Annotated in this window: 45 protein-coding genes, 11 tRNA genes, 6 rRNA genes, 1 pseudogene and 1 other annotated feature (2 of these 64 cut by a window edge); all 63 genes and pseudogenes read left to right on the forward strand. The window is 45.0% G+C overall.

Translation table 11 applies throughout. The annotated features are described in order from the left end of the window. On the forward strand, positions 1–721 hold the 3' portion of the coding sequence (locus tag HC660_RS00315; RefSeq protein WP_010332701.1) for a ribose-phosphate diphosphokinase. It extends 233 nt beyond the left edge of the window; only the last 721 of its 954 coding nucleotides appear in the window; the start codon falls outside the window, past its left edge; the stop codon is at positions 719–721. Positions 722–807: 86 nt separating this feature from the next. Next, positions 808–1425, forward strand: a complete 618-nt coding sequence (locus HC660_RS00320; protein ID WP_168746755.1) for a 50S ribosomal protein L25/general stress protein Ctc — start codon at positions 808–810, stop codon at positions 1423–1425. A gap of 105 nt (positions 1426–1530) precedes the next feature. Continuing rightward, positions 1531–2097, forward strand: coding sequence for an aminoacyl-tRNA hydrolase (gene pth, locus HC660_RS00325; protein ID WP_168746756.1), 567 nt, complete (start codon positions 1531–1533; stop codon positions 2095–2097). 60 nt (positions 2098–2157) lie between these two features. Continuing rightward, positions 2158–2388 carry an anti-sigma-F factor Fin gene (fin, locus tag HC660_RS00330; protein ID WP_010332704.1) on the forward strand — a complete coding sequence of 77 codons (231 nt, stop codon included), beginning with the start codon at positions 2158–2160 and terminating at the stop codon, positions 2386–2388. 69 nt (positions 2389–2457) lie between these two features. Continuing rightward, positions 2458–5991: a transcription-repair coupling factor gene (mfd, locus tag HC660_RS00335; RefSeq protein WP_168746757.1), complete on the forward strand. Its 3534-nt coding sequence runs from the start codon at positions 2458–2460 to the stop codon at positions 5989–5991. A gap of 136 nt (positions 5992–6127) precedes the next feature. Beyond that, a complete protein-coding gene (gene spoVT / locus HC660_RS00340) occupies positions 6128–6664 on the forward strand; it encodes a stage V sporulation protein T (RefSeq protein ID WP_010332706.1) in 537 nt (178 codons plus the stop codon). Positions 6665–6844: 180 nt separating this feature from the next. Continuing rightward, positions 6845–8443 carry a putative polysaccharide biosynthesis protein gene (locus HC660_RS00345; protein WP_168746758.1) on the forward strand — a complete coding sequence of 533 codons (1599 nt, stop codon included), beginning with the start codon at positions 6845–6847 and terminating at the stop codon, positions 8441–8443. Next, entirely contained in the window at positions 8433–9902 is a 1470-nt protein-coding gene (gene yabN / locus HC660_RS00350; protein WP_168746759.1) for a bifunctional methyltransferase/pyrophosphohydrolase YabN, read from the forward strand. Before HC660_RS00345 ends, yabN begins: the two co-directional genes overlap by 11 nt. Before the next feature lies 1 nt (position 9903). Then, positions 9904–10164, forward strand: a complete 261-nt coding sequence (locus HC660_RS00355) for an RNA-binding S4 domain-containing protein (protein WP_168746760.1) — start codon at positions 9904–9906, stop codon at positions 10162–10164. A 78-nt stretch (positions 10165–10242) separates the two neighbouring features. Next, complete coding sequence (gene yabP, locus HC660_RS00360) at positions 10243–10545, forward strand: sporulation protein YabP (protein ID WP_004264638.1); 303 nt, start codon at positions 10243–10245, stop codon at positions 10543–10545. Then, on the forward strand, positions 10542–11177 hold the full coding sequence (gene yabQ / locus HC660_RS00365; protein WP_168746761.1) for a spore cortex biosynthesis protein YabQ: 636 nt from the start codon (positions 10542–10544) through the stop codon (positions 11175–11177). The genes yabP and yabQ overlap by 4 nt, the downstream gene beginning before the upstream one ends. A 17-nt stretch (positions 11178–11194) precedes the next feature. After that, positions 11195–11572: a cell division protein DivIC gene (gene divIC / locus HC660_RS00370; protein WP_010332711.1), complete on the forward strand. Its 378-nt coding sequence runs from the start codon at positions 11195–11197 to the stop codon at positions 11570–11572. A gap of 80 nt (positions 11573–11652) precedes the next feature. Then, on the forward strand, positions 11653–12039 hold the full coding sequence (locus HC660_RS00375; protein WP_003218379.1) for a S1 domain-containing RNA-binding protein: 387 nt from the start codon (positions 11653–11655) through the stop codon (positions 12037–12039). A 167-nt stretch (positions 12040–12206) separates the two neighbouring features. Continuing rightward, positions 12207–12283 (forward strand) — tRNA-Met (locus HC660_RS00380). A 9-nt stretch (positions 12284–12292) separates the two neighbouring features. Further along, positions 12293–12364: transfer RNA gene (locus tag HC660_RS00385), tRNA-Glu, on the forward strand. A 198-nt stretch (positions 12365–12562) separates the two neighbouring features. Continuing rightward, on the forward strand, positions 12563–15046 hold the full coding sequence (gene spoIIE / locus HC660_RS00390; RefSeq protein ID WP_168746762.1) for a stage II sporulation protein E: 2484 nt from the start codon (positions 12563–12565) through the stop codon (positions 15044–15046). Positions 15047–15130: 84 nt separating this feature from the next. Next, positions 15131–15868: a vWA domain-containing protein gene (locus tag HC660_RS00395; RefSeq protein WP_010332713.1), complete on the forward strand. Its 738-nt coding sequence runs from the start codon at positions 15131–15133 to the stop codon at positions 15866–15868. Beyond that, positions 15834–16856, forward strand: coding sequence for a serine/threonine protein kinase PrkT (locus HC660_RS00400; RefSeq protein WP_168746763.1), 1023 nt, complete (start codon positions 15834–15836; stop codon positions 16854–16856). The genes HC660_RS00395 and HC660_RS00400 overlap by 35 nt, the downstream gene beginning before the upstream one ends. A gap of 103 nt (positions 16857–16959) precedes the next feature. After that, positions 16960–18372: a tRNA lysidine(34) synthetase TilS gene (gene tilS, locus HC660_RS00405; RefSeq protein WP_168746764.1), complete on the forward strand. Its 1413-nt coding sequence runs from the start codon at positions 16960–16962 to the stop codon at positions 18370–18372. A gap of 2 nt (positions 18373–18374) precedes the next feature. Beyond that, complete coding sequence (hpt, locus tag HC660_RS00410; RefSeq protein WP_010332716.1) at positions 18375–18917, forward strand: hypoxanthine phosphoribosyltransferase; 543 nt, start codon at positions 18375–18377, stop codon at positions 18915–18917. 97 nt (positions 18918–19014) lie between these two features. Next, entirely contained in the window at positions 19015–20928 is a 1914-nt protein-coding gene (gene ftsH / locus HC660_RS00415; protein WP_010332717.1) for an ATP-dependent zinc metalloprotease FtsH, read from the forward strand. 187 nt (positions 20929–21115) lie between these two features. Then, positions 21116–21892, forward strand: a complete 777-nt coding sequence (locus tag HC660_RS00420) for a type III pantothenate kinase (protein ID WP_010332718.1) — start codon at positions 21116–21118, stop codon at positions 21890–21892. 11 nt (positions 21893–21903) lie between these two features. After that, positions 21904–22779 carry a redox-regulated molecular chaperone HslO gene (gene hslO / locus HC660_RS00425; protein WP_010332719.1) on the forward strand — a complete coding sequence of 292 codons (876 nt, stop codon included), beginning with the start codon at positions 21904–21906 and terminating at the stop codon, positions 22777–22779. A gap of 48 nt (positions 22780–22827) precedes the next feature. After that, positions 22828–23721: a peptidyl-prolyl cis-trans isomerase gene (locus HC660_RS00430; protein ID WP_168746765.1), complete on the forward strand. Its 894-nt coding sequence runs from the start codon at positions 22828–22830 to the stop codon at positions 23719–23721. 75 nt (positions 23722–23796) lie between these two features. Next, on the forward strand, positions 23797–24723 hold the full coding sequence (gene cysK, locus HC660_RS00435; protein ID WP_168746766.1) for a cysteine synthase A: 927 nt from the start codon (positions 23797–23799) through the stop codon (positions 24721–24723). Positions 24724–24885: 162 nt separating this feature from the next. Beyond that, the gene (locus HC660_RS00440; RefSeq protein WP_168746767.1) at positions 24886–26295 is read left to right on the forward strand and encodes an anthranilate synthase component I family protein; all 1410 of its coding nucleotides are present in this window, start codon (positions 24886–24888) and stop codon (positions 26293–26295) included. A 13-nt stretch (positions 26296–26308) separates the two neighbouring features. Continuing rightward, entirely contained in the window at positions 26309–26893 is a 585-nt protein-coding gene (gene pabA / locus HC660_RS00445; protein WP_168746768.1) for an aminodeoxychorismate/anthranilate synthase component II, read from the forward strand. Continuing rightward, positions 26893–27741: an aminodeoxychorismate lyase gene (pabC, locus tag HC660_RS00450; protein WP_168749335.1), complete on the forward strand. Its 849-nt coding sequence runs from the start codon at positions 26893–26895 to the stop codon at positions 27739–27741. Before pabA ends, pabC begins: the two co-directional genes overlap by 1 nt. Positions 27742–27755: 14 nt before the next feature. Beyond that, positions 27756–28613 (forward strand): dihydropteroate synthase, encoded by an 858-nt coding sequence (folP, locus tag HC660_RS00455; protein WP_168746769.1) that lies wholly within the window; start codon positions 27756–27758, stop codon positions 28611–28613. Beyond that, entirely contained in the window at positions 28606–28968 is a 363-nt protein-coding gene (gene folB / locus HC660_RS00460) for a dihydroneopterin aldolase (protein WP_010332726.1), read from the forward strand. The genes folP and folB overlap by 8 nt, the downstream gene beginning before the upstream one ends. Further along, positions 28965–29468: a 2-amino-4-hydroxy-6-hydroxymethyldihydropteridine diphosphokinase gene (gene folK, locus HC660_RS00465; RefSeq protein WP_168746770.1), complete on the forward strand. Its 504-nt coding sequence runs from the start codon at positions 28965–28967 to the stop codon at positions 29466–29468. Before folB ends, folK begins: the two co-directional genes overlap by 4 nt. After that, positions 29420–29638, forward strand: coding sequence for a helix-turn-helix domain-containing protein (locus HC660_RS00470; RefSeq protein WP_010332728.1), 219 nt, complete (start codon positions 29420–29422; stop codon positions 29636–29638). The genes folK and HC660_RS00470 overlap by 49 nt, the downstream gene beginning before the upstream one ends. A 13-nt stretch (positions 29639–29651) precedes the next feature. Next, positions 29652–30653: a tRNA dihydrouridine synthase DusB gene (gene dusB / locus HC660_RS00475; protein WP_010332729.1), complete on the forward strand. Its 1002-nt coding sequence runs from the start codon at positions 29652–29654 to the stop codon at positions 30651–30653. 91 nt (positions 30654–30744) lie between these two features. Further along, positions 30745–32244 (forward strand): lysine--tRNA ligase, encoded by a 1500-nt coding sequence (lysS, locus tag HC660_RS00480; RefSeq protein ID WP_010332730.1) that lies wholly within the window; start codon positions 30745–30747, stop codon positions 32242–32244. Positions 32245–32554: 310 nt separating this feature from the next. After that, positions 32555–34104, forward strand: a 16S ribosomal RNA gene (locus HC660_RS00485). Positions 34105–34273: 169 nt separating this feature from the next. Then, a 23S ribosomal RNA gene (locus HC660_RS00490) occupies positions 34274–37199 on the forward strand. Positions 37200–37252: 53 nt separating this feature from the next. Continuing rightward, positions 37253–37368 (forward strand): 5S ribosomal RNA (rrf, locus tag HC660_RS00495). 22 nt (positions 37369–37390) lie between these two features. Further along, positions 37391–37466: transfer RNA gene (locus tag HC660_RS00500), tRNA-Val, on the forward strand. Between the two features lie 3 nt (positions 37467–37469). Then, positions 37470–37545 (forward strand) — tRNA-Thr (locus HC660_RS00505). 37 nt (positions 37546–37582) lie between these two features. Next, positions 37583–37658, forward strand: a tRNA-Lys gene (locus HC660_RS00510). A gap of 7 nt (positions 37659–37665) precedes the next feature. Next, positions 37666–37748, forward strand: a tRNA-Leu gene (locus HC660_RS00515). Positions 37749–37788: 40 nt separating this feature from the next. After that, positions 37789–37863: transfer RNA gene (locus HC660_RS00520), tRNA-Gly, on the forward strand. 14 nt (positions 37864–37877) lie between these two features. Further along, positions 37878–37963 (forward strand) — tRNA-Leu (locus tag HC660_RS00525). Between the two features lie 9 nt (positions 37964–37972). Continuing rightward, positions 37973–38049, forward strand: a tRNA-Arg gene (locus HC660_RS00530). A 23-nt stretch (positions 38050–38072) separates the two neighbouring features. Then, positions 38073–38149 (forward strand) — tRNA-Pro (locus tag HC660_RS00535). A gap of 7 nt (positions 38150–38156) precedes the next feature. Then, positions 38157–38232: transfer RNA gene (locus HC660_RS00540), tRNA-Ala, on the forward strand. A 175-nt stretch (positions 38233–38407) separates the two neighbouring features. Then, a 16S ribosomal RNA gene (locus tag HC660_RS00545) occupies positions 38408–39957 on the forward strand. 169 nt (positions 39958–40126) lie between these two features. Continuing rightward, positions 40127–43053 (forward strand): 23S ribosomal RNA (locus HC660_RS00550). 53 nt (positions 43054–43106) lie between these two features. Further along, positions 43107–43222: ribosomal RNA gene (gene rrf / locus HC660_RS00555) — 5S ribosomal RNA — on the forward strand. Together the 16S, 23S and 5S rRNA genes with 9 tRNA genes alongside form the textbook arrangement of a ribosomal RNA operon. 244 nt (positions 43223–43466) lie before the next feature. Beyond that, positions 43467–43931 (forward strand): transcriptional regulator CtsR, encoded by a 465-nt coding sequence (gene ctsR, locus HC660_RS00560; protein WP_010332747.1) that lies wholly within the window; start codon positions 43467–43469, stop codon positions 43929–43931. 13 nt (positions 43932–43944) lie between these two features. Next, positions 43945–44502 (forward strand): protein-arginine kinase activator protein McsA, encoded by a 558-nt coding sequence (mcsA, locus tag HC660_RS00565; RefSeq protein ID WP_010332748.1) that lies wholly within the window; start codon positions 43945–43947, stop codon positions 44500–44502. After that, complete coding sequence (gene mcsB, locus HC660_RS00570) at positions 44502–45593, forward strand: protein-arginine kinase McsB (protein ID WP_168746771.1); 1092 nt, start codon at positions 44502–44504, stop codon at positions 45591–45593. Before mcsA ends, mcsB begins: the two co-directional genes overlap by 1 nt. Beyond that, the gene (clpC, locus tag HC660_RS00575; protein WP_010332750.1) at positions 45590–48022 is read left to right on the forward strand and encodes an ATP-dependent protease ATP-binding subunit ClpC; all 2433 of its coding nucleotides are present in this window, start codon (positions 45590–45592) and stop codon (positions 48020–48022) included. Before mcsB ends, clpC begins: the two co-directional genes overlap by 4 nt. A 91-nt stretch (positions 48023–48113) precedes the next feature. Next, positions 48114–49490: a DNA repair protein RadA gene (gene radA / locus HC660_RS00580; protein ID WP_010332751.1), complete on the forward strand. Its 1377-nt coding sequence runs from the start codon at positions 48114–48116 to the stop codon at positions 49488–49490. A gap of 3 nt (positions 49491–49493) precedes the next feature. Beyond that, positions 49494–50576: a DNA integrity scanning diadenylate cyclase DisA gene (disA, locus tag HC660_RS00585; protein WP_003242042.1), complete on the forward strand. Its 1083-nt coding sequence runs from the start codon at positions 49494–49496 to the stop codon at positions 50574–50576. 119 nt (positions 50577–50695) lie between these two features. Then, positions 50696–51796 (forward strand): PIN/TRAM domain-containing protein, encoded by a 1101-nt coding sequence (locus HC660_RS00590; protein ID WP_168746772.1) that lies wholly within the window; start codon positions 50696–50698, stop codon positions 51794–51796. Positions 51797–51810: 14 nt separating this feature from the next. After that, complete coding sequence (gene ispD / locus HC660_RS00595; RefSeq protein WP_010332753.1) at positions 51811–52509, forward strand: 2-C-methyl-D-erythritol 4-phosphate cytidylyltransferase; 699 nt, start codon at positions 51811–51813, stop codon at positions 52507–52509. After that, a complete protein-coding gene (gene ispF / locus HC660_RS00600) occupies positions 52502–52978 on the forward strand; it encodes a 2-C-methyl-D-erythritol 2,4-cyclodiphosphate synthase (protein WP_010332754.1) in 477 nt (158 codons plus the stop codon). Before ispD ends, ispF begins: the two co-directional genes overlap by 8 nt. A gap of 88 nt (positions 52979–53066) precedes the next feature. Further along, entirely contained in the window at positions 53067–54518 is a 1452-nt protein-coding gene (gene gltX, locus HC660_RS00605) for a glutamate--tRNA ligase (RefSeq protein ID WP_168746773.1), read from the forward strand. Between the two features lie 2 nt (positions 54519–54520). Next, positions 54521–54751 (forward strand) — a binding site (T-box leader). Between the two features lie 81 nt (positions 54752–54832). Beyond that, positions 54833–55486 carry a serine O-acetyltransferase gene (cysE, locus tag HC660_RS00610; RefSeq protein ID WP_010332756.1) on the forward strand — a complete coding sequence of 218 codons (654 nt, stop codon included), beginning with the start codon at positions 54833–54835 and terminating at the stop codon, positions 55484–55486. Next, positions 55483–56883, forward strand: a complete 1401-nt coding sequence (gene cysS, locus HC660_RS00615; protein WP_168746774.1) for a cysteine--tRNA ligase — start codon at positions 55483–55485, stop codon at positions 56881–56883. Before cysE ends, cysS begins: the two co-directional genes overlap by 4 nt. Positions 56884–56886: 3 nt before the next feature. Next, a pseudogene (locus tag HC660_RS00620) lies at positions 56887–57310 on the forward strand (mini-ribonuclease 3). Further along, a protein-coding gene (gene rlmB / locus HC660_RS00625) for a 23S rRNA (guanosine(2251)-2'-O)-methyltransferase RlmB (protein ID WP_168746775.1) crosses the window boundary here: on the forward strand, positions 57303–57671 show its beginning. It continues 381 nt past the right edge of the window; the window shows 369 of its 750 coding nt (coding positions 1–369); it begins with the start codon at positions 57303–57305; its stop codon lies off the right edge, out of view. The pseudogene HC660_RS00620 and the gene rlmB overlap by 8 nt, the downstream one beginning before the upstream one ends.

Raw genomic sequence — 57671 nt, forward strand, 5'->3', positions numbered from 1 at the left:
TATGGTAGATGCGTTGAAACGCGCTTCAGCAAAAACCATTAACATTGTGATTCCTTACTACGGTTATGCGCGTCAAGACAGAAAAGCTAGATCCCGTGAGCCAATCACAGCAAAACTTTTCGCAAACCTGCTTGAGACTGCCGGTGCGACTCGTGTCATCGCGCTTGATCTGCATGCACCGCAAATTCAAGGATTCTTTGATATACCGATTGACCACTTAATGGGTGTTCCGATTTTAGGAGAATATTTTGAAGGCAAAAACCTTGAAGATATCGTCATTGTTTCACCAGACCACGGCGGTGTGACACGCGCCCGCAAGCTGGCTGACAGACTAAAAGCGCCGATTGCGATCATTGATAAGCGCCGTCCGAGACCGAATGTGGCAGAAGTCATGAATATTGTCGGTAATATCGAAGGGAAGATCGCTATTCTTATCGATGATATCATTGATACAGCCGGCACCATTACACTTGCAGCTAATGCGCTTGTTGAAAATGGAGCAAAAGAAGTATATGCATGCTGTACACATCCGGTACTATCAGGACCTGCTGTAGAACGAATTAATAACTCAACAATTAAAGAGCTTGTTGTGACAAACAGCATCAAGCTCCCTGAAGAAAAGAAAATTGAACGGTTTAAGCAGCTTTCAGTCGGACCGCTTCTGGCTGAAGCGATTATTCGCGTTCATGAGCAACAATCTGTCAGCTACCTGTTCAGCTAAACCGATGTTTTAAAAGGTTTAAACCTTTATCGTTTTGGGTATTGTTTCTAATAAGACAATAAAACGATAATAGGATGGTGCTGAATATGGCAACGTTAACGGCAAAAGAAAGAACAGGTTTCACCCGTTCGTCTCTTCGGGATATCCGTACTTCAGGACATGTTCCAGGTATCATATATGGAAAAGACACGGAAAACAAACCGGTATCCTTAGACAGTGTGGAACTTATTAAAACACTGAGGGACGAAGGCAAGAATACAGTCCTTACTCTTGACGTCAACGGAGAGAAGCACGCTGTCATGGTAACAGAGCTGCAAACGGACCCGCTGAAAAATGAGGTCACTCATGCTGACTTCCAAGTCGTTAATATGAGTGAGGAAATTGAAGTGGAAGTGCCGATTCATCTGACTGGAGAAGCAATTGGAGTGAAAAATGGAGGCGTATTGCAGCAGCCGCTTTACGCTCTTACTGTGAAGGCTAAGCCAAAAGCAATTCCGCAATCAATCGAGGCAGACATTTCTGGTCTTGATGTAAATGATGTACTCACGATTGAGGACTTGCCTGCTGGCGGTGACTACTCCTTTAATCACGAATCAGATGAGGTTGTGGCTTCCATTCTTCCTCCGCAGCAGCAGGATGCTGCAGAAACAGATGCTGAGGAAACTGCCGATGCTCAGCCTGAAGGTGAAAACAAAGATCAATAATAGCTTAAGGCGTAACCCTCCCGCGGTTACGTCTTTTGTGCTAGAATGAGAAGAATTATAGCCCGTATTAGAGCGGGAGCTTATGTGACTAAGGGAGGATTTTCCATGCTTGTAATTGCCGGCCTCGGAAACCCGGGAAAGAACTATGAAAATACACGGCATAATGTCGGATTTATGGCAATAGACCAGCTTTCGAAGGAATGGAATATTGAGCTGAACCAGAGCAAATTTAACGGATTATATGGAACCGGATTTGTTTCCAGCAAAAAGGTTCTACTTGTTAAACCGCTTACATATATGAATTTATCAGGAGAATGTTTGCGGCCTTTAATGGATTATTATGATGTAGACAACGAAGATTTAAAAGTTATTTATGATGACCTTGATCTGCCGACTGGCAAGATCCGTCTAAGAACGAAAGGCAGTGCGGGCGGGCATAATGGCATCAAATCACTGATCCAGCATCTCGGAACGCCTGAGTTTGATCGCATCCGCATCGGAATCGGGCGGCCTGTGAACGGGATGAAGGTGGTTGATTATGTTTTAGGCACTTTTTCAAAGGATGAAACACCAGCAATTGAAGAAGCGATTGAAAGGTCCGTTAAGGCTTGTGAGGCTTCTCTCAGCAAACCGTTTTTAGAGGTTATGAACGAATTCAACGCGAAGGTATAAAATACATAATCAGAGTCCATACTACACCAAAATGACTTTTTCATCAGGAGGGTCCCTTGTATGGCTTTGCATTATTATTGTCGTCATTGCGGAGTAAAAGTTGGAAGTCTGGAATCTTCCATGGTATCGACAAATTCACTTGGGTTTCACCACTTAACAAACGAGGAAAGAAACGATATGATTTCATATAAAGACAATGGAGATGTCCATGTTCATACCATATGTGAAGATTGCCAAGAGGCACTTGAACGAAATCCGCATTACCACGAACATCACACATTTATTCAATAAAAAGCTTTGGTGTAGACACTAGACCAAAGCGTTTTTCTGTTCTTACAGAAAACAGAGAGGAGGGGCCATATGGACAACATTCAAACCTTTATTAAAGAAAGCGATGACTTCAAATCCATCGTCAACGGTTTAAACGAGGGGCTGAAGGAGCAGCTGCTCGCGGGTCTTTCAGGTTCCGCGCGTTCTGTTTTTACTTCTGCTTTGGCTAATGAAACGAATAAGCCTATCTTTCTAATCACCCATAATTTATACCAAGCTCAAAAAGTAACGGATGATCTGACTTCACTTCTTGAGGATCGGTCTGTCCTTCTGTACCCCGTCAATGAACTCATATCATCAGAAATCGCGGTGGCTAGCCCTGAACTGCGGGCGCAGCGCTTAGATGTCATTAATAGATTAACAAACGGAGAAACGCCTATAGTTGTGGCTCCGGTGGCGGCTGTCAGAAGAATGCTGCCGCCGGTAGAGGTGTGGAAAAACAGCCAAATGCTCATTCAGGTGGGTCATGATATCGAACCGGATCAGCTGGCATCCCGACTGGTGGAGGTGGGATACGAGCGGTCTGATATGGTTTCTGCACCCGGTGAATTCAGTATTCGCGGCGGAATTATCGACATTTATCCGCTGACCTCTGAGCATCCGGTCAGAATCGAATTATTCGATACCGAGGTTGATTCCATCCGCAGCTTTAACTCCGATGATCAGCGGTCAATTGAGACCTTGACCTCTATCCGTATCGGTCCGGCAAAGGAACTAATTATCAGAGCTGAAGAAAAAGCACGTGCAATAGAGAAGATGGATAAAGGCCTTGCCGATAGTTTGAAAAAATTAAAGCTCGACAAGCAAAAAGAAATCCTGCATATGAATATTTCTCATGATAAAGAGCGTTTATCTGAAGGCCAGACAGATCAAGAACTGGTGAAGTATCTCTCATATTTCTATGAAAAGCCCGCTAGTTTACTAGATTATACACCTGATAACACACTTCTGATTTTGGATGAGGTCAGTCGGATTCATGAGATGGAAGATCAGCTGCAGAAAGAAGAAGCGGAGTTCATAACAAACCTTCTCGAGGAAGGGAAGATTTTGCATGACATCAGTTTGTCATTCAGCTTCCAAAAAATAGTGGCTGAGCAAAAACGGCCTCTGCTGTACTATTCTTTGTTTTTGCGGCACGTACAGCATACGAGTCCGCAAAATATCGTCAATGTGTCAAGCAGACAAATGCAGAGTTTTCATGGCCAAATGAACGTACTTTCGGGTGAAATGGAGCGCTTTAAAAAATCAAATTTCACCGTTGTATTCTTAGGAGCAAACAAGGAACGTACACAAAAATTATCATCTGTTCTGGCTGATTATGAAATCGAAGCTGCCGTGACGGACAGCAAAAAAGCGCTTGTTCAGGGACAGGTTTATATTATGGAGGGCGAGCTTCAATCAGGATTTGAGCTGCCGTTAATGAAGCTTGCTGTCATTACTGAAGAGGAATTATTTAAGAACCGCGTGAAAAAGAAGCCTCGAAAACAGAAGCTTACGAATGCAGAGCGCATCAAAAGCTATTCTGAGCTTCAAATCGGTGATTATGTCGTTCATATTAATCACGGGATCGGAAAGTATTTAGGGATTGAAACCCTTGAGATCAATGGAATTCACAAAGACTATTTAAACATTCACTATCAGGGAAGCGACAAGCTTTATGTGCCGGTTGAACAAATTGACCAGGTACAGAAGTATGTCGGCTCTGAAGGAAAAGAACCGAAGCTGTATAAGTTAGGCGGCAGCGAATGGAAGCGGGTTAAGAAAAAAGTAGAAACATCGGTTCAAGACATCGCTGATGATTTAATTAAACTGTATGCCGAAAGGGAAGCGAGCAAGGGCTACGCGTTTTCTCCTGATCATGAAATGCAGCGTGAATTTGAATCGGCGTTTCCTTATCAAGAGACGGAAGATCAGCTCCGCTCTATCCACGAAATCAAAAAAGACATGGAAAGAGAGCGGCCGATGGATCGCCTGCTTTGCGGAGACGTAGGTTACGGTAAAACAGAGGTTGCCATCCGTGCGGCGTTTAAGGCAATCGCTGATGGAAAACAGGTCGCATTGCTTGTCCCGACAACCATTTTGGCTCAGCAGCACTATGAGACCATTACAGAGCGCTTTCAGGACTACCCGATGAATATCGGCCTGCTTAGCCGATTCAGAACAAGAAAAGAAGCAAATGAAACGATTAAAGGATTGAAAAACGGAACAGTTGATATCGTCATCGGGACGCACCGATTGTTATCAAAAGATGTTGTTTATAAAGACTTAGGGCTGCTCATCATTGATGAGGAGCAGCGTTTTGGGGTCACCCATAAAGAAAAGATCAAACAGATTAAAGCCAATGTGGATGTATTAACATTAACAGCGACGCCAATTCCCCGTACGCTGCATATGTCTATGCTTGGCGTAAGGGATCTCTCGGTGATCGAGACTCCGCCGGAAAACCGCTTCCCTGTACAGACGTATGTTGTGGAATACAATGGTGCCCTTGTCAGAGAGGCAATTGAGCGCGAGCTTGCGCGCGGAGGCCAAGTCTATTTCTTATACAACAGGGTAGAGGATATCGAACGGAAAGCCGATGAGATTTCAATGCTTGTCCCTGACGCAAAGGTTGCGTATGCACACGGAAAAATGACAGAAAATGAATTAGAAGCTGTCATGCTGAGCTTCCTGGAAGGGGAATCAGACGTTCTCGTCAGCACAACAATTATTGAAACGGGTGTAGATATTCCAAACGTGAATACGCTGATCGTGTTTGACGCCGACAAGATGGGTCTTTCTCAGCTTTATCAGCTGCGGGGACGTGTCGGCCGTTCTAACCGTGTAGCGTATGCGTATTTCACGTATCGCAGGGATAAAGTGCTTACTGAAGTAGCTGAAAAAAGGCTGCAGGCGATTAAAGAATTTACGGAACTGGGATCTGGTTTTAAAATCGCGATGCGCGACTTAACGATTCGCGGAGCCGGAAACCTTCTTGGCGCTCAGCAGCACGGCTTTATCGATTCGGTCGGATTTGACCTCTACTCGCAAATGCTGAAGGAGGCCATTGAAGAGCGGAAAGGCGATACAGCGAAAACGGAGCAATTTGAAACAGAAATTGATCTTGAGCTTGATGCGTACATTCCGGAAACCTACATTCAAGACGGCAAACAGAAAATTGATATGTATAAACGCTTCAGATCTGTGGCTGCAATCGACGAAAAAAATGAACTCCAAGATGAGATGATTGACAGATTTGGGAATTATCCAAAAGAAGTTGAATACTTGTTTACCGTAGCAGAAATGAAGGTCTATGCGAGAAATGAACGGGTCGAATTGATTAAGCAAGATAAAGATGCAGTCAGGATGACCATTTCTGAAGAGGCTAGTGCTGATATTGACGGCCAGAAACTGTTTGAGCTTGGCAACAAATACGGCAGACAAATCGGACTGGGAATGGAAGGGAAAAAGCTCAAAATTTCCGTTCAAACGAAAGGCAAGAGTACGGATGAGTGGCTCGAAACCGTGCTGGGCATGCTGAAGGGCCTTAAAGATGTGAAAAAACAAACCATTTCATCAACGTAAATTTTGTTACTCTCTGGTGTATATTACATTTGATGTGACGGATACTAATTTCAAGCGAGGCGGAAGGTACATAAAGTAACTGCTTTAGGTCTTTCCCACATTGTATATACCATCAAATGAAAGAGAGGCACCAGAGATGAAAGCAACCGGTATCGTACGTCGTATTGATGACTTAGGACGGGTCGTGATTCCTAAAGAAATTCGCAGAACGCTGAGGATCAGGGAAGGGGATCCGCTTGAGATTTTTGTAGATCGTGACGGAGAAGTCATTTTGAAAAAATACTCTCCGATAAGTGAGCTTGGAGACTTTGCAAAGGAGTATGCAGACGCGCTTTATGACAGTCTTGGCCATTCAGTGCTTATCTGTGACAGAGATGTCTACATTGCCGTCTCCGGAAGTTCCAAAAAAGACTACTTAAACAAGCCGATCAGCGAAATGCTGGAAAGAACAATGGATCAGAGAAGTTCTGTGCTTGAGAGTGATACAAAATCCGTGCAGCTTGTAAATGGCATAGATGAAGATATGAGTTCGTATACTGTCGGCCCGATTGTCGCGAATGGCGACCCGATAGGTGCTGTCGTGATTTTTTCAAAGGATCAGACGATGGGCGAAGTTGAGCATAAAGCCGTTGAGACAGCAGCTGGGTTTTTGGCTCGTCAAATGGAACAGTAGGTCTTATACAATTATCAAAATAGGTATAGAAAGAACAGCTCTCCTTGGGACGCTGTTCTTTTTTGTGCAGGCCGAAAAAGGATTCCAAGGGTTGGAATATGGTATAATAACCACGTTTTTATGTGTACCAAGGCCATTGCAAACTTTGCATTGCCCCTGACGTTGGGAAGGAGCTTTTGGATGGATGATTCAATACGCGTCAAACGGCATTGGATGTGGCAGGGGGCTTTTGTTTTAATTCTGGCAGGCGTTATTTCAAAAATATTGAGCGCCGTTTACAGAGTCCCGTTTCAAAACATTGTCGGCGATGTTGGATTTTATATATATCAGCAGGTATACCCTTTTCTTGGTATTGCCGTCATGCTTTCAACATCAGGATTTCCGGTGATTATTTCTAAACTGATGAATGATTATAGTGAAAAAAGCCATAACACCATAATGAAAATCTCATCGCTGGTTTTATCGGTAATAGGCGGTCTTTTATTTCTGTGTTTATATATGGGGGCTGTTCCGATTGCCCTGTTTATGGGTGATTCTCATCTCGCCCAGTTAATTCAAGTAACTGCATATGCGTTTCTTCTGTTTCCATTTGTCGCGTTGCTCAGAGGCGTTTTTCAAGGGAGACACGACATGCTCCCATCCGCTTTATCGCAAATTATGGAACAGTTTCTGCGGGTGGCGGTGCTCTTAGGGTTATCTTTTTGGCTCATCAAAAAAGGTGCCTCGCTTTATGCTGCGGGAGCGGCAGCTGCTTCTGGATCTCTTGCCGGAAGTTTGATTGCACTTATCATCCTCGTCTTTTTTTGGTTCAAAACGAAAAAGCCTGAAAAAGCGGAAATAGAAAAAGAAAATCACATTACAACAAATCAATTAATGAAGAAACTGCTTTTATATTCAGTAACGATCTGTGTAAGCAGCCTGCTGCTTTTGTTTATCCAGCTTGTCGATGCACTGAATTTATATTCTTTGCTGTCTGGCGGTGAGGTGAGTGAAGAGGCAAAGCGGCTGAAAGGAATTTATGACCGGGGGCAGCCTCTGTTGCAGCTCGGTTCTGTTTTCGCAATGAGCATCGGGACCTCACTCGTCCCGTTGATTTCAAAGGCGGTAAAGGAGAATCAGGTGCAGGTGATGAAACAAAAAGTGACGTCTTCCTTAAAGCTGTGTCTTGCGATTGGCGTTGCGGCGTCTGCTGGCCTCATCTGCATCCTCAAGCCGGTCAACATTATGCTGTTTCAAAATGGCGAAGGAACAGCTGCGTTGCAGATATTTAGCTGCTCCATTTTGTTTGCGTCTTTGGCGGTCACGGCTGCCGCTGTCTTACAGGGAGCGGGAAACACGGTGTTCCCTGCAATAGCAGTAGGCGCAGGTGTGGCTGTGAAATGGGTGTTAAATACCTTTTTGGTTCCGCACTATGGAATTGAAGGGGCGGCATTTGCAACAGCGGCTTCTTTTGCAACTGTCGCAGGCCTCAATCTCTATCGCTTGCGGCAAAAAGAATGGATGGACAAGCTAAAGAGCACTATGCTTCCAATTATTGGATCCGCTATATTAATGTCGGCTGTCTTGCTTGCTTATTTACGCCTTTGGTCTTTTCTGTTTGATGCGGAAGGAAGAGGATATGCGGCAGTTGAAAGTGTTTCGGCTGTCGCCATTGGAGGCGCGGTGTTTATTTATTGTATGATGAAGTTGGGAATATTTACGAATGAAGAGCTTAACAGTGTGCCTTTTGGCAGCAAGTTAAGCAAACTCACCAGAAGGAGAGAACAAAATGGCAGGTAATATTACAGTCGTCGGGCTTGGCGCCGGAGACATGGACCAGTTGACAATTGGCATACATAAGCTGCTGACAAAGGCGGACACGCTGTTTGTCAGAACCAAAGACCATCCTTTAATTCAAGAGCTAGAAAGCGAAACGCAGAACATTCGTTATTTTGATGATATATATGAGAAACACGACCAATTTGATGCGGTATACGAGGAAATTACTGATATTCTCTTTGAAGAAGCGAAGCATCAGGACGTTGTTTATGCTGTTCCGGGGCATCCATTTGTAGCAGAAAAAACAGTACAGCTGCTGACGGAGCGGCAGGAAGAAAAAAACATTCAGGTGAAAGTCGCGGGAGGACAAAGCTTTCTTGATGCCACTTTTAATGCCTTGCAAATTGATCCCATTGAAGGCTTTCAATTTGTGGATGCCGGGACATTGAGCGCGGATGAGCTTGAGCTCAGACACCACCTGATCATTTGTCAGGTATACGACCAAATGACTGCATCCGAAGTGAAGCTGACATTAATGGAGAAGCTGCCGGATGATTATGAAGTTGTGATTGTAACAGCAGCCGGAAGCCGTGATGAGGATATTCGGAGAGTGCCCTTATTTGAACTGGACCGCAATGTCGCCATGAATAACTTAACAAGTGTGTATATTCCGCCGATTAAAGAAGAGAAGCTGCTGTACCAGGAGTTCTCCGCGTTTCGGCGCATCATTAGAGAGCTTCGCGGGCCCAACGGCTGTCCGTGGGATAAAAAGCAGACTCATCAGTCATTAAAACAATACATGATTGAAGAGTGTTATGAACTTCTCGAAGCAATTGACGAAGAAGACACAGACCATATGATCGAAGAGCTTGGCGACGTTTTGCTTCAGGTCCTGCTTCACGCGCAAATTGGTGAAGATGATGGTTATTTCACAATAGATGATGTAATTAAAGGGATCAGTGAAAAAATGGTCCGAAGACATCCCCATGTGTTTAAAGATGTTAAGGTTCAGGATGAAAACGATGTTTTAGCAAATTGGGAAGATATTAAAAAAGCCGAAAAACATACATCTGATGCATCCTTGTTAGACACCGTCCCGAAAACCCTTCCTGCGCTTTCTAAAGCCGCTAAATTGCAGAAAAAAGCGGCAAAAGTCGGTTTTGACTGGGAAGATGTGAGTGATATATGGGAAAAGGTGAATGAGGAGATAAAGGAATTTTCTTCAGAGGCTACTGAAAACCCTCATGAACACAATCTCAAGGCTGAATTTGGCGATGTTCTCTTCGCCTTGGTGAATGTAGCCCGCTTCTACAAGATAGAACCGGAGGAAGCATTGGCGATGACGAACGATAAATTCAGGAGACGTTTCTCTTATATTGAGCAAACAGCGAAGGAAAAGGGAATCGAGCTGGCTAATATGTCTCTTGAGGACATGGACAACCTGTGGAATGAAGCAAAAGAAACTGAGAGGGGATCATAAAATGAGATTAGATAAATTTTTAAAAGTATCACGGCTGATTAAACGACGTACACTAGCGAAGGAAGTAGCTGATCAAGGCAGAATCTCCATTAACGGAAATCAGGCTAAAGCAAGTTCAGACGTAAAACCTGGAGATGAATTAACGGTCCGCTTCGGCCAAAAGCTTGTAACGGTTCAGATAAATGAGCTTAAAGACACAATGAAAAAAGAAGAAGCCGCAAACATGTATACAGTGCTAAAGGAAGAAAAACTCGGCGAATAGGCTTGTTCTAAAAGAATCCCCCGCCTCATACAATGCAGTAATAATGCTAAAAGTATCGAGGATATGGGGGCTGAATAGATGAATTCATATTATGAGCAAAAAGGTTCTTCGTCTGTTCCGGAACAGCATGATGTGACAATGAAAGGCCGGAAACATTTAGATATTTCTGGGGTTAAGCATGTTGAAAGCTTTGATAACGAAGAATTCCTGCTGGAAACAGTGATGGGAATGCTCTCAGTCAGAGGCGAAAACCTTCAAATGAAAAATCTAGATGTGGAAAAAGGGATTGTTTCGATCAAAGGCAGGGTATTTGATTTAGTGTATTTAGACGAGCAACAAGGGGATAAAGCTAAAGGGTTTTTTAGCAAGTTGTTTAAATGACGCTGACGACACAATTCTATACAATGCTGGCGATGTCCGGTATGGGCCTCTGGCTTGGCGCATCGCTTGATACGTACAGGCTCTTTGTCATTCGTGCCAGAACAGCCAGATGGCTTTTATTTATTCATGATATTCTTTTCTGGATTGTGCAGGGTCTGCTCTTCTTTTATGTCTTGCTTCATGTAAATGAGGGAGAATTCAGGCTGTACATTTTTTTGGCGGTTCTGCTGGGCGTTGCGACGTATCAAAGCCTTTGCAAACGAATCTATATAAAAATACTGAAATTCGTCATTTATCTTGTTGTTTCTGTTTATCAATTCTTAAAAAAGCTCATTCAGCACGTGTTATTTCGTCCTATTGTGTGGACATGCGGAGTCATCATCTGGCTGGTCACGTTTCTCTTTCAGAGAACATACCGCCTGATCGTATTTCTCTTGTTATGTCTTTATAAAATAGTCATGGTTCTGTGTTTTCCGATCCGCTTTATCGTTAAACAATGTATGAAACTTCTTCCTGAAAAACTGCGTCTAACTTTCAGACGATATTTTCAAAAAGGTGCAGGATTTCTAAAAAAGAAGAAGAAACTATTGGTAACCATAAGAACGACCATTACACGTTTTTTGAAGAGATGAAAGGAGGACCGTCTGATTTGAATTTTTCCAGGGAACGAACGATAACTGAAATACAAAACGACTATAAAGAAAAAGTAGAGCGGCAAAATCAGCTGAAGAAAAGAAGAAGAAAAGGGCTATACAGACGGTTGACTGTATTCGGCGCCCTCGTATTTCTGACGGCAATTGTACTGGCAAGCTCAGTATGGAGCCAAACATCTTCCCTTAGCGCAAAAGAAGAAAAGAAAGAACAGCTTGAAAAAGAACTGAAGAATTTAAAGACAAAGCAAACAGATTTAAAAGAAGAAATATCCAAATTAAAAGATGAAGATTACGTCACAGAGCTTGCCAGAAGGGACTTATTTATGTCTGGAGACGGTGAAATAATCTTTAATGTGGAGAAGAAGAACAAGTAGCCTTGTTGACACTTAAATTTTTATTTAGGTATAATTAAGCAAACGATCTTTTTATAAGCCTAAGGAGGAGCACTTTTTTTATGTCGATTGAAGTGGGCAGCAAGTTGCAAGGGAAAATTACAGGTATTACAAATTTTGGAGCATTTGTTGAATTGCCTGGAGGCTCAACCGGTCTCGTTCATATCAGTGAGGTAGCCGATAATTATGTTAAAGACATTAATGATCACTTAAAAGTCGGCGACCAAGTTGAAGTGAAAGTCATCAACGTTGAAAAAGACGGGAAAATTGGTTTATCTATTAAAAAAGCTAAAGACCGTCCGCAAGCCAGACCTAGAAATGATTTCCGTCCGAAAGAATCTTTTGAACAGAAAATGAACAAGTTTTTAAAAGATAGCGAAGATCGCTTGTCATCTTTAAAACGCAATACGGAATCAAAACGTGGAGGGCGCGGAGCAAGAAGAGGATAACTTGCTGCTTTCTATAAATAAATGAAGCATCCGTTCTTCCCAACGGGTGCTTTTTTTATATGCTCTTTCAAGGTAAGAGTCAGAAAATTATAACATTAAAGTTTCTGTTGACGAAAAGGACAAACCTTTGTATTATATAACTTGTGCTTAGAAGCACCAAACATTATGGCGGTGTAGCTCAGCTGGCTAGAGCGTACGGTTCATACCCGTGAGGTCGGGGGTTCGATCCCCTCCGCCGCTACCATATTTGTTAGGCCCGTTGGTCAAGCGGTTAAGACACCGCCCTTTCACGGCGGTAACACGGGTTCGAATCCCGTACGGGTCATACTGAAAATCGGTTTCTGTTACAGAAGCCGATTTTTTTCATTTTTAGACATCTTTCTGGAAATTCTCCGCATAAACGAATTTCAGGGCAGAAACCGTCGAAGACTTCTTTGGTATACTTACCTTCTTTTGACAAAATCCTATCTGTGCTTTCGCTATAATGACAGGCAACGAATATAACAGGTGGGAGATGAGAGAAATGGAAAAAGCAGAAAGAAGAGTGAACGGGCCAATGGCGGGACAAGCTTTTGAAAAACTCCAATCGTTTTTTAACAGGGGAGCGAAGCTGGTGACTCATCATTTGCATTCACTGTTTTTCTATAAAGGATTCATTTATGTCGTCATCGGATTTTTGCTTGGACGAGCTTTCATATTATCCGAGGTCCTTCCTTTCGCCCTTCCTTTCTTTGGGGCAATGCTTCTGATCAGAAGAGACAAGGCGCTGTATGCAGTGCTGGCTGTGCTTGCAGGTGCAATGACAATTTCTCCGAAGCACTCATTACTGATATTAGCGGCGTTGCTTGCATTCTTCGTGTTTTCTAAAGTAGCATCCTTTATCACAGATGATCGTGTGAAAGCACTTCCGATTGTCGTGTTCTTCTCCATGGCGGCGGCAAGATTCGGGTTTGTTTACGCCCAGAATGGCGCGTTTATAACCTATGATTATGTGATGGCTGTTGTAGAAGCGGGGCTTTCCTTTATTTTAACGCTGATTTTCCTCCAGAGCCTTCCGATTTTTACCGTGAAGAAAGTAAAACAATCCTTAAAAATAGAAGAAATCATTTGCTTTATGATTTTGATTGCTTCGGTGCTGACCGGACTAGCAGGCTTGTCCTATCAAGGGATGCAGGCAGAACATATACTGGCCCGTTATGTTGTATTAAGCTTTTCCTTCATCGGCGGTGCAAGCATCGGCTGTACAGTGGGTGTCGTGACGGGCCTGATTCTCGGCTTGGCCAATATCGGAAATCTCTATCAAATGAGTCTGCTCGCTTTTTCGGGCTTATTAGGCGGTTTGCTGAAAGAAGGAAAAAAAGCAGGTGCGGCAATCGGGCTGATTATCGGATCGCTTCTTATTTCTCTATATGGAGAAGGCTCTGCCGGTCTGATGACAACGCTCTATGAGTCATTAATAGCAGTCGGCCTGTTCCTGCTTACGCCTCAGTCCATTACAAGAAAAGTGGCGAGATATATTCCGGGCACTGTGGAACATCTTCAGGAGCAGCAGCAATACGCGAGAAAAATCAGAGATGTCACTGCTCAAAAGGTGGACCAGTTCTCCAATGTATTTCATGCATTGTCAGAAAGCTTTGCAACCTTTTATCAAGCGTCTGACGAACAAACAGATGACAGCGAGGTCGATCTGTTTTTAAGCAAAATTACAGAGCATTCCTGTCAAACGTGCTACAAGAAAAACAGGTGCTGGGTTCAGAACTTTGATAAAACATATGATTTAATGAAACAAGTTATGCTTGAAACAGAGGAAAAACAGTATGCTTCAAACCGAAGGCTGAAAAAAGAGTTTCACCAGTATTGCTCTAAATCGCGTCAGGTTGAAGAGCTGATAGAGGATGAACTTGCCTATCATCATGCGCATTTAACCCTTAAGAAGAAAGTGCAGGACAGCAGGCGGCTTGTGGCTGAACAGCTTTTAGGTGTTTCAGAGGTCATGGCAGACTTTTCTCGGGAAATAAAAAGGGAGAGGGAGCAGCACTTTATCCAAGAAGAACAAATTATTGATGCGCTTCAGCATTTTGGAATAGAGATTCAGCAGGTGGAGATTTACAGCCTTGAACAGGGGAACATTGATATCGAAATGACAATCCCATTCAGCGGACATGGAGAAAGTGAAAAAATCATAGCGCCTATGCTTTCTGACATTTTGGAAGAGCAGGTTCTCGTGAAAGCTGAGCAGCATTCTCCTCATCCAAATGGATACAGCCATGTCGCGTTTGGCTCAACCAAATCGTACAGAGTGTCTACGGGTGCGGCTCATGCAGCGAAGGGCGGCGGCCTTGTCTCCGGCGACAGCTACAGCATGATGGAGCTGGGCGCAAGAAAATATGCAGCTGCTATCAGTGACGGGATGGGCAATGGCGCGAGGGCTCACTTTGAAAGCAATGAAACGATTAAACTTCTTGAAAAGATCCTTGAATCAGGAATAGATGAGAAAATAGCAATCAAAACAATCAACAGCATACTGTCTCTGCGGACAACGGATGAGATATATTCCACGCTCGATCTTTCTATTATCGATCTGCAGGATGCGAGCTGTAAGTTTTTAAAGGTTGGATCAACACCGAGCTTTATCAAACGGGGTGAGCAGGTGATGAAAGTCCAAGCGAGCAATCTGCCAATCGGCATTATTAACGAGTTCGATGTTGAGGTTGTGAGTGAACAGCTGAAGGCGGGAGACCTCCTGATCATGATGAGTGACGGTATTTTCGAAGGCCCTAAACATGTGGAAAATCATGATTTATGGATGAAGCGCAAAATGAAAGGGTTAAAAACGGATGATCCGCAGGAAATTGCTGACTTACTTATGGAGGAAGTGATTCGCACAAGGTCAGGCCAAATTGATGATGATATGACAGTTGTTGTCGTCCGAATTGATCACAATACACCAAAGTGGGCGTCTATTCCAGTTCCGGCCATCTTTCAAAGCAAACAAGAAATTTCATAACGCTTCCGTATAAATCAATTTTCTTCTGGCGAAGATGGAACTATATGAATCTGAGAATCATCGTATTCTCCAGGAGGAATGAATGTGAACAACGGACGTTTGAATCAAATTCTGCTGATAACGGATGGCTGCTCAAATCACGGTGAAGACCCGCTTGCTATGGCTGCTTTTGCTAAAGAGCAAGGGATTACAGTAAATGTCATAGGTATAATGGAAGAAAACAAAATTGACCAAGAGGCTATGAAAGAAGTCGAAGGGATTGCGCTTGCTGGAGGCGGCGTGCATCAGGTCGTCTATGCGTCACAGCTTTCGCAAACGGTTCAGATGGTAACAAAAAAAGCAATGACGCAAACCCTGCAAGGGGTGGTGAATCAAGAACTGAAGCAAATCCTAGGAAAGAATGTGGAAATGGAGGAGCTTTCTCCGGAAAAACGCGGCGAAGTCATGGAAGTGGTAGATGAACTGGGAGAAACGGTGCACCTTCAGGTTTTGGTTCTCGTTGATACAAGCGCTAGTATGGCGCCAAAGCTCCCTACAGTGAAAGAAGCACTGATTGACTTGTCTGTGAGTCTTAACTCCCGAATTGGGAATAACGAATTTGCGATGTGTATATTTCCCGGGAAAAAACAAGAGGTCGAGCTTGTGCTAAATTGGACACCGAAGCTGCAATCTCTTTCCACACTCTTTGCGAAGCTATCGACAGGCGGCATCACGCCGACAGGTCCGGCGATTCGTGAAGCAACACAGCAATTCGAAAAAATCCGCTCAAGAAGGAGCATGCTGGCAGATGATGAACGACACTTTGACGAGTTTGGCATGTAGCCTCAAGCCGGGAACGAGAGTGAAAGGCAAGTGGAATGGAAATACTTACACATTGCGTAAACAGCTTGGAAAAGGGGCCAATGGAATTGTGTATTTGGCAGAAGCATCAGATGGACATGTTGCCTTAAAGGTAAGTGATGACAGCCTGTCTATTACTTCTGAAGTGAATGTCTTAAAATCTTTTTCAAAGGCCCAGTCCGTAACGATGGGGCCTTCTTTTTTTGACACTGATGATGCCTTTATTCCCAGCGCTAATACAAAGGTTTCGTTTTATGCAATGGAATACATAAAAGGCCCATTGCTTTTACAATTTGTCAGTGACAAAGGAGCAGAATGGATTCCGGTTTTGATGATTCAGCTGTTAACCAGCTTATCCGTGCTTCATCAGCAAGGATGGATATTCGGCGACCTTAAGCCGGATAATCTGATTGTCACTGGCCCGCCGGCAAGAATCCGCTGCATAGATGTAGGGGGAACAACCAAGGAGGGCCGGGCAATAAAAGAGTATACCGAGTTTTACGACAGAGGATATTGGGGGTATGGGACAAGAAAAGCAGAGCCCTCTTACGACTTGTTTGCGGTTGCTATGATTATGATCAACTGTGTACATAAAAAGGAATTCAAAAAAACAAGCCAGCCAAAGGAACAGCTGCAAACTTTAATCGAAGGCAGTCCGGTGCTGCGTAAGTATAAAAAAGTGCTTGTTGCTGCTCTGAATGGCTATTATGATTCCGCTGACGAGATGAAAAGGGAGATGCTCGCAGCAGGGCAAAAGGCAGTGCAAAGAAAACAAGCTGGAAAAAAACCAACTCCGACGCAATCTATCTCAAGACAAAGACAGCAAAATATGCGCCAGGGAAAAGTTACACAGACGAGATATGCACCTAAAAAGAAAGGCTCGAAGTCCCGAGGGTTATTCGAAACGGCTCTTATCGTAATCAGTGTTTTGGCGCTTTATTTCGCTTACATTATCTTTTTCCTTATTTGATAGCCGCAATCTGCAATACCCATGCTTCTTCTTTGCTTGGAAGGATTGAAAGTGATAGGATATGAATATCTTTAAAATACCTGCTCATTGTGAGGAGGACATTGTGAACAGTGTCAAAGATTTTTTTATCAAACACAATCTTACGTTAAAAGGGGCGACAATTATTGTAGGCGTTTCCGGCGGTCCGGATTCGATGGCTCTCCTTCACGTGCTTCATGCGTTATACGGCCGTTCAGCCAATGTGATTGCAGCTCATGTTGACCACCGGTTCAGAGGGGCGCAATCTGAGGAAGACATGCGTTTTGTCCAAGCGTATTGTGAGGCTGAACAGATCAAATGTGAAACGGCTCAAATCAATGTAACTGCGTATGCTGAGAAAAACGGTCTCAATAAGCAGGCAGCTGCCCGTGATTGCCGATATCAGTTTTTAAAGGAAGTGATGTCCAAGCATCAAGCGGATTATCTTGCACTTGCTCATCATGGAGATGATCAGGTTGAAACAATGCTTATGAGACTGGCCAAAGGCACACTCGGAGCTGGACTAGCCGGCATGCAGCCGGTAAGGCGGTTTGAAACGGGACGGATTATCAGACCATTTCTAGCCATTACAAAAGAAGAGATCCTTCATTATTGCCATGAAAACGCTTTGAGCTACCGGACGGACGAAAGCAACGCCAAAGATGATTACACTAGAAACAGATTCAGAAAAGCAGTGCTCCCTTTTTTGAAACAAGAATCACCGGATGTGCATAAAAGGTTTCAGAAAGTAAGCGAAGCACTGACTGAAGATGAGCAATTCTTACAGTCATTAACGAAAGAAGAAATGAATAAAGTAATCACAAGCCAGTCTAAAATATCAGTTGAAATCAATTCCTCTCAATTGCTTGCCCTCCCGATGCCTTTACAAAGAAGAGGAGTTCAACTAATATTAAACTATCTTTATGAAAACGTTCCATCATCCTTTTCAGCTCATCATATTCAGCAGTTCTTGAATTGGGCGGATAAGGGCGGTCCTTCAGGTGTACTGGACTTTCCGAAAGGACTGAAGGTGGTCAAATCATATCAGACATGTTTGTTTACATTTGAACAATGGCAGTGCAATAATGTTCCCTTTGAATATCAAATAAGCGGAGCTGCCGATGAGACGGCATTGCTTCCAAACGGATTTCTGATAGAGGCAAAGCGTAACGCGGAATCTCTTGAAGGACACGGGAATTCAGTTTTTATTACAAGTCAAGATAAGGTGAGATTTCCCTTAACGATCCGGACAAGAAAAGCCGGCGATCGGATAAAACTAAAAGGGATGAACGGCTCGAAAAAGGTAAAGGATATATTTATTGATAAAAAATTGCCTCTGCAAGAAAGAGACAACTGGCCGGTTGTGACGGATGCAAGCGGTGAAATTATCTGGATACCGGGCTTGAAAAAATCCATTTTTGAAGATCTTGTGATTCCAAACAGTGACCGCATTGTATTACAATATAGACAGCATGAAAAGTGTAGGGGGCAAGCATAATCATGATGAAACATGATATTGAAACAGTTCTGATCTCAGAGGAAGAGATACAAGAGAAAGTAAAAGAGTTAGGTGCAGACTTAACAAGCGAGTATCAAGATAAATTTCCGTTGGCAATTGGTGTATTAAAAGGAGCTCTTCCTTTTATGGCGGATCTTCTGAAACATATTGATACATATTTGGAAATGGATTTCATGGATGTATCAAGCTACGGAAATTCCACGGTTTCATCTGGAGAAGTAAAAATCATTAAAGATTTGGATACATCTGTAGAGGGCCGGGACATCTTAATTATTGAAGATATTATCGACAGTGGGTTAACCTTAAGTTATCTAGTAGAGCTCTTCCGATACCGTAAAGCAAAATCAATTAAGATTGTTACCCTTTTGGATAAACCAAGCGGAAGAAAAGCGGACATTAAAGCAGACTTCGTCGGCTTTAAAGTTCCAGACGCGTTTGTAGTGGGTTACGGACTTGATTATGCTGAGCGCTATCGCAATCTGCCTTATATCGGAGTGTTAAAACCGGCAGTTTATGAAAGCTGATCGGCAGCCTGCTTCCGAGATGGTTATTGGTTGTATTGGAATGATTTTCTATGGTACTATTGAACATAGTTGTGCTTACTGTGGGAGGAGGTAAGGAATGAATCGGGTCTTCCGTAATACCATTTTTTATTTACTTATTTTATTAGTAGTAATCGGGGTTGTGAGCTACTTCCAGACCTCAAATCCGAAAACAGAAAATATGTCGTACAGCACGTTCATCAAAAACCTGGATGACGGGAAAGTTGATAGCGTGTCGGTTCAGCCTGTCAGAGGTGTTTATGAGGTAAAAGGACAGCTGAAAAATTACGACAAGGATCAATACTTTTTGACTCATGTTCCTGAAGGAAAGGGAGCAGACCAGATCTTTAATGCTTTAAAAAAGACAGATGTAAAGGTTGATCCCGCTCAAGAAACAAGCGGATGGGTGACGTTCCTGACGACCATCATTCCATTTGTCATTATCTTTATTCTGTTCTTCTTCCTGCTCAATCAAGCTCAAGGCGGCGGCAGCCGTGTCATGAACTTTGGTAAGAGTAAGGCGAAGCTATATACAGAGGAAAAGAAACGCGTCAAATTTAAAGACGTTGCAGGGGCAGACGAGGAGAAACAAGAACTCGTGGAAGTTGTTGAATTTCTAAAAGATCCCCGCAAGTTTGCCGAGCTTGGCGCAAGAATTCCTAAAGGTGTGCTTTTAGTCGGACCTCCGGGTACCGGTAAAACACTTCTTGCAAGAGCATCAGCCGGTGAAGCCGGTGTGCCATTCTTCAGCATCAGCGGATCTGATTTCGTTGAAATGTTTGTAGGTGTCGGTGCTTCCCGTGTGCGTGACTTGTTCGAAAACGCGAAAAAGAATGCGCCTTGTTTGATCTTCATTGATGAGATTGACGCAGTCGGACGCCAGCGTGGAGCGGGTCTCGGCGGCGGACACGATGAACGTGAACAGACGCTCAACCAATTGCTTGTTGAAATGGACGGATTCAGTGCCAATGAAGGAATTATCATCATTGCCGCAACGAACCGTGCGGACATCTTGGACCCAGCCTTACTCCGTCCGGGACGTTTTGACCGTCAAATCACAGTAGACCGCCCAGATGTAATCGGACGTGAAGCTGTATTGAAAGTCCATGCGCGAAACAAACCGCTGGATGAAACGGTAAACCTGAAATCGATTGCCATGAGAACACCTGGTTTCTCAGGCGCTGACTTAGAAAACCTATTGAATGAAGCTGCTCTTGTGGCGGCTCGTCAAAATAAGAAAAAAATCGATGCTCGCGACATTGATGAAGCTACGGACCGGGTTATTGCCGGACCAGCTAAGAAAAGCCGCGTCATTTCGAAGAAAGAACGCAATATCGTGGCATATCATGAAGGCGGACACACCGTTATCGGACTCGTTTTAGATGAGGCTGATATGGTTCATAAAGTAACGATTGTTCCTCGGGGTCAGGCTGGCGGTTATGCAGTTATGCTTCCAAGAGAAGACCGTTACTTCCAGACAAAGCCGGAGCTGCTTGATAAAATTGTCGGTCTCTTGGGTGGACGTGTTGCTGAAGAAATTATCTTTGGCGAAGTCAGCACAGGAGCACACAATGACTTCCAGCGTGCGACGAATATTGCAAGACGAATGGTTACAGAATTCGGTATGTCAGAGAAACTGGGACCGCTCCAATTTGGACAGTCTCAGGGTGGCCAGGTATTCCTAGGCCGTGATTTCAACAACGAACAAAACTACAGTGATCAAATTGCCTACGAAATTGATCAGGAAATTCAGCGCATTATCAAAGAGTGTTACGAGCGTGCGAAAACAATCCTGACAGAAAATCGTGACAAGCTTGAATTGATTGCTCAGACGCTTCTGGAAGTTGAAACACTGGATGCCGAACAAATCAAACACCTTGTCGATCACGGAACATTGCCTGAGCGTAAGTTCTCAGATGATGAGAAGAACGATGATGTCAAAGTAAACATTCTGTCAAAAACAGAAGAAAAGAAAGACGATACAAAAGAGTAACGCTTTCTGATAAAAACTGCCGGCTGACGCTGGCAGTTTTTTTATGTGAATCAGCCTCTGCTGCCGTCTTTTCAATCAGCCAATCATGGTATCGATTTGTTTACAAATGAGCCGCCGATCGTGTATTGTATTGTAGAATGTTTGTAAAAGTAATGATAGAGAAACTATTCAAAAGTGGTGATAGAGGTTGTTACTTGTTATTGATGTGGGGAACACCAATACTGTACTTGGTGTATATCATGATGGTGAATTAGAATATCACTGGCGTATAGAAACAAGCAGGCATAAAACAGAAGATGAGTTTGGGATGGTTCTGCGCTCTTTATTTGATCACTCCGGTCTCATGTTTGAACAAATAGAAGGCATTATCATTTCTTCAGTTGTGCCGCCAATCATGTTTTCGTTAGAGAGAATGTGCACAAAATACTTTCATATCGAACCGCAAATTGTCGGTCCTGGTATGAAAACCGGTTTAAATATAAAGTACGACAATCCGAAAGAAGTCGGAGCTGACAGAATCGTTAATGCTGTTGCGGCAATCCACTTATACGGCAATCCTTTGATTGTTGTTGATTTTGGTACAGCCACAACGTACTGTTATATCGATGAAAACAAACAATATATGGGCGGAGCGATTGCGCCAGGAATTACAATTTCGACAGAGGCGCTGTACTCGCGTGCGGCAAAGCTTCCGCGTATTGAAATCGCCCGTCCTGACAATATTATCGGAAAAAGCACTGTAAGCGCGATGCAATCAGGAATTTTATTTGGCTATGTCGGCCAAGTGGAAGGAATCGTAAAACGAATGAAATGGCAGGCAAAGCAAGAACCGAAAGTCATTGCGACAGGCGGCCTTGCGCCATTAATCGCAAACGAATCAGATTGTATAGACATCGTTGACCCATTCTTAACCCTAAAAGGGCTGGAATTGATTTATGAACGAAACCGCGTGGGAAGTGTATAGGAGGTTTTGTAATGGATTATTTAGTAAAAGCACTGGCATATGACGGAAAAGTTCGCGCATATGCTGCAAGGACAACTGATATGGTGAATGAAGGGCAGAGACGGCATGACACATGGCCGACAGCATCCGCTGCACTGGGCCGTACAATGACAGCTTCACTCATGCTTGGTTCTATGCTGAAAGGTGATGATAAGCTGACAGTGAAAGTGGAAGGCGGCGGGCCAATCGGCGCGATTGTTGCTGATGCGAATGCTAAAGGGGAAGTCAGGGCATATGTCTCAAACCCGCATGTTCATTTTGACTTGAATGAACACGGCAAGCTGGATGTCAGACGCGCTGTCGGAACAGATGGAACATTAAGTGTTGTAAAAGATTTAGGCCTGCGCGAATTCTTCACAGGACAAGTAGAAATTGTTTCCGGAGAACTGGGAGAAGATTTCACGTACTATCTTGTATCATCGGAGCAGGTTCCTTCATCTGTAGGTGTCGGCGTGCTTGTTAACCCAGACAATACCATTTTGGCGGCAGGAGGTTTTATTCTTCAGCTTCTTCCGGGAACAGATGATGAAACCATCACAAAAATTGAACAGCGTCTATCTGTAGTAGAACCTATTTCTAAACTGATTCAAAAAGGGCTTACACCGGAAGAAATTTTGGAAGAAGTCTTAGGAGAAAAGCCTGAGATTCTGGAGAACATGCCTGTTAAATTCCATTGCCCTTGTTCAAAAGAGCGTTTTGAAACAGCCGTTTTAGGACTAGGCAAAAAAGAAATTCAAGATATGATAGAAGAAGATGGACAAGCCGAAGCAGTATGCCATTTTTGTAATGAAAAGTACTTATTTACAAAAGAAGAGCTGGAAGAGCTTCGAGACCAAACGACCCGCTAAGCTCTTTAGCGGGTTTTTTGAATTTAAGAAAAGGGGCTGACAGTAAATTTGAAATCAAGAACAATCTGGACAATCATTTGGGGCGCGCTGCTGATATGCTGTATCGCGGTAGCATACACACTGACGAAATCTCAAGCCAGTGCTTCCCCGTCCAACGAGTCCATTGCTACTATTGGAGGCAAAAGCGTCACAAGAGAAGAATGGCTGAAGGAAATGGAAGATGAATACGGCAAATCAACACTTGAAGATATGATCAATGTCCGCGTGGTTGAGCAGCTTGCCAAAAAGAACGATCTCAAAGTGTCTAAGAACGAAATTGATCGGGAATTTCTGCTGATTAAGGCGGTAAACAATTCATTTTACGAAGACGAGCATACAACTGAAAAAGAGTGGAAAGACCAAATTCGCTATAATATACTTCTTGAAGAATTATTAACAAGGGATATTGATATTTCAAAAACAGAAATGAAATCATTTTATAATCAAAATAAAGAGCTGTATCAGTTTGATGATTCGTATCGTATTCGGCATATTGTTGTAAAGGATGAAGAGGAAGCCAGACAAGTTTTAAAAGAGCTTGAAGGCGGCTCAAGCTTTGAAGCTGTTGCGGCGGAACGATCCACAGACAGATATACCTCACCTTACGGCGGAGATTTAGGGTTTGTCACTGAAGCATCAGACAACATTCCGTCATCATACATTGAAGAAGCAAAGACACTAAAACAAGATGAATGGTCAGACGAACCGATCAAGGTAAACAACGGCTATGCGATAATTCAACTGAAAGAAAAGTTAAATGCGAGAACGTTCTCATACGAAGAAGTGAAGAATCAAATTAAACGGCAGATCGCAATGGATCAGTTAGGTGATAAAGCCACTGTAAAATCGCTTTGGAAAGAAGCTGACGTGTCTTGGTTCTATGGGGAAAAAAGAACTAAATGATTGACAAAAAATTTTGAAATTGATAGATTATATACATAATACCAATACAAATAGTCGGAAATTGAGGTGTCGAGAATGGTACGTGTAGCAAACTCCATTACTGAATTAATTGGGAATACGCCAATCGTTAAATTAAATCGCCTTGTTGATGAAAACAGTGCGGATGTATATTTGAAGCTTGAATACATGAACCCTGGAAGCAGTGTAAAAGACCGTATCGGTTTAGCGATGATTGAAGCCGCTGAAAAAGAAGGGAAATTAAAAGCTGGCGATACAATCATTGAACCGACAAGCGGAAATACAGGAATTGGGCTGGCAATGGTTGCTGCAGCTAAAGGTTTAAAAGCGATTTTGGTTATGCCTGACACAATGAGCATGGAGCGCCGCAACCTTCTTCGCGCATATGGTGCTGAGCTTGTGCTGACGCCGGGTGCGGAAGGCATGAAAGGTGCCATTAAGAAAGCGGAAGAGCTTGCAGAAAAACACGGATACTTCGTGCCGCAGCAGTTTAACAATCCATCGAACCCTGAAATCCATCGCCAAACAACAGGTAAAGAAATTGTTGAGCAATTCGGTGATGACCAGCTTGATGCATTTGTAGCCGGAATTGGAACAGGCGGAACGATTACAGGAGCGGGTGAAGTCCTGAAGGAAGCATATCCTTCCGTTAAAATCTACGCTGTTGAACCGTCAGATTCCCCAGTGCTTTCAGGAGGAAAACCAGGCCCCCACAAAATTCAGGGAATCGGAGCTGGCTTTGTGCCTGACATCTTAAACACTGAAGTATACGATGAAATCTACCCTGTGAAGAATGAAGAAGCATTTGAATATGCGCGCAGAGCTGCACGTGAAGAAGGAATCCTCGGAGGCATCTCATCAGGTGCGGCCATTTATGCAGCTATTCAAGTAGCGAAAAAACTCGGAAAGGGCAAAAAAGTATTAGCTATCATTCCGAGTAACGGCGAACGTTATTTGAGTACGCCGCTGTATCAATTCGATTAAAAAATCCGACAAACTCCCGGTGCCCGGGAGTTTTTTTATTTGTGCATCAAATATGCCGTGTCCGTGACGAATCTTATTCTTGGAAGAGAAATTCACTTTTTTCACTCATGATATTGCTTTACAATAAAAAAAGCAGAATAAGAAAACAGAGGAATGATATAAATGGCACAACGCAGACCGGCAGGCAGAAAAGTACCTTTTCAAAAAGATTCATTCTTGCAACAATATGAGAAACTTTCACAATCCAGAAAACAGCACGTGCTTCTTGAAAGTGCAAGAGGCGGCAGATACAGTATAGCCGGTCTCGATCCAATTGCGACTGTAAAAGGAAAAGACGGAATTACAACCATTAAGCATGGGGATGAGATGCTGTTTGAAGAAGGTGATCCACTACGTGCCTTCCACAGCTGGTTTAAAACGCTGGAAACAGAAACAGATCACGAGCTCCCAGATTTTCAAGGCGGGGCAATCGGGTTTCTCAGCTATGATTACGCCCGCTACATTGAAAACTTCAAAATGCTCTCATTAGATGACCTGGAGACACCTGATATCTATTTTCTTGTCTTTGATGATATAGCCGTCTATGACCATGAAGAACAATCTCTTTGGCTGGTCACCCATGTGAATGACGAGAACGAATCAGCGGACGAAAAGCTGTCCCAGCTCGAACATATGTGGCTGACTGAGCTTCCCGGTGAGCCGTTACAAGAGATGACATATACAGCTGACGGTTCCTTTGCAGCGCCATTTACTGAAGAAAGCTTTTCTCAGGCTGTAGAGAAAATCAAGCAATACATTGCAAGCGGAGATGTTTTTCAAGTTAACCTATCGATCAGGCAGTCGCAGTCACTGTCTGCTCACCCGTATGAAATCTACAAAAAGCTGAGAGAAGTGAATCCTTCTCCGTATATGGCATATTTAGAAACACCGGATTTCCAAATTATTTGCGGATCTCCTGAACTTCTTGTCAGTAAAAAGGGCAAACTGTTAGAGACAAGACCGATCGCAGGCACTCGTTCCAGAGGGAAAACGGATGAGGAAGATGAAGCGCTCGCAAACGAATTGATCCATAATGAAAAAGAACGCGCTGAGCACGTCATGCTGGTTGATCTGGAACGAAATGATCTGGGCAGAGTTTCCCGTTACGGATCAGTGCGGGTTAATGAATTCATGGCAATTGAAAAATACTCCCACGTCATGCACATTGTGTCTAATGTCCAAGGTGAACTGCAGGATGGATACGACGCTGTCGATATTATTCATGCTGTATTTCCTGGAGGGACGATTACAGGTGCGCCTAAAGTAAGGACAATGGAAATTATAGAAGAACTTGAGCCGACACGCCGTGGGCTTTATACTGGATCTATAGGGTGGTTTGGGTATAATCAGGATCTTCAGTTTAATATCGTGATCCGAACCATTTATGCAACCGGAGGGCAGGCGTTTATGCAATCCGGAGCAGGAGTTGTGATTGATTCTGTCCCTAAGCATGAATACAGAGAATCATTCAAAAAAGCTTTTGCGATGCAAAAGGCGTTAGAGCTGAGCGAAGTAGAGACAAAAATTAGATGAGGTGAGCAGAGAAATGATTTTAATGATTGATAACTATGATTCTTTCACGTACAACTTAGTGCAGTATTTGGGCGAGCTTGGAGAAGAGCTGATTGTAAAACGCAATGACGATATCACAATAGAGCAAATTGAAGAGCTGTCACCGGATTTCTTAATGATTTCACCCGGACCGTGCAGTCCTGATGAAGCTGGTATCAGCCTTGAAGCAATTAAACACTTCGCAGGCAAAATCCCCGTTTTTGGGGTATGTCTCGGACATCAGTCTATCGCACAGGTGTTTGGCGGAGACGTGGTCAGAGCAGAGCGGCTGATGCACGGAAAAACCTCAGAAATCGAGCATGACGGCAAGACGATCTTTAAAGGTTTGCAAAACCCGCTTGTGGCGACACGATACCACTCACTGATCGTAAAGTCTGAAACGCTGCCAAGCTGTTTCACAGTAACGGCACAAACGAAAGAGGGAGAAATCATGGCTATACGGCACAATGATCTTCCGATAGAAGGCGTTCAATTTCATCCAGAGTCTATTATGACTTCCTTTGGAAAAGAAATGCTCAGAAATTTTATTGAAACGTACCGCAAGGAAGTCATTGCGTGATGATATATGTAAACGGCCGATTCATAGAGGAGAAAGATGCAGTTCTTTCTCCTTTTGACCATGGTTTTTTATATGGGATTGGTGTTTTTGAGACTTTCAGGCTTTATGAAGGGCGACCGTTCCTGCTTGATTGGCATTTAGAACGGCTTGAACGCGCACTTAAGGATCTGCAGATCGAGTACACTGTGACAAAACAAGAGGTTATTGAGATGCTGGACAAGCTGCTCGGGCTGAATGATATCAAAGACGGCAATGCCCGCGTCAGGCTGAACATATCAGCCGGCATCAGTGATAAAGGCTTCGCTGCTCAAACTTACGATAAGCCGACTGTCTTATGTTTTGTTAACCAGCTAAAACCAGAAAGTCTTCCTTTGCAAAAAGAAGGGAAGGTTTTGTCGATACGGAGAAACACACCGGAGGGGCCGTTCCGGTTAAAATCTCATCACTATCTAAATAATATGTATGCGAAACGGGAGATCGGAAATGATCCGCGGTTTGAAGGGATCTTTTTAACGGAGGATTGTGCTGTAGCAGAGGGCATCATTTCGAATGTCTTCTGGAGTAAAGGCAGCTGTATCTATACACCATCACTTGATACCGGAATTCTTGACGGCGTCACGAGACGTTTTGTCATGGAGAACGCTAAGAGAATAGGAATGGATGTCAAAACCGGCCGCTACCAGCTTGAAGCCCTTTTGACGGCAGATGAAGCATGGATGACCAACTCGGTTCTTGAGATCATTCCGTTCTCTCAAATAGAAGAAGTGACCTATCCGGGCAGAAACGGAGAAATAACTTCCGCTTTACAAACGCTATACCATCAAGAAATAAAGAACATGAATTCATGACAGGGAGGAAGAGAATGGCGCAGCAAACGATAGACCAAACACAAGTAATCCATACCAAACCCAGCGCATTATCATATCAAGAAAAGACGCTGGTGATGGGTATTTTAAACGTAACGCCTGACTCTTTCTCGGATGGCGGAAAATATGACAGCCTGGACAAGGCCCTGTTGCACGCGAAAGAGATGATCGATAACGGTGCGCATATTATTGATATCGGAGGCGAATCGACAAGACCCGGCGCCGAATATGTGTCCGAGGACGAAGAGATGGCCAGAGTAATTCCTGTGATTGAGCGGATTACAAAAGAGCTGGCAGTGCCGATCTCTGTAGATACGTACAAGGCTTCGGTAGCCGATGAAGCTGTTAAAGCCGGCGCTTCGATTATCAATGATATTTGGGGAGCAAAGTATGATCCGAAAATGGCGTCTGTCGCAGCTGAACACAATGTTCCAATCGTTCTCATGCATAACCGCAAAGAAAGAAACTACAACGACTTAATACCGGATATGCTGTCAGATTTAATGGAAAGTGTAAAGATTGCTGTTGAAGCAGGTGTAGAGGAGAAGAACATTATCCTCGATCCCGGTATTGGTTTTGCGAAGGACTATCACGATAATCTGGCAGCCATGAACAAGCTAGAGGTTTTCAGCGGACTTGGCTATCCGGTTCTCCTTGCAACCTCCCGAAAAAGATTTATCGGCCGTGTGCTGGATCTTCCTCCTGAGGAGCGGGCTGAGGGCACAGGTGCAACTGTGTGTCTGGGCATTCAAAAGGGCTGTGACATTGTGAGGGTCCATGATGTAAAACAAATAGCAAGAATGGCAAAAATGATGGATGCAATGCTGAACAAGGGAGGGATGCATCATGGATAAAGTCTACGTAGAAGGCATGGAGTTTTACGGCTATCACGGTGTGTTCAAAGAGGAGAACAAGCTCGGACAGCGTTTTAAAGTCGATTTAACTGCAGAATTGGATTTAAGCAAGGCGGGACAAACAGACGACCTTGAGCAAACCATTAACTATGCCGAGCTTTACCATGTATGTAAAGATATCGTCGAAGGTGAGCCTGTGAAACTGGTGGAAACACTGGCAGAACGTATTGCGGACACTGTCCTGAAGAAATTTCATCGGGTACAGCAATGTACTGTAAAAGTGATTAAGCCAGATCCGCCCATTCCCGGCCACTATAAATCAGTAGCAATAGAAATCACGAGAAAAAAATCATGAACAATATCGCTTATATTGCACTTGGATCTAATATTGGAGATAGAGAAACGTATTTACGGCGAGCGGTGGAGATGCTCCATCACCATGAGGCAGTAACAGTCACGAAAGTGTCTTCTATTTACGAAACAGACCCAGTCGGATACGAAGCCCAAGATGAATTTTTAAATATGGCAGTTGAAATCGAGACGTCGCTGAATCCGTTTCAGCTCCTTGAGCTAACTCAGCATATAGAAAATGAATTGGGCAGGACGAGAGAAGTCAGATGGGGTCCGAGGACGGCAGACCTTGACATTTTACTGTTTAATCGTGAAAATATTGAAACAGAGCAACTAATTGTTCCGCATCCGAGAATGTATGAGCGTTTATTTGTCCTTGCGCCGCTTGCGGAAATATGCAAGTGGGTTGAAAAAGAGGCAAAAAGCGCGGAAACCGACCAAGAAGGTGTAAGAGTATGGAAGCAGAAATCTGGGGTAGACGAATTCGTGCATTCAGAAAGCTGAAAGGTTATACTCAAGAAGGATTTGCAAAAGCATTAGGTATATCAGTTTCTATTCTCGGCGAAATTGAACGCGGAAACCGATTGCCGTCAGCTGCAATTATTCACAGCGCAGCAGATGTTTTAAATATAAGCGCGGACGAATTAGCGCCGCCAGAAAATAATAACAAATGAAAGGAGGGGAAAAATGTTTAAAATCGGTGATATTCAATTGAAAAATCCGGTTGTGCTGGCCCCTATGGCTGGTGTCTGCAACTCAGCATTCAGATTGACTGTAAAGGAATTCGGAGCCGGATTGGTATGCGCTGAAATGGTCAGCGACAAAGCGATCCTTTACAACAATGCCAAAACAATGGGTATGCTTTATATCGATGAACGTGAAAAACCGCTCAGCCTTCAAATCTTCGGAGGAAAAAAGGAAACCCTTGTGGAAGCGGCGAAGTTTGTAGACCAGAACACAACTGCTGATATCATTGATATTAACATGGGATGCCCGGTACCCAAGATTACAAAATGCGATGCGGGAGCGAAATGGCTTCTGGATCCTGATAAGATTTACGAAATGGTTGCTGCAGTAGTAGATGCCGTTGATAAACCAGTTACAGTGAAAATGAGAATGGGCTGGGATGAAGACCACATTTTCGCCGTGAAAAACGCACAGGCTGTTGAGCGTGCGGGCGGAAAAGCAGTTGCGCTTCATGGCCGTACAAGAGTGCAGATGTACGAAGGAACTGCAAACTGGGATATTATCAAAGAAGTAAAACAGTCTGTATCGATTCCGGTCATTGGAAACGGTGATGTCAAGACGCCGCAGGATGCTAAGCGTATGCTTGATGAAACAGGAGTGGACGGTGTCATGATCGGTCGCGCCGCACTGGGCAATCCGTGGATGATTTACCGTACAGTTCAATACCTTGAAACAGGTGAATTAAAAGAAGAGCCGCAAGTACGTGAAAAAATGGCGGTATGCAAACTGCATCTTGACCGCTTGATTAACTTAAAAGGTGAAAATGTAGCGGTAAGAGAAATGAGAAAACATGCTGCGTGGTATCTGAAAGGCGTAAGAGGCAATGCGGAGGTTCGGAATGGAATCAATCATTGCGAGACAAGAGAAGAGCTTGTACAGCTTTTAGATGCATTTACTGCTGAAGTTGAGGCAAAAGGGCTTCAAGACGCAAAAGTAGGATAATACTCACCTCTATTTGCTGCTCACTGCCAGTTTTATGCTGGCAGTTTTTCTGCTTTTTTCATGAGACAATATCTGTAATGGAGTGATAACGATGAGTCAAGAAGAGCATAATCATGAAGAATTAAACGACCAGCTGCAAGTCAGACGCGACAAAATGAATCAGATGAGAGAAAACGGTATAGATCCATTCGGCGCACGTTTTGAAAGAACTCATCAATCTGAGCAAATTATTGCGGCATATCAAAATCTAACGAAAGAAGAGTTAGAAGAAAAAGCGATTGAAGTCACAATCGCAGGCCGTATGATGACAAAGCGCGGTAAAGGAAAAGCCGGCTTCGCGCACCTTCAGGATTTAGAAGGTCAAATTCAAATCTACGTAAGAAAAGACAGTGTCGGTGACGACCAATATGAAATCTTTAAATCTTCCGACCTTGGTGACCTTATCGGCGTAACCGGAAAAGTGTTCAAAACAAATGTAGGCGAACTGTCTGTAAAAGCAACATCATTTGATTTGCTGACAAAAGCGCTTCGTCCGCTGCCGGATAAATATCATGGTTTAAAAGACGTTGAGCAGCGCTACCGTCAACGCTACCTGGATCTTATCGTAAATCCGGACAGCAAACATACGTTCATCACACGAAGCAAGATCATTCAAGCGATGAGAAGATACCTTGATGATCACGGATACTTAGAAGTAGAAACACCAACTATGCACAGCATTCCAGGGGGAGCCTCCGCGCGTCCGTTCATTACCCATCATAATGCTTTAGATATTCCGCTCTACATGCGTATTGCGATTGAACTGCATCTGAAACGCTTGATTGTCGGCGGTTTAGAAAAAGTATATGAAATCGGCCGTGTTTTCCGTAATGAAGGCGTCTCTACACGCCATAACCCAGAATTCACAATGATTGAATTATATGAAGCGTATGCTGACTATAAAGATATCATGAGCTTAACTGAAAACCTTGTCGCACATATCGCACAAGAAGTGCTTGGCACGACGACAATCCAATATGGAGAAGAGCAAATCGAACTGAAACCTGAGTGGAAAAGAATCCATATGGTTGACGCAGTCAAAGAAGCGACAGGCGTTGACTTCTGGGAAGAGGTAACTGTTGAGCAGGCCCGTGAATATGCAAAAGAGCATGGTGTAGAGATTAAAGATTCTATGACAGTGGGCCATATTATAAATGAATTCTTCGAACAAAAAATCGAGGAAACGCTTATCCAGCCGACGTTTATATATGGGCATCCAGTAGAAATTTCTCCTCTTGCTAAGAAAAATCCAGAGGACCCGCGCTTCACAGACCGTTTTGAGCTGTTTATCGTAGGCCGTGAGCATGCAAATGCATTCACAGAGCTAAATGACCCTATTGATCAAAGAGAGCGTTTTGAAGCCCAATTAAAAGAACGAGAAGAGGGTAATGATGAAGCTCATTTAATGGATGAAGACTTCGTTGAAGCACTGGAGTATGGCATGCCGCCAACAGGAGGCTTAGGCATCGGGATCGATCGCCTCGTCATGCTGCTTACGAATGCTCCTTCGATCCGAGATGTACTGTTATTCCCGCAAATGAGACAGCGCTAATGTTAAAGAGCGTCAACCTTGCTAATAGAAGGATGACGCTCTTTTATAATTCCTTTGTTTTTTCTTCAAAAAACTATTGCACTATTATTTACAAGGTGGTATATTATTATTCGTTGCCGCTAAACAAGGCGATGACAAAAAAATAACTTCAAAAAAAGTTATTGACTTCAATAAGACAAAGAGTTATAATAATAAAGTCGCTTAAACGAAGTGACAAAATGATCTTTGAAAACTAAACAAGACAAAACGTACCTGTTAATTCAAGTTTTAAATAAATCGCACAGCGATGTGCGTAGTCAGTCAAACTACTTTATCGGAGAGTTTGATCCTGGCTCAGGACGAACGCTGGCGGCGTGCCTAATACATGCAAGTCGAGCGGACAGATGGGAGCTTGCTCCCTGATGTTAGCGGCGGACGGGTGAGTAACACGTGGGTAACCTGCCTGTAAGACTGGGATAACTCCGGGAAACCGGGGCTAATACCGGATGCTTGTTTGAACCGCATGGTTCAAACATAAAAGGTGGCTTCGGCTACCACTTACAGATGGACCCGCGGCGCATTAGCTAGTTGGTGAGGTAACGGCTCACCAAGGCAACGATGCGTAGCCGACCTGAGAGGGTGATCGGCCACACTGGGACTGAGACACGGCCCAGACTCCTACGGGAGGCAGCAGTAGGGAATCTTCCGCAATGGACGAAAGTCTGACGGAGCAACGCCGCGTGAGTGATGAAGGTTTTCGGATCGTAAAGCTCTGTTGTTAGGGAAGAACAAGTACCGTTCGAATAGGGCGGTACCTTGACGGTACCTAACCAGAAAGCCACGGCTAACTACGTGCCAGCAGCCGCGGTAATACGTAGGTGGCAAGCGTTGTCCGGAATTATTGGGCGTAAAGGGCTCGCAGGCGGTTCCTTAAGTCTGATGTGAAAGCCCCCGGCTCAACCGGGGAGGGTCATTGGAAACTGGGGAACTTGAGTGCAGAAGAGGAGAGTGGAATTCCACGTGTAGCGGTGAAATGCGTAGAGATGTGGAGGAACACCAGTGGCGAAGGCGACTCTCTGGTCTGTAACTGACGCTGAGGAGCGAAAGCGTGGGGAGCGAACAGGATTAGATACCCTGGTAGTCCACGCCGTAAACGATGAGTGCTAAGTGTTAGGGGGTTTCCGCCCCTTAGTGCTGCAGCTAACGCATTAAGCACTCCGCCTGGGGAGTACGGTCGCAAGACTGAAACTCAAAGGAATTGACGGGGGCCCGCACAAGCGGTGGAGCATGTGGTTTAATTCGAAGCAACGCGAAGAACCTTACCAGGTCTTGACATCCTCTGACAATCCTAGAGATAGGACGTCCCCTTCGGGGGCAGAGTGACAGGTGGTGCATGGTTGTCGTCAGCTCGTGTCGTGAGATGTTGGGTTAAGTCCCGCAACGAGCGCAACCCTTGATCTTAGTTGCCAGCATTCAGTTGGGCACTCTAAGGTGACTGCCGGTGACAAACCGGAGGAAGGTGGGGATGACGTCAAATCATCATGCCCCTTATGACCTGGGCTACACACGTGCTACAATGGACAGAACAAAGGGCAGCAAAACCGCGAGGTTAAGCCAATCCCACAAATCTGTTCTCAGTTCGGATCGCAGTCTGCAACTCGACTGCGTGAAGCTGGAATCGCTAGTAATCGCGGATCAGCATGCCGCGGTGAATACGTTCCCGGGCCTTGTACACACCGCCCGTCACACCACGAGAGTTTGTAACACCCGAAGTCGGTGAGGTAACCTTTATGGAGCCAGCCGCCGAAGGTGGGACAGATGATTGGGGTGAAGTCGTAACAAGGTAGCCGTATCGGAAGGTGCGGCTGGATCACCTCCTTTCTAAGGATATTTACGGAATATAAGACCTTGGGTCTTATAAACAGAACGTTCCCTGTCTTGTTTAGTTTTGAAGGATCATTCCTTCGAAACGTGTTCTTTGAAAACTAGATAACAGTAGACATCACATTCAATTAGTAATACAAGATATCACATAGTGATTCTTTTTAACGGTTAAGTTAGAAAGGGCGCACGGTGGATGCCTTGGCACTAGGAGCCGATGAAGGACGGGACGAACACCGATATGCTTCGGGGAGCTGTAAGCAAGCTTTGATCCGGAGATTTCCGAATGGGGAAACCCACCACTCGTAATGGAGTGGTATCCATATCTGAATTCATAGGATATGAGAAGGCAGACCCGGGGAACTGAAACATCTAAGTACCCGGAGGAAGAGAAAGCAAATGCGATTCCCTGAGTAGCGGCGAGCGAAACGGGATTAGCCCAAACCAAGAGGCTTGCCTCTTGGGGTTGTAGGACACTCTATACGGAGTTACAAAGGAACGAGGTAGATGAAGAGGTCTGGAAAGGCCCGCCATAGAAGGTAACAGCCCTGTAGTCAAAACTTCGTTCTCTCCAGAGTGGATCCTGAGTACGGCGGAACACGTGAAATTCCGTCGGAATCCGGGAGGACCATCTCCCAAGGCTAAATACTCCCTAGTGACCGATAGTGAACCAGTACCGTGAGGGAAAGGTGAAAAGCACCCCGGAAGGGGAGTGAAAGAGATCCTGAAACCGTGTGCCTACAAGTAGTCAGAGCCCGTTAACGGGTGATGGCGTGCCTTTTGTAGAATGAACCGGCGAGTTACGATCCCGTGCAAGGTTAAGCAGAAGATGCGGAGCCGCAGCGAAAGCGAGTCTGAATAGGGCGCATGAGTACGTGGTCGTAGACCCGAAACCAGGTGATCTACCCATGTCCAGGGTGAAGTTCAGGTAACACTGAATGGAGGCCCGAACCCACGCACGTTGAAAAGTGCGGGGATGAGGTGTGGGTAGGGGTGAAATGCCAATCGAACCTGGAGATAGCTGGTTCTCTCCGAAATAGCTTTAGGGCTAGCCTCAAGGTAAGAGTCTTGGAGGTAGAGCACTGATTGGACTAGGGGCCCCTACCGGGTTACCGAATTCAGTCAAACTCCGAATGCCAATGACTTATCCTTGGGAGTCAGACTGCGAGTGATAAGATCCGTAGTCGAAAGGGAAACAGCCCAGACCGCCAGCTAAGGTCCCAAAGTATACGTTAAGTGGAAAAGGATGTGGAGTTGCTTAGACAACCAGGATGTTGGCTTAGAAGCAGCCACCATTTAAAGAGTGCGTAATAGCTCACTGGTCGAGTGACTCTGCGCCGAAAATGTACCGGGGCTAAACGTATCACCGAAGCTGCGGACTGTTCTTCGAACAGTGGTAGGAGAGCGTTCTAAGGGCTGTGAAGCCAGACCGGAAGGACTGGTGGAGCGCTTAGAAGTGAGAATGCCGGTATGAGTAGCGAAAGAGGGGTGAGAATCCCCTCCACCGAATGCCTAAGGTTTCCTGAGGAAGGCTCGTCCGCTCAGGGTTAGTCGGGACCTAAGCCGAGGCCGAAAGGCGTAGGCGATGGACAACAGGTTGATATTCCTGTACCACCTCCTCACCATTTGAGCAATGGGGGGACGCAGGAGGATAGGGTAAGCGCGGTATTGGATATCCGCGTCCAAGCAGTTAGGCTGGGAAATAGGCAAATCCGTTTCCCATAAGGCTGAGCTGTGATGGCGAGCGAAATTTAGTAGCGAAGTTCCTGATTCCACACTGCCAAGAAAAGCCTCTAGCGAGGTGAGAGGTGCCCGTACCGCAAACCGACACAGGTAGGCGAGGAGAGAATCCTAAGGTGATCGAGAGAACTCTCGTTAAGGAACTCGGCAAAATGACCCCGTAACTTCGGGAGAAGGGGTGCTCTGTTAGGGTGAAAGCCCGAGAGAGCCGCAGTGAATAGGCCCAGGCGACTGTTTAGCAAAAACACAGGTCTCTGCGAAGCCGTAAGGCGAAGTATAGGGGCTGACGCCTGCCCGGTGCTGGAAGGTTAAGAGGAGCGCTTAGCGTAAGCGAAGGTGCGAATTGAAGCCCCAGTAAACGGCGGCCGTAACTATAACGGTCCTAAGGTAGCGAAATTCCTTGTCGGGTAAGTTCCGACCCGCACGAAAGGCGCAACGATCTGGGCACTGTCTCAACGAGAGACTCGGTGAAATTATAGTACCTGTGAAGATGCAGGTTACCCGCGACAGGACGGAAAGACCCCGTGGAGCTTTACTGCAGCCTGATATTGAATGTTGGTACAGCTTGTACAGGATAGGTAGGAGCCTTGGAAACCGGAGCGCCAGCTTCGGTGGAGGCATCGGTGGGATACTACCCTGGCTGTATTGACCTTCTAACCCGCCGCCCTTATCGGGCGGGGAGACAGTGTCAGGTGGGCAGTTTGACTGGGGCGGTCGCCTCCTAAAAGGTAACGGAGGCGCCCAAAGGTTCCCTCAGAATGGTTGGAAATCATTCGCAGAGTGTAAAGGCACAAGGGAGCTTGACTGCGAGACCTACAAGTCGAGCAGGGACGAAAGTCGGGCTTAGTGATCCGGTGGTTCCGCATGGAAGGGCCATCGCTCAACGGATAAAAGCTACCCCGGGGATAACAGGCTTATCTCCCCAAGAGTCCACATCGACGGGGAGGTTTGGCACCTCGATGTCGGCTCATCGCATCCTGGGGCTGTAGTCGGTCCCAAGGGTTGGGCTGTTCGCCCATTAAAGCGGTACGCGAGCTGGGTTCAGAACGTCGTGAGACAGTTCGGTCCCTATCCGTCGCGGGCGCAGGAAATTTGAGAGGAGCTGTCCTTAGTACGAGAGGACCGGGATGGACGCACCGCTGGTGTACCAGTTGTTCTGCCAAGGGCATCGCTGGGTAGCTATGTGCGGACGGGATAAGTGCTGAAAGCATCTAAGCATGAAGCCCCCTCAAGATGAGATTTCCCATTCCGCAAGGAAGTAAGATCCCTGAAAGATGATCAGGTTGATAGGTCTGAGGTGGAAGTGTGGCGACACATGGAGCTGACAGATACTAATCGATCGAGGACTTAACCTAATTTCTAATGATGTCACACCTGTTATCTAGTTTTGAGAGAACACTCTCAATTGTTTGGTGGCGATAGCGAAGAGGTCACACCCGTTCCCATGCCGAACACGGAAGTTAAGCTCTTCAGCGCCGATGGTAGTCGGGGGTTTCCCCCTGTGAGAGTAGGACGCCGCCAAGCAATTGCACGTTAGTGCAATTATGGAGGATTAGCTCAGCTGGGAGAGCATCTGCCTTACAAGCAGAGGGTCGGCGGTTCGAGCCCGTCATCCTCCACCATTTGCCGGTGTAGCTCAATTGGTAGAGCAACTGACTTGTAATCAGTAGGTTGGGGGTTCAAGTCCTCTTGCCGGCACCACTTTTATATGATATAATATTCAAGTCTCTTGTAAGAAGAGCCATTAGCTCAGTTGGTAGAGCATCTGACTTTTAATCAGAGGGTCGAAGGTTCGAGTCCTTCATGGCTCACCATTTTTAAGCGGGTGTGGCGGAATTGGCAGACGCGCTAGACTTAGGATCTAGTGTCTTTATGACGTGGGGGTTCAAGTCCCTTCACCCGCATTATATAGGATGACAGTTATAAAAACTGGACATCCTGTCTGCGGAAGTAGTTCAGTGGTAGAACACCACCTTGCCAAGGTGGGGGTCGCGGGTTCGAATCCCGTCTTCCGCTCCAACTATACCATCCACGCCGGGGTGGTGGAATTGGCAGACACACAGGACTTAAAATCCTGCGGTAGGTGACTACCGTGCCGGTTCAAGTCCGGCCCTCGGCATTATCATTTGCGCCCGTAGCTCAATTGGATAGAGCGTTTGACTACGGATCAAAAGGTTAGGGGTTCGACTCCTCTCGGGCGCGCCATATATTATTTTAATATGAGGAATCGGGAAGTAGCTCAGCTTGGTAGAGCACATGGTTTGGGACCATGGGGTCGCAGGTTCGAATCCTGTCTTCCCGACCATTTTTATGGGGCCTTAGCTCAGCTGGGAGAGCGCCTGCTTTGCACGCAGGAGGTCAGCGGTTCGATCCCGCTAGGCTCCACCAAAAAAAGATTTAAAAAAAGTTGTTGACTTTGAGAAAGCGACGTTGTATACTAATAAAGTTGCTTTAACAAGGCGATAAACAAAATGATCTTTGAAAACTAAACAAGACAAAACGTACCTGTTAATTCAAGTTTTAAATAAATCGCACAGCGATGTGCGTAGTCAGTCAAACTACTTTATCGGAGAGTTTGATCCTGGCTCAGGACGAACGCTGGCGGCGTGCCTAATACATGCAAGTCGAGCGGACAGATGGGAGCTTGCTCCCTGATGTTAGCGGCGGACGGGTGAGTAACACGTGGGTAACCTGCCTGTAAGACTGGGATAACTCCGGGAAACCGGGGCTAATACCGGATGCTTGTTTGAACCGCATGGTTCAAACATAAAAGGTGGCTTCGGCTACCACTTACAGATGGACCCGCGGCGCATTAGCTAGTTGGTGAGGTAACGGCTCACCAAGGCAACGATGCGTAGCCGACCTGAGAGGGTGATCGGCCACACTGGGACTGAGACACGGCCCAGACTCCTACGGGAGGCAGCAGTAGGGAATCTTCCGCAATGGACGAAAGTCTGACGGAGCAACGCCGCGTGAGTGATGAAGGTTTTCGGATCGTAAAGCTCTGTTGTTAGGGAAGAACAAGTACCGTTCGAATAGGGCGGTACCTTGACGGTACCTAACCAGAAAGCCACGGCTAACTACGTGCCAGCAGCCGCGGTAATACGTAGGTGGCAAGCGTTGTCCGGAATTATTGGGCGTAAAGGGCTCGCAGGCGGTTCCTTAAGTCTGATGTGAAAGCCCCCGGCTCAACCGGGGAGGGTCATTGGAAACTGGGGAACTTGAGTGCAGAAGAGGAGAGTGGAATTCCACGTGTAGCGGTGAAATGCGTAGAGATGTGGAGGAACACCAGTGGCGAAGGCGACTCTCTGGTCTGTAACTGACGCTGAGGAGCGAAAGCGTGGGGAGCGAACAGGATTAGATACCCTGGTAGTCCACGCCGTAAACGATGAGTGCTAAGTGTTAGGGGGTTTCCGCCCCTTAGTGCTGCAGCTAACGCATTAAGCACTCCGCCTGGGGAGTACGGTCGCAAGACTGAAACTCAAAGGAATTGACGGGGGCCCGCACAAGCGGTGGAGCATGTGGTTTAATTCGAAGCAACGCGAAGAACCTTACCAGGTCTTGACATCCTCTGACAATCCTAGAGATAGGACGTCCCCTTCGGGGGCAGAGTGACAGGTGGTGCATGGTTGTCGTCAGCTCGTGTCGTGAGATGTTGGGTTAAGTCCCGCAACGAGCGCAACCCTTGATCTTAGTTGCCAGCATTCAGTTGGGCACTCTAAGGTGACTGCCGGTGACAAACCGGAGGAAGGTGGGGATGACGTCAAATCATCATGCCCCTTATGACCTGGGCTACACACGTGCTACAATGGACAGAACAAAGGGCAGCAAAACCGCGAGGTTAAGCCAATCCCACAAATCTGTTCTCAGTTCGGATCGCAGTCTGCAACTCGACTGCGTGAAGCTGGAATCGCTAGTAATCGCGGATCAGCATGCCGCGGTGAATACGTTCCCGGGCCTTGTACACACCGCCCGTCACACCACGAGAGTTTGTAACACCCGAAGTCGGTGAGGTAACCTTTATGGAGCCAGCCGCCGAAGGTGGGACAGATGATTGGGGTGAAGTCGTAACAAGGTAGCCGTATCGGAAGGTGCGGCTGGATCACCTCCTTTCTAAGGATATTTACGGAATATAAGACCTTGGGTCTTATAAACAGAACGTTCCCTGTCTTGTTTAGTTTTGAAGGATCATTCCTTCGAAACGTGTTCTTTGAAAACTAGATAACAGTAGACATCACATTCAATTAGTAATACAAGATATCACATAGTGATTCTTTTTAACGGTTAAGTTAGAAAGGGCGCACGGTGGATGCCTTGGCACTAGGAGCCGATGAAGGACGGGACGAACACCGATATGCTTCGGGGAGCTGTAAGCAAGCTTTGATCCGGAGATTTCCGAATGGGGAAACCCACCACTCGTAATGGAGTGGTATCCATATCTGAATTCATAGGATATGAGAAGGCAGACCCGGGGAACTGAAACATCTAAGTACCCGGAGGAAGAGAAAGCAAATGCGATTCCCTGAGTAGCGGCGAGCGAAACGGGATTAGCCCAAACCAAGAGGCTTGCCTCTTGGGGTTGTAGGACACTCTATACGGAGTTACAAAGGAACGAGGTAGATGAAGAGGTCTGGAAAGGCCCGCCATAGAAGGTAACAGCCCTGTAGTCAAAACTTCGTTCTCTCCAGAGTGGATCCTGAGTACGGCGGAACACGTGAAATTCCGTCGGAATCCGGGAGGACCATCTCCCAAGGCTAAATACTCCCTAGTGACCGATAGTGAACCAGTACCGTGAGGGAAAGGTGAAAAGCACCCCGGAAGGGGAGTGAAAGAGATCCTGAAACCGTGTGCCTACAAGTAGTCAGAGCCCGTTAACGGGTGATGGCGTGCCTTTTGTAGAATGAACCGGCGAGTTACGATCCCGTGCAAGGTTAAGCAGAAGATGCGGAGCCGCAGCGAAAGCGAGTCTGAATAGGGCGCATGAGTACGTGGTCGTAGACCCGAAACCAGGTGATCTACCCATGTCCAGGGTGAAGTTCAGGTAACACTGAATGGAGGCCCGAACCCACGCACGTTGAAAAGTGCGGGGATGAGGTGTGGGTAGGGGTGAAATGCCAATCGAACCTGGAGATAGCTGGTTCTCTCCGAAATAGCTTTAGGGCTAGCCTCAAGGTAAGAGTCTTGGAGGTAGAGCACTGATTGGACTAGGGGCCCCTACCGGGTTACCGAATTCAGTCAAACTCCGAATGCCAATGACTTATCCTTGGGAGTCAGACTGCGAGTGATAAGATCCGTAGTCGAAAGGGAAACAGCCCAGACCGCCAGCTAAGGTCCCAAAGTATACGTTAAGTGGAAAAGGATGTGGAGTTGCTTAGACAACCAGGATGTTGGCTTAGAAGCAGCCACCATTTAAAGAGTGCGTAATAGCTCACTGGTCGAGTGACTCTGCGCCGAAAATGTACCGGGGCTAAACGTATCACCGAAGCTGCGGACTGTTCTTCGAACAGTGGTAGGAGAGCGTTCTAAGGGCTGTGAAGCCAGACCGGAAGGACTGGTGGAGCGCTTAGAAGTGAGAATGCCGGTATGAGTAGCGAAAGAGGGGTGAGAATCCCCTCCACCGAATGCCTAAGGTTTCCTGAGGAAGGCTCGTCCGCTCAGGGTTAGTCGGGACCTAAGCCGAGGCCGAAAGGCGTAGGCGATGGACAACAGGTTGATATTCCTGTACCACCTCCTCACCATTTGAGCAATGGGGGGACGCAGGAGGATAGGGTAAGCGCGGTATTGGATATCCGCGTCCAAGCAGTTAGGCTGGGAAATAGGCAAATCCGTTTCCCATAAGGCTGAGCTGTGATGGCGAGCGAAATTTAGTAGCGAAGTTCCTGATTCCACACTGCCAAGAAAAGCCTCTAGCGAGGTGAGAGGTGCCCGTACCGCAAACCGACACAGGTAGGCGAGGAGAGAATCCTAAGGTGATCGAGAGAACTCTCGTTAAGGAACTCGGCAAAATGACCCCGTAACTTCGGGAGAAGGGGTGCTCTGTTAGGGTGCAAGCCCGAGAGAGCCGCAGTGAATAGGCCCAGGCGACTGTTTAGCAAAAACACAGGTCTCTGCGAAGCCGTAAGGCGAAGTATAGGGGCTGACGCCTGCCCGGTGCTGGAAGGTTAAGAGGAGCGCTTAGCGTAAGCGAAGGTGCGAATTGAAGCCCCAGTAAACGGCGGCCGTAACTATAACGGTCCTAAGGTAGCGAAATTCCTTGTCGGGTAAGTTCCGACCCGCACGAAAGGCGCAACGATCTGGGCACTGTCTCAACGAGAGACTCGGTGAAATTATAGTACCTGTGAAGATGCAGGTTACCCGCGACAGGACGGAAAGACCCCGTGGAGCTTTACTGCAGCCTGATATTGAATGTTGGTACAGCTTGTACAGGATAGGTAGGAGCCTTGGAAACCGGAGCGCCAGCTTCGGTGGAGGCATCGGTGGGATACTACCCTGGCTGTATTGACCTTCTAACCCGCCGCCCTTATCGGGCGGGGAGACAGTGTCAGGTGGGCAGTTTGACTGGGGCGGTCGCCTCCTAAAAGGTAACGGAGGCGCCCAAAGGTTCCCTCAGAATGGTTGGAAATCATTCGCAGAGTGTAAAGGCACAAGGGAGCTTGACTGCGAGACCTACAAGTCGAGCAGGGACGAAAGTCGGGCTTAGTGATCCGGTGGTTCCGCATGGAAGGGCCATCGCTCAACGGATAAAAGCTACCCCGGGGATAACAGGCTTATCTCCCCCAAGAGTCCACATCGACGGGGAGGTTTGGCACCTCGATGTCGGCTCATCGCATCCTGGGGCTGTAGTCGGTCCCAAGGGTTGGGCTGTTCGCCCATTAAAGCGGTACGCGAGCTGGGTTCAGAACGTCGTGAGACAGTTCGGTCCCTATCCGTCGCGGGCGCAGGAAATTTGAGAGGAGCTGTCCTTAGTACGAGAGGACCGGGATGGACGCACCGCTGGTGTACCAGTTGTTCTGCCAAGGGCATCGCTGGGTAGCTATGTGCGGACGGGATAAGTGCTGAAAGCATCTAAGCATGAAGCCCCCTCAAGATGAGATTTCCCATTCCGCAAGGAAGTAAGATCCCTGAAAGATGATCAGGTTGATAGGTCTGAGGTGGAAGTGTGGCGACACATGGAGCTGACAGATACTAATCGATCGAGGACTTAACCTAATTTCTAATGATGTCACACCTGTTATCTAGTTTTGAGAGAACACTCTCAATTGTTTGGTGGCGATAGCGAAGAGGTCACACCCGTTCCCATGCCGAACACGGAAGTTAAGCTCTTCAGCGCCGATGGTAGTCGGGGGTTTCCCCCTGTGAGAGTAGGACGCCGCCAAGCAATTAATAAAAGGACAGCTCATATGAGCTGTCCTTTTTGCGTTCTCCTTTATTGGTATCATAAAATTTCATTTAGTTATATAATATAATAACTTCACAGAGAAATTTTAAGTGAATAATCAGGTTTTATGGATCTAGAAAATGGAAATACTTAAGATAGAGCGATAAAGTTGAAAATTCTCGAAAAACACCTTATAGTAAGATTAAAGTCAAATATAGTCAAAGTCAATAAAGGAGGGGGTTGAGTGGGACATAATATTTCTGACATCATTGAACAGTACTTGAAACAAGTGTTAGATCAAAATGGCAAGGAAATTTTAGAAATTAAACGGAGTGAAATTGCAGATAAATTTCAATGTGTTCCTTCCCAAATAAATTATGTCATCAACACCAGATTTACAAGCGAGAGAGGATATATTGTTGAGAGCAAACGCGGGGGCGGCGGTTACATCAGAATCATTAAAATTAAAATGAATAATGAAGTTGTTCTAATCAATAATATTATTTCTCAAATTAATACCCATTTGTCTCAAGCAGCCTCTGATGACATTATTTTAAGGCTATTAGAAGACAAGGTGATCTCTGAGAGAGAAGCAAAAATGATGGTCAGCGTGATGGATCGCTCAGTACTGTACATTGATTTGCCTGAACGTGATGAATTGAGAGCGAGAATGATGAAAGCTATGCTGACCGCTTTAAAATTAAAATAAGCGGGTGAAAAGATTGATTTGTCAAGAGTGCAATGAGAGACCAGCCACTTTTCACTTTACAAAGGTTGTTAACGGAGAGAAAAAAGAGGTTCACATCTGCGAACAATGTGCAAAAGAACACAGCGACTCATATGGTATAAGTGCAAGTCATGGTTTCTCTATTCATAATTTACTATCAGGCTTACTGAACATGGATTCTTCATTTCAGAATGCTGGAACTCAAATGTTCAGCCATTCCGAGCAAATATCTGCTTGTCCGAAGTGCGGAATGACATTTCAGCAATTTAGAAAAACCGGCCGATTTGGCTGTGCCGAATGTTATAAAACATTTCATAGCAACATTACACCGATCTTACGCAAAGTTCACAGCGGAAACACTGTGCATGGCGGGAAAATACCGAAACGTATAGGCGGCAACCTGCACGTCAGACGACAGATCGAAATGCTGAAAAAAGAATTAGAAGCTTTAATACACCAAGAAGAATTTGAAAATGCAGCCCATGTGAGAGATCAAATTCGTTCATTAGAACAGTCACTCAAAAGTACAGATAGTGAGGAGGAACAGGGGTAATGTCGCTAAAGCATTTTATTCAGGACGCATTAAGCAGTTGGATGAAGCAGAAAGGCCCTGAAAGTGACATTGTACTCAGCAGCCGCATACGTTTAGCTAGAAACTTTGAGAATATTCGGTTCCCTACGCGATATTCCAATGAAGAAGCCTCATCCATCTTGCAACAGTTTGAAGAACAGTTTTCAGAACATGAAATTCCCGGTGTCGGCAAATTCCTTTTAATTAGAATGAACGACGCACAGCCTTTAGAAAAACGGGTGCTTGTTGAAAAGCATCTCATCAGCCCTAATTTGACAGAGTCTCCTTTTGGCGGCTGTTTGCTTTCTGAAAATGAGGAAGTGAGCGTCATGTTAAATGAGGAGGACCACATTAGAATTCAGTGTCTTTTCCCAGGATTTCAGCTTCCACAAGCAATGAAAGCCGCAAACCAAGTTGATGACTGGATTGAGGAAAAGGTTGATTATGCATTTAGTGAGCAAAGAGGTTACTTAACCAGCTGTCCTACAAATGTAGGTACGGGCCTAAGGGCTTCAGTCATGATGCATCTTCCGGCACTGGTTTTAACTAGGCAAATAAATCGAATTATACCGGCTATTAATCAATTAGGCTTAGTTGTTAGAGGAATTTATGGGGAAGGCAGCGAAGCAGTAGGAAATATCTTTCAAATTTCAAATCAAATTACGCTTGGAAAGTCGGAGCAGGATATTGTCGATGACCTTAACAGCGTAGCTGCCCAGCTGATTGAACAGGAACGATCTGCTCGAGAAGCGCTTTACCAAACCTCTAAGATTGAGCTTGAGGATCGTGTGTATCGATCCTATGGAGTCTTGTCCAATTGCCGGATGATTGAATCGAAAGAAACTGCAAAGTGCCTTTCAGATGTTCGGTTAGGTATAGACTTAGGCATTATAAAAGGACTTTCAAGCAATATACTTAATGAACTGATGATTTTAACACAGCCGGGATTTTTACAGCAGTACTCGGGAGGCGCTTTGCGTCCGAACGAAAGAGATATACGAAGAGCGGCTCTTATCAGAGAACGGCTTCACTTAGAAATGAATGGGAATAGACAGGAGGATGAATCGATATGATGTTTGGAAGATTTACAGAACGAGCTCAAAAGGTACTGGCGCTTGCACAGGAAGAAGCACTGCGTTTAGGTCATAACAATATCGGCACTGAACATATTTTATTAGGACTGGTGCGAGAAGGAGAGGGCATCGCTGCTAAAGCACTTCAAGCGCTTGGACTTGGTTCAGATAAAATTCAAAAAGAAGTTGAGAGCTTAATCGGGCGCGGACAGGAAATGTCTCAAACGATTCATTATACTCCGAGAGCTAAAAAAGTCATTGAGTTATCAATGGATGAGGCCAGAAAACTCGGCCATTCTTATGTGGGAACAGAGCATATTCTTCTTGGACTTATTCGCGAAGGTGAAGGTGTTGCTGCGAGAGTGCTTAACAATCTCGGAGTCAGCTTAAATAAAGCAAGACAGCAAGTGCTTCAGCTTCTTGGAAGTAATGAAACAGGTTCATCAGCGGCTGGAACAAACAGCAATGCGAATACGCCAACACTAGATAGCCTGGCAAGAGATTTAACAGCGATTGCGAAGGAAGACAGCCTTGATCCGGTTATCGGCAGAAGCAAAGAAATTCAGCGTGTTATTGAAGTGCTGAGCCGCAGAACGAAAAACAATCCTGTTCTGATTGGGGAACCGGGCGTAGGTAAAACGGCTATCGCAGAAGGTCTCGCACAGCAAATTATTAATAATGAAGTTCCCGAAATTTTACGGGATAAACGCGTTATGACATTAGACATGGGAACAGTTGTTGCCGGTACAAAATACCGCGGTGAATTTGAGGATCGTTTGAAAAAAGTGATGGATGAAATCCGTCAGGCAGGAAACATCATTCTATTCATTGATGAGCTCCATACACTAATCGGAGCGGGCGGAGCAGAAGGTGCCATTGACGCATCCAACATCTTGAAACCTTCACTTGCTCGCGGAGAACTTCAGTGTATCGGTGCGACAACTCTTGATGAGTATCGTAAATATATTGAAAAAGATGCAGCTCTGGAGCGCCGTTTTCAGCCAATCCAGGTTGATCAGCCGTCGGTAGACGAGAGCATTCAAATCTTAAAAGGCTTGCGTGACCGATATGAAGCTCACCACCGCGTTTCTATCACTGATGAAGCCATTGAAGCTGCGGTTAAGCTTTCTGACAGATATATTTCTGACCGTTTCCTTCCCGATAAAGCTATTGACTTGATCGATGAAGCGGGCTCAAAGGTCAGATTGCGTTCATTTACAACGCCTCCTAATTTAAAAGAGCTTGAACAGAAACTTGATGAAGTTCGTAAAGAGAAGGATGCTGCGGTGCAAAGCCAAGAATTTGAAAAAGCGGCTTCCTTGCGTGATACGGAACAGCGTTTGCGTGAACAGGTGGAGGATACGAAAAAATCATGGAAAGAGAAGCAGGGGCAGGAAAACTCAGAGGTTTCTGTGGATGATATTGCGATGGTTGTATCCAGCTGGACTGGGGTGCCTGTTTCAAAAATCGCTCAAACTGAAACAGATAAGCTTCTTAATATGGAGAGCATTCTTCATTCCCGTGTCATCGGCCAAGATGAAGCTGTTGTAGCCGTTGCTAAAGCGGTCAGACGTGCGAGAGCAGGGCTAAAAGATCCTAAACGTCCAATCGGCTCATTCATTTTCTTAGGCCCTACAGGCGTAGGTAAAACGGAGCTTGCACGGGCGCTTGCTGAGTCTATCTTCGGTGATGAAGAAGCCATGATCAGAATTGATATGTCTGAATACATGGAAAAACACTCGACTTCTAGACTTGTAGGTTCACCTCCAGGGTATGTGGGTTACGATGAGGGCGGCCAATTAACAGAGAAGGTAAGAAGAAAACCATACTCTGTTGTGCTTCTTGATGAAATTGAAAAAGCGCACCCTGACGTCTTCAATATCCTCCTTCAAGTTCTTGAAGACGGACGATTAACTGATTCTAAAGGCCGTACAGTCGATTTCCGCAACACGATTCTGATCATGACATCAAACGTCGGAGCAAGTGAGCTGAAACGCAACAAATATGTCGGCTTCAACGTTCAGGATGAGACGCAGAATCATAAAGACATGAAGGATAAAGTGATGGGTGAACTGAAACGTGCGTTCAGACCGGAATTCATCAACCGTATTGATGAAATTATCGTCTTCCATTCACTTGAGAAAAAACATCTGGCTGAAATCGTGTCATTGATGTCTGATCAATTAACGAAACGTCTTAAAGAACAGGATCTTTCTATAGAATTGACGGAAGCTGCGAAAGCAAAAGTCGCGGAAGAGGGCGTAGACCTTGAATACGGTGCCCGCCCGCTCAGAAGAGCCATTCAAAAACATGTGGAGGACCGTTTATCTGAAGAACTGCTCAGAGGTAACATTCATAAAGGGCACCATATCGTTCTTGATGTAGAAGATGGCGAATTTGTCGTAAAAACGACTGCTAAAACGAATTAATATAGAAGACGAAAATGAGGCATACAGCATGTAAGTGTATGCCTCAATTTCGTATCAAGAAATAGAACAAGGGAGAGGTCTTACACTATTTATGGCTAAAACAAAATCCAAATTCATCTGCCAATCCTGCGGCTACGAGTCTCCAAAATGGATGGGGAAATGTCCGGGCTGCGGTGCTTGGAATACAATGGTGGAAGAAATGATTAAAAAAGCACCGGCCAATCGGAGAGCGGCTTTTTCTCATTCTGTTCAAACCGTACAGAAACCTTCCCCCATAACATCAATCGAAACATCAGAAGAACCTCGGGTTAAAACACAGCTCGGCGAGTTTAACAGAGTGCTCGGAGGCGGAGTGGTAAAGGGATCACTTGTTTTAATTGGCGGGGACCCCGGTATCGGGAAATCGACCTTACTACTGCAAGTATCCGCTCAGCTATCTGGTTCATCGCGTCATGTTCTATACATTTCAGGAGAAGAATCGGTAAAACAAACGAAATTAAGAGCAGACCGTCTGGGCATAAATAATCCCTCACTGCATGTTTTATCCGAAACCGATATGGAGTATATTTCGTCTGCTATAGAAGAGATGAATCCAGCGTTTGTCGTTGTCGACTCTATTCAAACGGTTTATCAAAGTGATATCACATCGGCTCCCGGCAGTGTATCACAAGTAAGAGAATGTACAGCCGCGCTGATGAAAATTGCAAAAACAAAAGGTATTCCGATATTTATTGTGGGTCACGTAACGAAAGAAGGATCCATCGCGGGGCCGAGACTGCTGGAGCATATGGTTGACACTGTTTTATACTTTGAAGGAGAACGTCACCATACTTTCCGAATCTTACGGGCTGTAAAAAACCGCTTTGGTTCTACAAACGAAATGGGTATTTTTGAAATGCGGGAAGAAGGGCTCACTGAGGTACTGAATCCCTCAGAGATCTTCTTAGAAGAGCGTTCGGCGGGATCTTCGGGGTCGAGCATAACGGCTTCTATGGAAGGTACAAGGCCTATTCTTGTTGAAATTCAGGCACTCATCTCGCCAACGAGCTTTGGCAATCCGCGGCGCATGGCGACAGGGATAGATCATAACAGGGTGTCACTGTTAATGGCTGTATTAGAAAAAAGAGTAGGGCTGCTGCTGCAAAATCAGGATGCATATTTGAAGGTAGCGGGCGGCGTCAAACTAGATGAACCTGCGATTGATCTTGCTATAGCGGTAAGTATCGCATCGAGCTTTAGAGATACACCTCCAAATCCTGCAGATTGCTTTATAGGAGAAGTGGGATTAACCGGAGAAGTCCGCCGGGTATCAAGAATTGAACAGCGTGTAAAAGAAGCGGCAAAGCTTGGCTTTAAACGCATGATCATACCTGCGGCAAATCTGGATGGATGGACGAAACCAAAAGGGATTGAGGTCATCGGAGTAGCAAATGTTTCAGAGGCACTTCGTACTTCATTAGGAGGATAATAGATGGAAAAAGAGAAAAAAGGGGCGAAACATGAGTTAGATCTGTCTTCTATTTTGCAGTTTGTTGCTCCTGGAACACCGCTCAGAGCGGGGATAGAAAATGTGCTGAGAGCAAATACAGGCGGTCTGATTGTTGTTGGATATAATGATAAAGTAAAAGAAGTGGTGGATGGCGGTTTCCACATTAACACTGCTTTTTCTCCGGCGCATTTATATGAACTGGCTAAAATGGATGGTGCGATTATTTTAAGTGATTCTGGTCAAAAAATCCTATATGCCAATACACAATTGATGCCTGAAGCCACAATTTCTTCGTCAGAAACAGGAATGCGGCACCGCACTGCCGAAAGAGTAGCTAAGCAAACCGGCTGTCTCGTTATCGCAATTTCTGAGAGAAGAAATGTCATAACGTTATATCAGGAAAGTATGAAGTATACACTAAAAGACATAGGATTTATTTTAACAAAAGCGAACCAAGCCATTCAAACTCTAGAAAAATATAAAACAATTCTGGACAAAACGATTAATGCACTAAACGCATTAGAGTTTGAGGAACTCGTTACTTTCAGCGATGTTCTGTCTGTGATGCACCGTTATGAAATGGTGCTGCGAATTAAAAATGAAATCAACATGTATATTAGGGAGCTGGGAACAGAAGGTCATTTGATTAAGCTGCAGGTCATCGAACTGATTACTGATATGGAAGAAGAGGCTGCTTTATTTATTAAGGATTACGTGAAGGAAAAAATTAAAGATCCGTTTGTCCTTTTAAAAGAGCTGCAGGATATGTCCAGCTACGATTTGCTTGATGATTCCATTGTTTATAAGCTTCTTGGTTACCCGGCTTCTACAAATCTTGATGACTATGTTCTGCCTAGAGGATACAGGCTGCTAAATAAGATACCGCGCCTTCCGATGCCAATTGTGGAAAATGTAGTGGAAGCATTTGGCGTCCTGCCGAGAATTATTGAGGCAAGTGCGGAAGAATTAGATGAAGTAGAGGGTATCGGTGAAGTACGAGCCCAAAAAATCAAAAAGGGCTTAAAACGTCTTCAAGAGAAGCATTATTTAGACAGACAGCTATGATTTTCGGTTAAAACCATATCATTACGGGTATATTATTGTTGGTTTTTGTTTATTCTGATATTCGTAGGTTGCATAAAATCTTATGAAATATAACAATTTTCTTTAAAGGAGGTGGGGGTATGTTAAAACGAATAGTTCAGGCGTTCTTCATTATTTTCGGCGGCGTTGTTGGTATATTTTTAATACCTGAATTGTTTGTACTGTTAAGTTTACAGGACATACCTTTAATAACAAACGCATATACGTCTGCGGCAATAGGTGCAATTATCTTTTTTCTCATCAGTATATGGGGTACAGATTACGTTGTGAACTGGGTGAAGTGGATAGAGGATTCATTATTAAAAGCGCCGGTTCCAGATTTGTTATTTGGAAGTCTTGGCTTAGTATTTGGACTTATAATTGCTTATCTTATCGTAAACGTTATTCCTTTAGACAATATACCTTACCGCATACTCAGCACAATCATCCCTGTGTTTTTAGCTTTCTTTCTCGGTTATCTGGGCTTTCAGGTGGGCTTTAAGAAAAAGGATGAACTGATCAGCCTATTCTCCATTTCCGCCAGAATGCAAAAGAAAAAAGGAGCAGCCGATGAAGAGCACGAGGTCCAAGACAAAAAGCTGAAAATCCTGGACACAAGTGTTATTATTGATGGGAGAATTGCAGATATTTGTCAGACTGGTTTTTTAGAGGGAATCATCGTGATTCCGCAGTTTGTCCTTGAGGAATTGCAGCATATCGCTGACTCCTCAGATGTGTTAAAACGCAACAGAGGGCGCCGCGGTCTTGATATCCTGAACCGCATTCAAAAAGAATTAGATATTAAAGTGGAAATTTATGAAGGTGACTTTGAAGATATTCAGGAGGTTGACAGCAAGCTTGTCAAACTCGCTAAACTGACATCCGGAGTCGTTGTGACGAATGATTTTAATTTAAATAAAGTATGCGAGCTTCAGAAGGTAGCAGTATTGAACATTAATGACCTTGCCAACGCGGTCAAGCCCGTTGTGCTTCCGGGTGAGGAAATGAATGTTCAGGTCATTAAAGACGGCAAAGAGCATAATCAGGGAGTAGCTTACTTGGATGACGGCACTATGATTGTCGTTGAAGAAGGACGGAATTATATCGGCAAACACATTGATGTTCTCGTCACAAGTGTGCTGCAGACAGCAGCGGGACGAATGATTTTTGCCAAGCCTAAGCTGTTGGAGAAGGCGCTGTAAAGGGAGAAAGAACAATGAATTATGATGTGGTTATTCCTGCGGCCGGACAGGGGAAACGGATGAAGGCAGGGAGAAATAAACTGTTTATCGAGCTGAAAGGAGATCCGGTTATCATTCACACTTTACGGGTGTTTGACAGCCATCGTCCGTGCGACAGAATCATCTTGGTGATTAACGAGCGCGAACGTGAAGACTTTCAGCAATTGCTGAGCCAATATCCGTTTCAAACCGCTATCGAGCTTGTAGCAGGCGGAGATGAACGCCAGCACAGTGTTTATAAAGGACTCAAAGCCATTAAACAAGAAAAGATTGTGCTCGTTCACGACGGCGCTCGTCCTTTTATAAAGCATGAACAGATTGACGAACTGATCGTTGAAGCGGAGCAGGCAGGAGCGGCCATCCTGGCTGTTCCGGTAAAAGATACGATTAAACGCGTTCAAGGTTTAGAAGTCAGTGAGACGATTGAACGTTCAAGCTTGTGGGCTGTCCAAACGCCACAAGCTTTTCGTCTTTCTTTATTGATGGAGGCTCACGCTGAGGCAGAGCGCAGAGGATTTTTAGGAACGGATGACGCCAGTCTCGTCGAACAGCTTGAGGGCGGTTCGGTCCGTGTTGTAGAAGGTAACTATACAAATATTAAGCTGACAACTCCTGATGATTTAACGTCAGCTGAAGCTATCATGGAAGCAGAAAGTGGGAATAAACATGTTTAGAATCGGACAAGGTTTTGATGTGCACCAATTAGTAGAGGGCCGGCCTCTCATTATCGGCGGAGTTGAAATTCCGTATGAAAAAGGATTGCTCGGACATTCTGACGCGGATGTATTATTGCACACCGTTGCTGACGCATGCCTCGGAGCTGTCGGGGAGGGCGACATCGGCAAGCACTTTCCTGATACAGATCCTGAGTTCAAGGATGCTGATTCGTTTCAATTACTTCAGCATGTCTGGGGGATTGTGAAACAGAAAGGATATGTACTCGGAAATATTGATTGCACGATCATTGCACAGAAGCCAAAGATGGCGCCGTACATAGAAGACATGAGAAAAAGAATCGCCGAAGGGCTTGAGGCAGAGGTTTCCCAAGTGAATGTAAAAGCGACCACGACCGAAAAGCTTGGATTTACAGGAAGAGCGGAAGGAATAGCGGCTCAAGCGACAGTGCTGATACAAAAAGGCTAACTTGTTTTGATGCCCGGTCTATTTGGTGGTAGAATAGATGCATACATTTAGCCTGAGGCCATACATGAGATGAAAGGAAGTATTTGAAATGGGAAACGAAGTACGCGTTCGTTATGCACCGAGTCCAACAGGACATTTGCATATTGGAAATGCCAGAACGGCGCTTTTTAATTATTTATTTGCCCGCAACCAAGGCGGTAAGTTTATTATTCGTGTTGAGGACACGGATAAAAAACGCAACATTGAGGGCGGAGAACAAAGCCAGCTTAACTATTTAAAATGGCTTGGCATCGACTGGGATGAGAGTGTGGATGTCGGCGGAGATTACGGCCCATACCGTCAGTCCGAGCGTAATGATATCTATAAGGTTTACTATGAAGAGCTGCTTGAAAAAGGGCTTGCTTATAAATGTTTCTGTACGGAAGAAGAACTTGAAAAAGAACGTGAAGAGCAGATTGCCCGCGGAGAGATGCCGCGTTATTCCGGAAAGCACAGAGATCTGACTCAGGAAGAACAGGAAAAATTCCTTGCAGAGGGCAGAAAGCCTAGTATTCGTTTCCGCGTCCCTGAAGGAAAAATCATTGCGTTCAATGATATTGTAAAAGGTGAAATTTCTTTCGAATCTGATGGCATCGGCGACTTTGTTATTGTGAAAAAAGACGGCACGCCGACTTATAACTTTGCAGTAGCTGTGGATGACTATCTAATGAAAATGACGCACGTGCTGCGCGGTGAGGATCATATCTCGAATACACCAAAACAGATCATGATCTATCAAGCATTTGGATGGGATATTCCTCAGTTCGGCCACATGACGCTGATTGTAAATGAAAGCCGTAAAAAGCTCAGCAAACGTGATGAATCCATTATCCAATTCATTGAGCAATATAAAGAGCTTGGCTACTTGCCGGAAGCGCTGTTTAACTTTATCGGCCTGCTGGGCTGGTCGCCGGTGGGAGAAGAAGAGCTTTTCACAAAAGAAGAGTTTATTGACATTTTTGATGTAAACCGGTTATCTAAATCACCAGCTCTGTTTGATATGCATAAGCTAAAATGGGTCAACAACCAATATGTGAAAAAATTGGATCTTGATCAGGTTGTTGAGCTTACGCTTCCGCATCTTCAAAAAGCCGGCAAAGTTGGCAATGAGCTTTCTCCTGAAGAACAAGAATGGGTTCGCAAACTGATTTCTCTATATCATGAGCAATTGAGCTACGGTGCAGAAATTGTTGAGTTGACTGATTTGTTCTTTACGGATGAGATCGAGTATAATCAAGAAGCAAAAGCTGTTCTAGAAGAAGAGCAGGTGCCTGAAGTGCTTAGCACATTCGCTGCGAAGCTTGAAGAGCTAGAGGAGTTCACTCCGGAACAGATCAAAGCTTCTATCAAAGCAGTGCAGAAAGAAACAGGTCATAAAGGGAAAAAGCTGTTTATGCCGATCCGTGTTGCTGTAACAGGCCAAACTCACGGTCCTGAGCTTCCGCAATCAATTGAACTGATCGGAAAAGAATCTGCAATTCAGCGGTTGAAAAATATCTAAATAGATGATTGTTGACAGGGAAGAGTATAAAGCTTTAGACCAATACAGAAAGGATCTTCATTGGCTGAGAGAGATCCAGGAGTCGGGTTTTAGAAGTGCGCCCTTAAGACCTTTGAAGAACGTTTTTCGAAATCAGTATTCAAAGGCGGCCGCCGCCGTTACAGGCTGAAGTTGGGAGAGCAGGAGTCTGCTTTTCAAACAGAGTGGAACCGCGCGGTTAAAGCGTCTCTGTCATGTTTACATGCAGAGGCGCTTTTTTTATTGGTGTCTAGAGGAAATAGATAGAGGGTAGCGTGTAGAATGGGGGGAAGCATGTGTTTTTTAAAATGTTCAAAGAAGACATTGATACGGTGTTCGATCAAGATCCTGCAGCACGAAGTTATTTTGAAGTGATTTTAACTTATTCCGGTTTACATGCTATATGGGCGCATCGGATTGCACATGCTTTATATAAACGAAAATTTTATTTCCTTGCACGCCTTATATCTCAGGTGAGCCGATTTTTTACAGGAATTGAAATCCACCCAGGGGCTACGATCGGAAGAAGATTTTTCATAGACCATGGGATGGGGGTTGTCATTGGGGAGACATGTGAAATTGGCAATAACGTAACCGTTTTTCAGGGAGTTACCCTTGGAGGAACGGGGAAAGAAAGGGGAAAAAGGCATCCGACAATTAAAGATGACGCATTGATAGCAACAGGTGCTAAAGTGCTCGGTTCGATTACTGTCGGTGAAGGCTCCAAAATAGGGGCTGGTTCAGTTGTGCTGCACGATGTTCCGGACTACTCCACAGTTGTCGGCATCCCGGGAAGGGTTGTCGTTCAAAACGGCAAGAAAATCAAACGGGATCTAAACCATCAGGATTTACCCGATCCTGTTGCTGACCGATTTAAGTCTTTGGAACTGCAGATTTTAGAGCTGAAGGCGGAACTTGAAGACAGAAAAGAAAGGATTAATCAAAAATGACAATCACTCTTTATAATACATTGACCAGACAGAAGGAAACATTCGTTCCTCTTGAAGAGGGGAAAGTGAAAATGTACGTGTGCGGACCGACGGTTTACAATTATATTCATATAGGGAATGCCCGTCCGGCCATCGTTTATGACACGATACGAAACTATTTGGAGTATAAAGGCTACGATGTCCAGTATGTCTCTAACTTCACAGATGTAGATGATAAATTAATTAAAGCGGCAAATGAACTCGGTGAAGATGTTCCAACCATTTCTGAGCGTTTTATTAAGGCATACTTTGAAGATGTGGGCGCTCTTGGCTGCAGAAAAGCAGACCTTCATCCGCGCGTCATGGAAAACATGGACGCGATTATTGATTTCATAGATCAGCTGGTGAAAAAGGGCTATGCTTATGAATCTGAAGGAGATGTGTATTTCAAAACAAGAGCATTTGAGGGATACGGAAAGCTTTCGCAGCAATCGATTGATGAATTGAGATCTGGCGCACGCATCCGAGTTGGCGAGAAAAAAGAAGATGCTCTTGATTTCGCTCTGTGGAAAGCGGCTAAAGAAGGAGAAATCTCCTGGGATAGCCCTTGGGGGAAAGGACGTCCGGGCTGGCACATTGAATGCTCTGCTATGGTGAAAAAGTACTTAGGTGATCAGATTGATATCCATGCAGGCGGCCAGGATTTAACCTTCCCTCACCATGAAAATGAAATTGCACAATCTGAAGCGCTGACTGGCAAAACATTTGCGAAATACTGGCTTCATAATGGCTATATCAATATCGATAATGAAAAAATGTCAAAATCACTCGGCAACTTTGTGCTTGTGCATGACATTATTAAACAGCATGATCCGCAGCTCCTCAGATTCTTTATGCTGTCTGTTCATTATCGTCACCCCATCAACTATTCAGAAGAGCTTCTGGAGAACACAAAGAGCGCGTTTAACCGGTTGAAAACAGCGTACAGCAACCTTCAGCACCGTTTAAACAGCAGCACGAATTTAACAGAAGATGATGATAAATGGCTTGCAAAGATTGAAGAACATCGAAAAGCATTTGAAGAAGCAATGGATGATGATTTTAATACAGCGAATGCCATTTCTGTTTTGTTCGATTTGGCGAAAAATGCGAACTATTATCTTCAGGAAGATCATACGGCAGATCATGTGATTACAGCGTTTATTGACATGTTTGACCGAATTGTTTCTGTCCTCGGTTTCTCACTGGGTGAGCAGGAGCTTCTGGATCAAGAGATTGAAGATTTGATTGAAAAAAGAAATGAAGCGCGCCGCAATCGTGATTTTGCTCTGTCAGACCAGATCCGTGACCAGCTGAAAAGCATGAATATCATTCTTGAAGATACGGCTCAAGGCACTCGCTGGAAACGGGGAGAATAACGGATGCTTGATTTTGAAACGATAAAAGATTCAAAGCAGCTTAACGGTCTTGCGCTTGCTTATATAGGTGATGCCATTTTTGAAGTTTATGTGAGGCATCACCTGCTTAAGCAGGGATTTACCAAACCAAATGATCTTCACAAAAAATCAAGTCGGATCGTATCGGCAAAGTCACAGGCTGAGATCCTTTTCTTTCTGCGGAATCAATCATTTTTCACGGAAGAAGAGGAAGCGGTGCTGAAAAGAGGCAGAAATGCCAAGTCGGGAACGATACCTAAAAATACAGATGTTCAGACGTACCGCTATAGTACAGCATTTGAAGCACTGCTAGGCTATCTTTTTCTTGAGAAAAAAGAAGAAAGACTGAATCAGCTTGTTGCTGAAGCTATACAATTCGGGACGGTCAGGGAGGAAAACAAATGAGTGAGCAACATGATTACGTCATAGGAAAAAATGCAGTGATCGAGACGTTAAAATCAGGTCGTAAGCTGTATAAGCTGTGGATGGCGGAAAACACCGTAAAAGGACAAGCACAGCAGGTGATTGAGCTTGCGAAAAAGCAGGGCATCACCATTCAATACGTCCCCAGAAAAAAACTCGACCAAATGGTTACAGGGCAGCATCAAGGCGTAGTGGCACAGGTCGCAGCATATGAGTACGCGGAACTGGACGACTTATATAAAGCGGCAGAGGAAAGAAATGAACAGCCTTTCTTTCTCATTCTGGACGAGCTTGAGGACCCTCATAATCTCGGTTCAATTATGAGAACAGCCGATGCAGTCGGCGCC

This window comes from Bacillus mojavensis (assembly GCF_012648005.1).
GTDB classification, from domain to species: Bacteria; Bacillota; Bacilli; order Bacillales; family Bacillaceae; genus Bacillus; species Bacillus mojavensis.

Coding starts and splice junctions, on each gene's coding strand:
- HC660_RS00320 (WP_168746755.1), top strand. CDS start 808: ATGGCAACGTTAACGGCAAAAGAAAGAACAGGTTTCACCCGTTCGTCT.
- pth (WP_168746756.1), top strand. CDS start 1,531: ATGCTTGTAATTGCCGGCCTCGGAAACCCGGGAAAGAACTATGAAAAT.
- fin (WP_010332704.1), top strand. CDS start 2,158: ATGGCTTTGCATTATTATTGTCGTCATTGCGGAGTAAAAGTTGGAAGT.
- mfd (WP_168746757.1), top strand. CDS start 2,458: ATGGACAACATTCAAACCTTTATTAAAGAAAGCGATGACTTCAAATCC.
- spoVT (WP_010332706.1), top strand. CDS start 6,128: ATGAAAGCAACCGGTATCGTACGTCGTATTGATGACTTAGGACGGGTC.
- HC660_RS00345 (WP_168746758.1), top strand. CDS start 6,845: ATGGATGATTCAATACGCGTCAAACGGCATTGGATGTGGCAGGGGGCT.
- yabN (WP_168746759.1), top strand. CDS start 8,433: ATGGCAGGTAATATTACAGTCGTCGGGCTTGGCGCCGGAGACATGGAC.
- HC660_RS00355 (WP_168746760.1), top strand. CDS start 9,904: ATGAGATTAGATAAATTTTTAAAAGTATCACGGCTGATTAAACGACGT.
- yabP (WP_004264638.1), top strand. CDS start 10,243: ATGAATTCATATTATGAGCAAAAAGGTTCTTCGTCTGTTCCGGAACAG.
- yabQ (WP_168746761.1), top strand. CDS start 10,542: ATGACGCTGACGACACAATTCTATACAATGCTGGCGATGTCCGGTATG.
- HC660_RS00375 (WP_003218379.1), top strand. CDS start 11,653: ATGTCGATTGAAGTGGGCAGCAAGTTGCAAGGGAAAATTACAGGTATT.
- spoIIE (WP_168746762.1), top strand. CDS start 12,563: ATGGAAAAAGCAGAAAGAAGAGTGAACGGGCCAATGGCGGGACAAGCT.
- HC660_RS00400 (WP_168746763.1), top strand. CDS start 15,834: ATGATGAACGACACTTTGACGAGTTTGGCATGTAGCCTCAAGCCGGGA.
- hpt (WP_010332716.1), top strand. CDS start 18,375: ATGATGAAACATGATATTGAAACAGTTCTGATCTCAGAGGAAGAGATA.
- ftsH (WP_010332717.1), top strand. CDS start 19,015: ATGAATCGGGTCTTCCGTAATACCATTTTTTATTTACTTATTTTATTA.
- hslO (WP_010332719.1), top strand. CDS start 21,904: ATGGATTATTTAGTAAAAGCACTGGCATATGACGGAAAAGTTCGCGCA.
- cysK (WP_168746766.1), top strand. CDS start 23,797: ATGGTACGTGTAGCAAACTCCATTACTGAATTAATTGGGAATACGCCA.
- HC660_RS00440 (WP_168746767.1), top strand. CDS start 24,886: ATGGCACAACGCAGACCGGCAGGCAGAAAAGTACCTTTTCAAAAAGAT.
- pabA (WP_168746768.1), top strand. CDS start 26,309: ATGATTTTAATGATTGATAACTATGATTCTTTCACGTACAACTTAGTG.
- pabC (WP_168749335.1), top strand. CDS start 26,893: ATGATATATGTAAACGGCCGATTCATAGAGGAGAAAGATGCAGTTCTT.
- folP (WP_168746769.1), top strand. CDS start 27,756: ATGGCGCAGCAAACGATAGACCAAACACAAGTAATCCATACCAAACCC.
- folB (WP_010332726.1), top strand. CDS start 28,606: ATGGATAAAGTCTACGTAGAAGGCATGGAGTTTTACGGCTATCACGGT.
- folK (WP_168746770.1), top strand. CDS start 28,965: ATGAACAATATCGCTTATATTGCACTTGGATCTAATATTGGAGATAGA.
- HC660_RS00470 (WP_010332728.1), top strand. CDS start 29,420: ATGGAAGCAGAAATCTGGGGTAGACGAATTCGTGCATTCAGAAAGCTG.
- dusB (WP_010332729.1), top strand. CDS start 29,652: ATGTTTAAAATCGGTGATATTCAATTGAAAAATCCGGTTGTGCTGGCC.
- lysS (WP_010332730.1), top strand. CDS start 30,745: ATGAGTCAAGAAGAGCATAATCATGAAGAATTAAACGACCAGCTGCAA.
- mcsB (WP_168746771.1), top strand. CDS start 44,502: ATGTCGCTAAAGCATTTTATTCAGGACGCATTAAGCAGTTGGATGAAG.
- clpC (WP_010332750.1), top strand. CDS start 45,590: ATGATGTTTGGAAGATTTACAGAACGAGCTCAAAAGGTACTGGCGCTT.
- radA (WP_010332751.1), top strand. CDS start 48,114: ATGGCTAAAACAAAATCCAAATTCATCTGCCAATCCTGCGGCTACGAG.
- disA (WP_003242042.1), top strand. CDS start 49,494: ATGGAAAAAGAGAAAAAAGGGGCGAAACATGAGTTAGATCTGTCTTCT.
- HC660_RS00590 (WP_168746772.1), top strand. CDS start 50,696: ATGTTAAAACGAATAGTTCAGGCGTTCTTCATTATTTTCGGCGGCGTT.
- ispD (WP_010332753.1), top strand. CDS start 51,811: ATGAATTATGATGTGGTTATTCCTGCGGCCGGACAGGGGAAACGGATG.
- ispF (WP_010332754.1), top strand. CDS start 52,502: ATGTTTAGAATCGGACAAGGTTTTGATGTGCACCAATTAGTAGAGGGC.
- gltX (WP_168746773.1), top strand. CDS start 53,067: ATGGGAAACGAAGTACGCGTTCGTTATGCACCGAGTCCAACAGGACAT.
- cysS (WP_168746774.1), top strand. CDS start 55,483: ATGACAATCACTCTTTATAATACATTGACCAGACAGAAGGAAACATTC.